The organism is Pantoea sp. Mb-10, from assembly GCF_021272205.1.
Classification (GTDB): Bacteria; Pseudomonadota; Gammaproteobacteria; order Enterobacterales; family Enterobacteriaceae; genus Pantoea.
On sequence record NZ_JAJSDX010000010.1, the window covers coordinates 57,051 to 114,721 of the forward strand.

Annotated in this window: 54 protein-coding genes (2 of these 54 cut by a window edge); 23 read left to right on the forward strand and 31 right to left on the reverse strand. The window is 56.0% G+C overall.

The annotated features are described in order from the left end of the window. The 6 genes from waaA to LU196_RS18360 form a co-directional block, all read right to left on the reverse strand. A protein-coding gene (waaA, locus tag LU196_RS18335) for a lipid IV(A) 3-deoxy-D-manno-octulosonic acid transferase (RefSeq protein ID WP_232761359.1) crosses the window boundary here: on the reverse strand, positions 1–127 show its 5' end (the start). The gene continues 1,148 nt to the left of window position 1, outside the view; the window shows 127 of its 1,275 coding nt (coding positions 1–127); its start codon is at positions 125–127; its stop codon lies off the left edge, out of view. 85 nt (positions 128–212) lie between these two features. After that, on the reverse strand, positions 213–1,346 hold the full coding sequence (locus LU196_RS18340; RefSeq protein ID WP_232761358.1) for a glycosyltransferase family 4 protein: 1,134 nt from the start codon (positions 1,344–1,346) through the stop codon (positions 213–215). Next, the gene (gene rfaQ / locus LU196_RS18345; RefSeq protein ID WP_232761357.1) at positions 1,339–2,415 is read right to left on the reverse strand and encodes a putative lipopolysaccharide heptosyltransferase III; all 1,077 of its coding nucleotides are present in this window, start codon (positions 2,413–2,415) and stop codon (positions 1,339–1,341) included. The genes LU196_RS18340 and rfaQ overlap by 8 nt, the downstream gene beginning before the upstream one ends. Before the next feature lie 73 nt (positions 2,416–2,488). Beyond that, complete coding sequence (locus tag LU196_RS18350) at positions 2,489–3,490, reverse strand: glycosyltransferase (protein WP_255697921.1); 1,002 nt, start codon at positions 3,488–3,490, stop codon at positions 2,489–2,491. Further along, positions 3,487–4,596: a glycosyltransferase family 9 protein gene (locus LU196_RS18355; RefSeq protein WP_232761356.1), complete on the reverse strand. Its 1,110-nt coding sequence runs from the start codon at positions 4,594–4,596 to the stop codon at positions 3,487–3,489. Before LU196_RS18355 ends, LU196_RS18350 begins: the two co-directional genes overlap by 4 nt. A 40-nt stretch (positions 4,597–4,636) precedes the next feature. Beyond that, positions 4,637–5,779, reverse strand: a complete 1,143-nt coding sequence (locus LU196_RS18360) for a glycosyltransferase (protein WP_232761355.1) — start codon at positions 5,777–5,779, stop codon at positions 4,637–4,639. Between the two features lie 293 nt (positions 5,780–6,072). Between LU196_RS18360 and LU196_RS18365 the strand changes: the two genes are divergently transcribed. Then, positions 6,073–7,050 (forward strand): polysaccharide deacetylase family protein, encoded by a 978-nt coding sequence (locus tag LU196_RS18365; protein WP_232761354.1) that lies wholly within the window; start codon positions 6,073–6,075, stop codon positions 7,048–7,050. 138 nt (positions 7,051–7,188) lie between these two features. On the opposite strand, the gene rfaC is transcribed toward LU196_RS18365, so the two are convergent. Genes rfaC through rfaD form a run of 3 tightly spaced genes read right to left on the reverse strand, consistent with a single transcriptional unit; the run spans position 7,189 to position 10,147 of the window. Next, positions 7,189–8,151: a lipopolysaccharide heptosyltransferase RfaC gene (rfaC, locus tag LU196_RS18370; protein ID WP_232761353.1), complete on the reverse strand. Its 963-nt coding sequence runs from the start codon at positions 8,149–8,151 to the stop codon at positions 7,189–7,191. Positions 8,152–8,153: 2 nt separating this feature from the next. Then, positions 8,154–9,197, reverse strand: coding sequence for an ADP-heptose--LPS heptosyltransferase RfaF (gene rfaF / locus LU196_RS18375; protein ID WP_232761352.1), 1,044 nt, complete (start codon positions 9,195–9,197; stop codon positions 8,154–8,156). A gap of 17 nt (positions 9,198–9,214) precedes the next feature. After that, positions 9,215–10,147: an ADP-glyceromanno-heptose 6-epimerase gene (rfaD, locus tag LU196_RS18380; RefSeq protein ID WP_232761351.1), complete on the reverse strand. Its 933-nt coding sequence runs from the start codon at positions 10,145–10,147 to the stop codon at positions 9,215–9,217. A gap of 231 nt (positions 10,148–10,378) precedes the next feature. Between rfaD and LU196_RS18385 the strand changes: the two genes are divergently transcribed. Both LU196_RS18385 and tdh read left to right on the forward strand, forming a co-directional pair. Continuing rightward, positions 10,379–11,587 carry a glycine C-acetyltransferase gene (locus LU196_RS18385; RefSeq protein WP_232761350.1) on the forward strand — a complete coding sequence of 403 codons (1,209 nt, stop codon included), beginning with the start codon at positions 10,379–10,381 and terminating at the stop codon, positions 11,585–11,587. Further along, entirely contained in the window at positions 11,584–12,630 is a 1,047-nt protein-coding gene (gene tdh / locus LU196_RS18390; RefSeq protein ID WP_232761349.1) for an L-threonine 3-dehydrogenase, read from the forward strand. Before LU196_RS18385 ends, tdh begins: the two co-directional genes overlap by 4 nt. A 12-nt stretch (positions 12,631–12,642) precedes the next feature. Here tdh and LU196_RS18395 read toward each other — a convergent pair whose 3' ends face one another. From LU196_RS18395 to envC, 4 genes are all read right to left on the reverse strand, one after another. Beyond that, positions 12,643–13,554, reverse strand: coding sequence for a glycosyltransferase (locus LU196_RS18395; protein WP_232761348.1), 912 nt, complete (start codon positions 13,552–13,554; stop codon positions 12,643–12,645). Beyond that, entirely contained in the window at positions 13,547–14,776 is a 1,230-nt protein-coding gene (locus LU196_RS18400; protein WP_232761347.1) for a glycosyltransferase, read from the reverse strand. The genes LU196_RS18395 and LU196_RS18400 overlap by 8 nt, the downstream gene beginning before the upstream one ends. Positions 14,777–14,855: 79 nt before the next feature. Continuing rightward, complete coding sequence (locus LU196_RS18405; RefSeq protein WP_232761346.1) at positions 14,856–15,758, reverse strand: divergent polysaccharide deacetylase family protein; 903 nt, start codon at positions 15,756–15,758, stop codon at positions 14,856–14,858. 3 nt (positions 15,759–15,761) lie between these two features. After that, positions 15,762–17,063 carry a murein hydrolase activator EnvC gene (gene envC, locus LU196_RS18410; RefSeq protein WP_232761345.1) on the reverse strand — a complete coding sequence of 434 codons (1,302 nt, stop codon included), beginning with the start codon at positions 17,061–17,063 and terminating at the stop codon, positions 15,762–15,764. 248 nt (positions 17,064–17,311) lie between these two features. On the opposite strand from envC, the gene LU196_RS18415 reads away from it, so the two are divergent. The 5 genes from LU196_RS18415 (at position 17,312) to cysE (ending at position 20,423) form a co-directional block, all read left to right on the forward strand. Continuing rightward, on the forward strand, positions 17,312–17,743 hold the full coding sequence (locus LU196_RS18415; protein ID WP_232761344.1) for a rhodanese-like domain-containing protein: 432 nt from the start codon (positions 17,312–17,314) through the stop codon (positions 17,741–17,743). A gap of 18 nt (positions 17,744–17,761) precedes the next feature. Continuing rightward, positions 17,762–18,016: a glutaredoxin 3 gene (gene grxC / locus LU196_RS18420; RefSeq protein WP_232761343.1), complete on the forward strand. Its 255-nt coding sequence runs from the start codon at positions 17,762–17,764 to the stop codon at positions 18,014–18,016. 40 nt (positions 18,017–18,056) lie between these two features. Continuing rightward, a complete protein-coding gene (gene secB / locus LU196_RS18425; protein WP_232761342.1) occupies positions 18,057–18,521 on the forward strand; it encodes a protein-export chaperone SecB in 465 nt (154 codons plus the stop codon). Beyond that, positions 18,521–19,540: an NAD(P)H-dependent glycerol-3-phosphate dehydrogenase gene (gene gpsA / locus LU196_RS18430; RefSeq protein WP_232761341.1), complete on the forward strand. Its 1,020-nt coding sequence runs from the start codon at positions 18,521–18,523 to the stop codon at positions 19,538–19,540. The genes secB and gpsA overlap by 1 nt, the downstream gene beginning before the upstream one ends. A gap of 67 nt (positions 19,541–19,607) precedes the next feature. Further along, a complete protein-coding gene (gene cysE / locus LU196_RS18435; protein ID WP_232761340.1) occupies positions 19,608–20,423 on the forward strand; it encodes a serine O-acetyltransferase in 816 nt (271 codons plus the stop codon). On the opposite strand, the gene trmL is transcribed toward cysE, so the two are convergent. The 3 genes from trmL to cpxR are packed head-to-tail and all read right to left on the reverse strand — an operon-like array spanning position 20,420 to position 23,000. Beyond that, a complete protein-coding gene (trmL, locus tag LU196_RS18440) occupies positions 20,420–20,893 on the reverse strand; it encodes a tRNA (uridine(34)/cytosine(34)/5-carboxymethylaminomethyluridine(34)-2'-O)-methyltransferase TrmL (protein WP_232761339.1) in 474 nt (157 codons plus the stop codon). The two genes, cysE and trmL, sit on opposite strands and share 4 nt — an antisense overlap. A gap of 35 nt (positions 20,894–20,928) precedes the next feature. Beyond that, the gene (gene cpxA / locus LU196_RS18445; RefSeq protein ID WP_232761338.1) at positions 20,929–22,305 is read right to left on the reverse strand and encodes an envelope stress sensor histidine kinase CpxA; all 1,377 of its coding nucleotides are present in this window, start codon (positions 22,303–22,305) and stop codon (positions 20,929–20,931) included. Next, positions 22,302–23,000, reverse strand: a complete 699-nt coding sequence (cpxR, locus tag LU196_RS18450) for an envelope stress response regulator transcription factor CpxR (RefSeq protein WP_232761337.1) — start codon at positions 22,998–23,000, stop codon at positions 22,302–22,304. The genes cpxA and cpxR overlap by 4 nt, the downstream gene beginning before the upstream one ends. 150 nt (positions 23,001–23,150) lie before the next feature. Here cpxR and cpxP point away from each other — a divergent pair, with 150 nt between their 5' ends. From cpxP to LU196_RS18475, 5 genes are all read left to right on the forward strand, one after another. Next, positions 23,151–23,663 (forward strand): cell-envelope stress modulator CpxP, encoded by a 513-nt coding sequence (gene cpxP, locus LU196_RS18455; protein ID WP_232761336.1) that lies wholly within the window; start codon positions 23,151–23,153, stop codon positions 23,661–23,663. A 248-nt stretch (positions 23,664–23,911) separates the two neighbouring features. Then, a complete protein-coding gene (gene fieF, locus LU196_RS18460; protein WP_232761335.1) occupies positions 23,912–24,820 on the forward strand; it encodes a CDF family cation-efflux transporter FieF in 909 nt (302 codons plus the stop codon). 198 nt (positions 24,821–25,018) lie between these two features. After that, on the forward strand, positions 25,019–25,981 hold the full coding sequence (pfkA, locus tag LU196_RS18465) for a 6-phosphofructokinase (protein WP_232761334.1): 963 nt from the start codon (positions 25,019–25,021) through the stop codon (positions 25,979–25,981). 145 nt (positions 25,982–26,126) lie between these two features. Continuing rightward, positions 26,127–27,116: a sulfate ABC transporter substrate-binding protein gene (locus LU196_RS18470; RefSeq protein WP_232761333.1), complete on the forward strand. Its 990-nt coding sequence runs from the start codon at positions 26,127–26,129 to the stop codon at positions 27,114–27,116. 98 nt (positions 27,117–27,214) lie between these two features. Next, positions 27,215–27,976 carry a CDP-diacylglycerol diphosphatase gene (locus LU196_RS18475; RefSeq protein ID WP_232761332.1) on the forward strand — a complete coding sequence of 254 codons (762 nt, stop codon included), beginning with the start codon at positions 27,215–27,217 and terminating at the stop codon, positions 27,974–27,976. A 25-nt stretch (positions 27,977–28,001) separates the two neighbouring features. On the opposite strand, the gene tpiA is transcribed toward LU196_RS18475, so the two are convergent. The 3 genes from tpiA to fpr all read right to left on the reverse strand — a co-directional run bounded on the left by tpiA (position 28,002) and on the right by fpr (position 30,330). Further along, positions 28,002–28,769: a triose-phosphate isomerase gene (gene tpiA / locus LU196_RS18480; RefSeq protein ID WP_232761331.1), complete on the reverse strand. Its 768-nt coding sequence runs from the start codon at positions 28,767–28,769 to the stop codon at positions 28,002–28,004. Positions 28,770–28,889: 120 nt separating this feature from the next. After that, positions 28,890–29,480 (reverse strand): YiiQ family protein, encoded by a 591-nt coding sequence (locus tag LU196_RS18485; RefSeq protein WP_232761330.1) that lies wholly within the window; start codon positions 29,478–29,480, stop codon positions 28,890–28,892. Positions 29,481–29,583: 103 nt separating this feature from the next. Next, a complete protein-coding gene (fpr, locus tag LU196_RS18490; protein WP_232761329.1) occupies positions 29,584–30,330 on the reverse strand; it encodes a ferredoxin--NADP(+) reductase in 747 nt (248 codons plus the stop codon). A gap of 272 nt (positions 30,331–30,602) precedes the next feature. Between fpr and emrD the strand changes: the two genes are divergently transcribed. Beyond that, on the forward strand, positions 30,603–31,814 hold the full coding sequence (gene emrD, locus LU196_RS18495) for a multidrug efflux MFS transporter EmrD (RefSeq protein ID WP_304622742.1): 1,212 nt from the start codon (positions 30,603–30,605) through the stop codon (positions 31,812–31,814). Here the strand turns inward: emrD and glpX are convergent. From glpX to LU196_RS18510, 3 genes are all read right to left on the reverse strand, one after another. After that, entirely contained in the window at positions 31,804–32,814 is a 1,011-nt protein-coding gene (glpX, locus tag LU196_RS18500; protein ID WP_232761328.1) for a class II fructose-bisphosphatase, read from the reverse strand. The genes emrD and glpX overlap by 11 nt on opposite strands. A gap of 100 nt (positions 32,815–32,914) precedes the next feature. Further along, positions 32,915–34,426: a glycerol kinase GlpK gene (gene glpK, locus LU196_RS18505; RefSeq protein ID WP_232761327.1), complete on the reverse strand. Its 1,512-nt coding sequence runs from the start codon at positions 34,424–34,426 to the stop codon at positions 32,915–32,917. Between the two features lie 30 nt (positions 34,427–34,456). After that, positions 34,457–35,305, reverse strand: coding sequence for an MIP/aquaporin family protein (locus LU196_RS18510; RefSeq protein ID WP_232761326.1), 849 nt, complete (start codon positions 35,303–35,305; stop codon positions 34,457–34,459). Between the two features lie 417 nt (positions 35,306–35,722). Between LU196_RS18510 and zapB the strand changes: the two genes are divergently transcribed. Further along, complete coding sequence (gene zapB / locus LU196_RS18515) at positions 35,723–35,962, forward strand: cell division protein ZapB (protein WP_232761325.1); 240 nt, start codon at positions 35,723–35,725, stop codon at positions 35,960–35,962. A 57-nt stretch (positions 35,963–36,019) separates the two neighbouring features. Here zapB and rraA read toward each other — a convergent pair whose 3' ends face one another. From rraA to priA, 6 genes are all read right to left on the reverse strand, one after another. Beyond that, on the reverse strand, positions 36,020–36,505 hold the full coding sequence (gene rraA / locus LU196_RS18520) for a ribonuclease E activity regulator RraA (protein ID WP_232761324.1): 486 nt from the start codon (positions 36,503–36,505) through the stop codon (positions 36,020–36,022). A gap of 152 nt (positions 36,506–36,657) precedes the next feature. Then, the gene (gene hslU / locus LU196_RS18525; protein WP_232761323.1) at positions 36,658–37,992 is read right to left on the reverse strand and encodes an HslU--HslV peptidase ATPase subunit; all 1,335 of its coding nucleotides are present in this window, start codon (positions 37,990–37,992) and stop codon (positions 36,658–36,660) included. An 11-nt stretch (positions 37,993–38,003) separates the two neighbouring features. After that, the gene (gene hslV / locus LU196_RS18530) at positions 38,004–38,534 is read right to left on the reverse strand and encodes an ATP-dependent protease subunit HslV (protein WP_128599790.1); all 531 of its coding nucleotides are present in this window, start codon (positions 38,532–38,534) and stop codon (positions 38,004–38,006) included. A gap of 189 nt (positions 38,535–38,723) precedes the next feature. Next, positions 38,724–39,665 (reverse strand): cell division protein FtsN, encoded by a 942-nt coding sequence (gene ftsN / locus LU196_RS18535; RefSeq protein WP_232761322.1) that lies wholly within the window; start codon positions 39,663–39,665, stop codon positions 38,724–38,726. Positions 39,666–39,877: 212 nt separating this feature from the next. Further along, positions 39,878–40,915 (reverse strand): DNA-binding transcriptional regulator CytR, encoded by a 1,038-nt coding sequence (gene cytR / locus LU196_RS18540; protein ID WP_232761321.1) that lies wholly within the window; start codon positions 40,913–40,915, stop codon positions 39,878–39,880. 169 nt (positions 40,916–41,084) lie between these two features. Next, positions 41,085–43,283, reverse strand: coding sequence for a primosomal protein N' (priA, locus tag LU196_RS18545; protein ID WP_232761320.1), 2,199 nt, complete (start codon positions 43,281–43,283; stop codon positions 41,085–41,087). 221 nt (positions 43,284–43,504) lie between these two features. Between priA and rpmE the strand changes: the two genes are divergently transcribed. Next, positions 43,505–43,720, forward strand: coding sequence for a 50S ribosomal protein L31 (rpmE, locus tag LU196_RS18550; RefSeq protein ID WP_021506837.1), 216 nt, complete (start codon positions 43,505–43,507; stop codon positions 43,718–43,720). Between the two features lie 77 nt (positions 43,721–43,797). Here the strand turns inward: rpmE and metJ are convergent, their stop codons facing one another. Continuing rightward, positions 43,798–44,115: a met regulon transcriptional regulator MetJ gene (gene metJ, locus LU196_RS18555; protein ID WP_232761319.1), complete on the reverse strand. Its 318-nt coding sequence runs from the start codon at positions 44,113–44,115 to the stop codon at positions 43,798–43,800. A 275-nt stretch (positions 44,116–44,390) separates the two neighbouring features. On the opposite strand from metJ, the gene metB reads away from it, so the two are divergent. Beyond that, positions 44,391–45,551 (forward strand): cystathionine gamma-synthase, encoded by a 1,161-nt coding sequence (gene metB / locus LU196_RS18560; protein ID WP_232761318.1) that lies wholly within the window; start codon positions 44,391–44,393, stop codon positions 45,549–45,551. 2 nt (positions 45,552–45,553) lie between these two features. Then, the gene (locus tag LU196_RS18565) at positions 45,554–47,986 is read left to right on the forward strand and encodes a bifunctional aspartate kinase/homoserine dehydrogenase II (RefSeq protein WP_232761317.1); all 2,433 of its coding nucleotides are present in this window, start codon (positions 45,554–45,556) and stop codon (positions 47,984–47,986) included. A 75-nt stretch (positions 47,987–48,061) separates the two neighbouring features. Here LU196_RS18565 and ppc read toward each other — a convergent pair whose 3' ends face one another. Then, positions 48,062–50,713 (reverse strand): phosphoenolpyruvate carboxylase, encoded by a 2,652-nt coding sequence (ppc, locus tag LU196_RS18570; protein WP_232761316.1) that lies wholly within the window; start codon positions 50,711–50,713, stop codon positions 48,062–48,064. Between the two features lie 243 nt (positions 50,714–50,956). Then, a complete protein-coding gene (gene argE / locus LU196_RS18575; RefSeq protein ID WP_232761315.1) occupies positions 50,957–52,108 on the reverse strand; it encodes an acetylornithine deacetylase in 1,152 nt (383 codons plus the stop codon). A gap of 168 nt (positions 52,109–52,276) precedes the next feature. Between argE and argC the strand changes: the two genes are divergently transcribed. The 5 genes from argC to oxyR all read left to right on the forward strand — a co-directional run. Beyond that, entirely contained in the window at positions 52,277–53,281 is a 1,005-nt protein-coding gene (argC, locus tag LU196_RS18580; protein ID WP_232761314.1) for an N-acetyl-gamma-glutamyl-phosphate reductase, read from the forward strand. Between the two features lie 15 nt (positions 53,282–53,296). Next, positions 53,297–54,070, forward strand: coding sequence for an acetylglutamate kinase (gene argB, locus LU196_RS18585; protein ID WP_232761313.1), 774 nt, complete (start codon positions 53,297–53,299; stop codon positions 54,068–54,070). 15 nt (positions 54,071–54,085) lie between these two features. Then, the gene (locus tag LU196_RS18590; protein ID WP_232761312.1) at positions 54,086–55,303 is read left to right on the forward strand and encodes an argininosuccinate synthase; all 1,218 of its coding nucleotides are present in this window, start codon (positions 54,086–54,088) and stop codon (positions 55,301–55,303) included. A gap of 73 nt (positions 55,304–55,376) precedes the next feature. Beyond that, complete coding sequence (argH, locus tag LU196_RS18595; RefSeq protein WP_232761311.1) at positions 55,377–56,750, forward strand: argininosuccinate lyase; 1,374 nt, start codon at positions 55,377–55,379, stop codon at positions 56,748–56,750. Between the two features lie 239 nt (positions 56,751–56,989). Beyond that, positions 56,990–57,671, forward strand: partial view of a DNA-binding transcriptional regulator OxyR gene (gene oxyR, locus LU196_RS18600; RefSeq protein WP_232761310.1) — the 5' portion only. It continues 236 nt past the right edge of the window; the window shows 682 of its 918 coding nt (coding positions 1–682); its start codon is at positions 56,990–56,992; its stop codon lies beyond the right edge, outside the window.

Genomic DNA, 57,671 nt, shown 5'->3' on the forward strand with positions numbered 1-57,671 from the left:
CCGTGCAATAGCCATAGCGTTCTGCCCAGCGTTTACGGTAAGCCGGTGCTTTTCGACCGCGCAGCCACAGGCGCAGCCAGATCAGTGGCTGGATCAGATAGAGCAGGGCGGTGTAAAGAGTCGTCATAGTTATCGTTACGACAAGATCGCGTCAAAAAACACATGAAAGGCGGCATGTTATCAGAAACTCACCGCCTGCTCATACCACTTCGTCACGCCGTTTTCAGCACCTGCTGATAAAGCGTGGTCAGCGACTGCGCCAGGCGCTGCGGGCTATAGGCTTCAATTTTGCGCCGTGCGGCTTCGCCCATGGCGGCGTGCTGCGAAAGCGCGGGCGTTGCCCGTATGCTTTCATTTAACGCCTTGATATCTAAGGCATCGCAAACGAACCCTTCCTGCCCCTGCCGGATAAACTCCGCGCCGCCGCAGCCGGTACTGGTGATCACGGCCAGGCCGCAGGCCATGGCTTCCAGCACCACATTGGGGAATGGATCGTAAAGCGTGGGCAGCAGCAGCGCGTCGGCGGCGTGGTAAAAGGGCTGAACATCCTGCTGCACGCCGACAAAGCGCAGGCGATCGAGACAGTTAAGCTGGTTGGCAAGCTGCTGATAGCGAGAGAGATGCTTGTCTTGTCCTACCACAATCAGGTAGCGGTCACTGTCAGCCAGCGCCTGAATGGCCGCTTTCAGGCCTTTACGCTCAAAACCCGATCCAACGTAAATCATGACCGTCGCCGTCTGTGGGAGCTGCAGCTGCTGGCGCGCAGCATGGCGCTGGGCTTCGCGTGCTGGCTGAAAACGCTGGCTGTCGATAGCGTTGTGAATGACATGGATCTTGTCGGCATCCAGCGCAAAATGTCGCAGGATATCCTGCCTGACCATCTCTGAATTGCAGATCACGGCCTTCAAAGAAGGCGCATTAAACATCTCAGCCTCAGCCTGTAACACATAGCGATGATAAGGGCTAAGCTGGGCGCTGAGCCGCTGCCACGGCGAGACGATACGCGCACGCTGTTCCAGCCAGACGCGGTGCACGCCATCGCCCGCGCGGAAAATATCACAGCCGGCAATACGCTCGTGGCTCTGCACGATGTCGAAATGTTCGCGCTGCCAGCAGGCGCGGGCCGCATGCGCAAAGCCGCGCTCGCGTGAAACACGGCCAACTTTCGCCGGGTTACAGATATGCAAATGCCAGGCGGGATTGGGTTTTCCCTGCCAGCTGCGCGTAATGATGTTGAGATCGAGCTGATCGCTGTCCAGCGCTTCCAGCGCGCGGGAGATAAACCGCTCGGCACCGCCATCCGGGCGATATTTCTGCCGGACAATCGCCAGGCGTAGCTTAGTCATGCAACAGACTCCTTGCGGCAGCGAGCACATCTTCAACGGGGATCGCCGCCAGATAACGCTGTTCAGTTTTTGTGTCGATTGAATCCGGCGAAGGCAGCGGCGCATAGTCGCCTGCCCAGAGGATGCGGTTGTTGCTGCCCCACGGGCGCCACTGCGTTAATTTGGTCGGGCCGAACAGCGCCAGGCAGGGCGTTTCCAGCGCGGCAGCCATATGCATCGGTGCGGAATCGACGCCAATGAACAGCTGCGCTGCGTCAATCAGCGCGGCCAGCTGTGGCAGCGTTAGCTGCCCGGCCAGTGAGACCACGTTCTCGCGGCCACACAGCGACAAAATATGGTCAATCATCGCCTGTTCTTTCGCATCCGGCGCCGCCGTTAACACCACCGTGTAGCCTTCCGCCGTCAGGGTATCAATCAGCTGCGCCACTTTTTCATCTTCCCAGCACTTAAAGACCCAGCGCGAGGTGGGTTGCAGCACAATAAAAGCCGGGCCGACCTGATGCTGGGCCAGCACGGTATGCACTTTTTGTTGATCGGCTGCGCTGAAATGCATGGAGGCCTTGGCCCCCTCCGCGGAAATACCCAGCGGCTCAAGCGAGACCATATTTTGCTCAACGGTGTGCAGCCGCGCGTGTTGGGCGGTAGAAACGCGCACGTTGTGACACGCGCGCCAAAACATATTGTCGCGTTTGTTATAGGCGAAGCCAATGCGCACGGTGGCACCGGACAAGCCCGTGATGATTGCGCTGCGCCACTGATCGGCCAAATTGATGACTACGTCATACCGGCAAGCGCGCACGGCTCCAATCAGGGCCATTTCATGACGAAACTTCTGCCAGCCGCCCAGCTTCTTCCATTTGCGATCAATAATGTGCAGCTGGCGAATTGCAGGATGGGCTTCCAGCATGGGACGTGTTTCTGCATACAGCAAGACATCAATATTGGCGTTGGGGTAGCGCTGGTGCAACGCGTTAATAGCGGGCGTGGTAAGCAGCATATCACCATGGTGGCGTAGCTTAATGAGCAGGATGTTTTGGGGTGTAAATTGAGCTGGGATCGGGCTTGCCATACGCAAATCATCTCAGAATTCAGTGAGCCGATTGTAGGGCAAAGCCCGTTAAGGCGAAAGCCAGCGGCTGGCCTTATTTACTGCGCCAGCGATAAATTCGGCTCAGCCATAATAATAGCTGATACCACTGACGCAGACCGCGTGCGTTACGCACCATACGCCGGTGCGTCTGCGTGGCGAACAGGTCGGCAATCATCGCCTGACGCGCTGCGGCTTCAGGTTCGCGGCGAATGGCGTGGCACACACTCAGCGCCTCACGCGTCACCTGATAATGAAAGCTCGAATAGATTTTCACGCGCTGGCGATAGCGCGTATTGATCTCTTCCAGCAGACGCGCAATTTTCAGGTAGTGACGCTGATACGCCACGTTGGCCTGGCCTGTTCGCTTGCGATTGCTGATTGAGGCGTCATGCATGTAATAGCGGTAGAGCACCCGATCGGTGTAACGCACGCGTTTGACGTTCAGCATGAACTCCGTGGTCCAGGGAATATCCTGATGGTGCAAGCCGGGTTCAAACTGTAAGTTCAACGCATTGATCAGCGCGCGGCGGTAAATACCCAGCCACACCACGTGCAGATAACGGCGTGTTTTCAAGGCCTTGTCCAGCCATTCCGGACCGCTCATGACCTCTGTACTGGTGAGGCGATCAAGCGGAATCAGGGGCTTAACGGTTTGGCTGGATTTGAAGAACCATTCAGCATTGCACTGGGCGGCGTCGAGCCGGTCGCGCTCGGCCATATCAACCAGCGTCTGGTACATCTCCGGACGCATGGTGTCGTCGGCATCCGGAAAACTCACATACTTACCGCGGGCGATGGCTAATCCAGCATTGCGCGCGCGCGAGACGCCACCGTTGGCCTGATGAATCACGCGGATATGGGGATGGCGCTGCGCCCAACTCTCGGCGCGATCGCCTGAGCCGTCGGTGGAACCGTCATCCACGATAATGATCTCCAGCGAGGTCAGCGTCTGAGCCAGCAACGCCTCAAGGCACGCCACCAAACCTTCACCGGCGTTGTACATTGGAATAATCAAGCTGAGTAAGGGTGAATCGCTATCGGGCTGATGTGTCATGCTGTTTGTTCGTTGTTCCGTCTTGCCTGGCGCTGCTGTTGCCGGGCGCTGATAAAATCGTGGATGTCATCAAGTTTGCGCTGATCCAGATCGAACAGTTGTTCCACCGGATGCGCGAAGCTGTACTGTGCGGCAAATACAAACGAAGAGGGGGCAATGTGATTGGGGCCGATAAGCAGCACATCGCCGGTCGGTCTCTGCTCTTCAACGCAGCAAGGACCATAAATTAACACCACCGGCACCTGCTGGGCGTCCGCGATGTAGACATTACCGGAATCGGAGGCAATGTAAAAATCCATCTCGCGAATGGCCGCAGGCAGGGCTTCCAGAGAGACTTTGCCGACCAGGCTCACCAGATTGTCGCGCGAACCCGCGACTTTAAACAACTCCTGCACGCGCGATTCTTCGTTCGGCGCGCCGAAGGCGAAGAAGGTGCAGGGCAGATCGTCTAAATGTTCAAACAGCCGCGTCCAGATTGCGGGCGGAATGGTTTTTGCCTGATTGCCGGCGGTCACGCTAATACCGATGCGGACTCCCTGACACGCCAGGATTTCAGCGGGGAGGCTTTCCGGCTGCCACAGCGGTAAAGTGGCATGCTTGGGGTAGCTCTCTTTCGTAAAGGAGCGATCGGCCAGCTTCAGGTAGTTCTCCAGCGTCAGCGTGTTTTTTTTGTGGTGTACCACGCCACTTGCCGTGAAATAAAACAGCTTGTGATAGCTTTTGCGGCGGTAGCTGGACAGGAACTGTTTATTGCTGGCGTTGCAGCAGGCGGCGATAAACAGATTGAGGTTCGTCGGGTGCAGCAAATAGATATTGTCGTAGCGGTTGAGCAACTGCCAAACCAACCTGAGCTTTTTAAGCAGACCGGAGCGGAAATCTTCGATATACCAGATATTTTCGATTGAACTGTCATGGGTGGCGAGCGGTGCAACACTGTGACTCAGCAGCGCATCGCTTTTGCCAAGGTGCGCCAGCAGCGGCGTAATATTGATAAAATCGCCGATCTTAGCGGTTTGAATAACCAGATTCTTTCCGGTTCTGCCATGAACGGCTTTCATGAGCCATTTAAGCGGAAGAAAAAGAATAAATAAAATCACATACGTCAAAATCTATTTCCATAAAAGAGGCATCCGCAGAGATGACCCGTTAACTTGAAACGCGCTGTGTCGCGGTGAAGGTGCTCGCTTCTGCCGGAATGAGTTGTAAATAGCGCTGGCAAATCACCTCAAGACTATAAATGCTCAAATCCAGCTGGTGCAACGCAGGGGGATGATGATAAATCTCCGCCATTTTTTCGGCCAGAGACGGCGCATTCATTTCTGCTAATCCGCGAGCGAGATCGCCGATTAAGATCGACGAAGGGCCACCCGGACACCGCGTGCTGACTACGGGCGTACCGCAGCTTAACGCCTCAATCAACACATTGCCAAAACCTTCGCTGTCAGAGCTCACTACTAATAGGCGAGCGTGACGAATCCATGAATAAGGATTGCGCTGAAAACCCGCAAAGTGCACACGATCGGCGATACCTAAATCTCGCGCCTGTTGATGTAAACTCGCGGTCAAGGTGTCGCTTCCCTGGCCTAGCAGCACCAGTGGCGCGGTAATGCCGCTCTGCGCATAGGCATCCAGCAGGCGATCCTGACGTTTCGTTTCGTGAAAGCGGCCTACGTGCAGCAGAAAATCGGTGCCCGCCATCGGACACGGCTCCATCGCCAGCTGTGCCACCGCGCTAAAGTCAAAAGGATTAGGAATAACCGCGGAATGGGCGGGCGTGACGCCAACGTTATCGATTAAGTCATCCAGCACCGACTGCGAGACGGCAATGACTTGCCTGCCTTGATAGACATGGCGAATTTTTCGTTTTTTAAGCCACAGAGAAAAACCGCACTTGCGTGCAAGATAAGAGGCTGAGAACACGCCGTGCAGGCAGAACCAGGTTTTGCGCGCATCCAACGTGCGGGAGTGGCGCACAATGCGGTCGGTTTTATGCAGGTGAGACAGCACCAAATCATAGTCGCCGTCCTGTGCTTCTGCGCGACGAACGGCCGCATCCAGCAGCCTTGCGCGCCGCAGCGTTTCCGTCAGTTTGCGCCAGGGCCGCGAACTGCGATCGAGGATAACCTGATAGTCGATGCCGGGTGGAATAGGGTAATCGCACACTTTGCGTAAAGAGAAAAGTGAGACCCGATGCCCTTGACTGGACAACCCTTTCGCCAGCGTCAGTACCACTTTTTCGGCACCTCCACCTGGCAGGCCATCGATAACAATTAAAATGCGCCTGGACAATGCTCTTACCCCTGGATTCCAGCCCGTTATAACGACTGATCCACATTCTTGCCTGTGGCATCAGAACGGAAAATAAGCAAAATCAATAGATTATATAAAAAAGCCAAGGGCATCCTGCTGATGACCACATCAACTTTAAGCTTTTTTAAGCCGTTCTTAATCTAAAGTATACTAGTTTAACTCACTCTAAACTGCTATCTGGTGTGGCAGCGTAGCGGGATGAAAAGTTTGCGTGGGCCAGTCCCCCTGCGTACCATAACGGCGCGAAACCACCCATTTCTATCGGATAAGTCATGGAAAAACCAGCCTTTTTAATCACCCTGGATACGGAGGGTGATAATCTGTGGCGTAATCGAAGCGGTAACGTTACCACGCAAAATGTCCGTTTTTTACCGCGCTTTCAGTCACTGTGCGAAAAATACGGTTTTAAACCCACGTGGTTGACAAATTACGAGATGGCCAGCGATCCGGATTATGTGGCGTTCGGACGGGATGTGCTGGCGCGTGGGCAGGGCGAAATCGGCATGCATCTGCACGCCTGGTACAGTCCGCCTCACGTTGCACTGACCAACGATGACTGGCGCTATCAGCCCTACCTGATCGAATATCCCACCCCGGTTTTGCGTGAAAAAGTGGCTTTCATGACCGACCTGCTGGAAAACGCGTTTCAGCAAAAAATGACCAGCCACCGTGCGGGACGCTGGGCGTTTAACGAGATTTACGCCCGCGCGCTGATTGATAATGGCTACCTGGTGGATTGCTCTGTGACGCCGCGGGTTGACTGGCGTCAGTCGCGCGGCGCGCCGCAGGGCGTCGGCGGATCGGACTACCGTCATTTTCCTGACCACGCTTATTACGTGGATGCGGACGATATCTCCAGACCGGGCGATTCGCCGCTGCTTGAGCTGCCAATGAGCATTCAGTATCGCTACGGTGCGCTGACCAATCAGGTTAAGGGTGCCTGGAACAGGCTGCGCGGTAAGCATCGGGGGCCATCGGTTAACTGGCTACGTCCCGTGGGCGGCAATCTGGCACAAATGAAAAAAGTGGTGGAGCAGACGCTGGCGCAAGGAAATGACTACGTTGAGTTTATGCTGCACTCTTCGGAGTTTATGCCAGATGGTAGTCCGACGTTTAAAAACGAGGCTGATATTGAACGCCTGTATGACGAGCTGGAGCAGCTTTTTGCCTGGTTACAGCCGCGCACGCAAGGTATGACCCTAACGGAGTACGCCCTGCAGCGCAAAACTCGCCCACAGGCGCGGGGCTAAAGGCGGTTCGCGACCCGCAAGCGGCCTTTACCGGGTTGCGAATGCCTGTTCGCCCTGGCAAACCGGCAGGGGGATGTCGGTTTGCAAAACATCTTTGTCACGAGAACGCGTGCCTGCTTCTCTGACCCGCCGCACCGATCACAGCACGCTTTGTAGCGTCTCCATTACGCGCGTCGCGGTTATCTCGGCCATGGAGCCTGTTTCACCGTGTATCACGTATTGGTTTTTGCCGTAACCGCCAATTAATCCCGGATCGGTAGGTCCGTAAAGCGTGATATTGGGGCGATCCAACGCGGCGGTTAAGTGGCTTAATCCGGTATCGACGGAGACCACGGCCCGCGCACCAGCAAGCTGCTGCGCAACCTGCTCAAGCGTCAGTCGCGGCAACACCTCTACATGGTCGAAGCCTTCTGCCAGCCGCTGAGCGCGCTGGTGCTCATGCTCTGCACCCCAAGGCAACTTGATGCGTAGGCCGGTAGGATGCACCTGTTCGATGAGGTCGCGCCAGTGCGCTTCGGGCCAGTGTTTGTTGTCGCGCGTGGTGGCATGCAAGAGCACCAGATAAGGCGGCTCATCGACGGAAAGATCCGTTAAAAAATGGCCGGCGATCGCGTAATCGCCTTGCGTAGCCGGTTTTTCGTAGCCAAGGCTTTTGGCAAACAGTTCACGCGTACGTTCAACGGCGTGCTGTTTTTTGCCGATCTCATGGCGAATGTCGTACCACCAGCTGGCAAAGGGTTCACGCGCGCTGCGGCTGTCCTGACCGTGCTTAGTGCCTCTGGCGAGGCGCGTCACCAGCGCTGCACTCTTGATTAATCCTTGCGCATCAATCACCACATCGTAGTGGCGTGATTGCAGTGCCCGCTTGAAAACAACGCGTTCTTCGCGCTGTTGGCTGCCAAACCAGTGTTTACGCCAGCGGCGTATCGCCACCGGCAGTACCTTATCCACCGCAGGATGCCAGCCTGGAATCTGGGCAAAATTTTCTTCAACTACCCAGTCAAAACGAATGCCGGGCAGCGCCTGCATGGCATCAGTCAGGGCCGGAAGCGTATGCAGCACGTCGCCCATTGAGGACGTTTTTACGATCAAAACCTGCATGTTTACTCCTGCACCGGCCGCAATAGCGCGTGCAGTTCCTGAAGAACGCGCTCGGGCTGAATATCGATCAAGCTTTGGTGATAGCCCTCTTCTGCATCCCCTTTGCGCACTTTGTGGTAACCGCTTATCAGGCGAATAATACGCGCCTGATGCGAGAGCGGTGGCGTAAAGTCTGGGCTGCTCGGGCCATAAAGCGCGACAAGCGGCCGATTCAGCGCGGCGGCGATATGCATCAGGCCCGAGTCGTTACTGACCACAGCGGCGCAGAGCGCAATCAAAATCACCGCCTGTTCCAGCTGCGTTTCACCGGCTAAATTTTTACAGTGTGCGCGCGCGCGGTCGCTAAGGCTGTTCAACAGCGTGTCGCCGGTTTCCCGATCTTTTGCGGAACCAAACAGCAGCACCTGATACCCCTCGGCAATCAGTTGCTCGGCCAGTGCGGCGTAGTGGTAATGCGGCCAGCGCTTGGCTGGACCAAATTCCGCTCCCGGACAAAAGCCAATGATAGGGCGATCGGCGGAGAGCGCGAACAGCGCCGCCGTCATCTGCTTTTCGTCCTCATCCACTCGCAGCTGTGGCCAGAGGAGTGGCTGCGGCAACGCGCTGGCTGAATGTACCGGCGTGTCATAGCCGAGCGCCACATAGCGCTCAACCATCAGTGGGAAAGCGGCTTTATCCAGCACGCGCACGTCATTCAGTACGCCATAGCGCATCTCGCCCCGCCAGCCAATACGCTGCTTAATGCCAGCAAAAAAAGGCACCAGGGCGGATTTAAATGAGTTCGGTAACACGTAAGCGCGATCGTAATGATTGGCCCGCAGTGATTTACCCAAGCGGCGACGTTCGCCCAGCGCCAGTGCACCGTGGCCCAGTGGCATAGGCAGCGCCTGATTGACCTCCGGCATACGGGACAGCAGGGGCCGACACCAGGCGGGTGCCATTACGTCAATCACCGCGTCAGGATGTTCCGCCTTGAGCGTGCGATACAGACTTTGCGACATCATCATATCGCCAACCCATGAGGGGCCAATGACCAGAATTTTCATCGCGGATGTCGGTTTCCTTATGCGTTACGATTGAGCCATGCCATGTATTCGCTCACGCCCTGCGCGACGGTTTTGAAAGGTTTGTTGTACCCTGCCGCGCGCAGCTGCGTGAGATCCGCCTGCGTAAACGCCTGGTAACGGCCTTTGAGTTTCTCCGGGAAAGGAATGTACTCAATGGCACCCTTCTGATGGAAATTCAGTACCGCATCAGCCACTTCCTGGAAGGATTCGGCGCGACCGGTACCGCAGTTATAAATGCCGGAAACGCCGTTTTCCCAGCACCACAGGTTGACGGCAACCACGTCGTCAACGTGGATAAAGTCGCGGCGGAACTGCTCGCTGCCCTCAAACAGTTTTGGATTTTCACCGTTAGTGATCTGCGTATTCAGATGGAACGCAACGCTGGCCATGCTGCCTTTATGGCCTTCACGCGGGCCGTAAACGTTAAAGTAACGGAAGCCGCACACCGGCGACTCGGCTTCGGGCAGAATCTGACGCACATAGTGGTCAAACAGCATTTTGGAGTAGCCATAAACGTTAAGTGGCTGCTCATACTCACGCGCTTCGATAAAGTTTTCGTTGCGCCCGCCGTACGTGGCGGCTGAAGAGGCGTAAAGGAACGGAATTTCACGCTCAAGGCAGAAATGCAGCAGATCTTTGGAGTACTGATAGTTGTTATCCATCATGTACTTACCGTCCCACTCCGTGGTCGCCGAGCAGGCACCTTCATGGAATACGGCTTCAATGGGCCCCAGATCTTCGCCGGACATGATGTAACTCAGAAACTCTTCTTTATCCATGTAATCTGCGATGTCCAGATCGGCAAGATTCACGAACTTGGTGCCATCTTTCAGATTATCCACCACCAGAATATCGGTATGTCCGCGATCGTTCAGTGCTTTAACAATATTACTGCCGATCATGCCGGCGCCACCGGTTACGATAATCATATGCTTTGCCTTTAAACAGTTGAGGTGAAACGGGAGGTTTCACGCACGAATACTTCACATCATAACATTTCAACCCGCCTCAGGTAGCCAGATGACTCTGCAAGCGCTACACAAATATCACTGATGACGTGAACTATGCTGCAAAAAAGAGATTTGGCTGGCTGAAACAGCGGCGTGATGCGCGTAAAACAGTAAGATGTGCCAACATTTTGCTATCTGAGGAGCAGAATTATGACCAGCCCGTTTTATTCGCACATTCGTCAGCAGCTTGAGACCGCGCGCCAGGAGGGTTTGTTCAAACAGGAACGCACTCTGACCTCCGCACAGCAGTCTGAGATCGTCGTTGCCAATGGCGCACCCGTTATCAATTTCTGTGCAAACAACTATCTGGGGTTAGCTAACCATCCCGTCTTAATTCAAGCGGCAAAAGAGGGCATGGATTCTCACGGCTTTGGCATGGCTTCCGTGCGTTTTATCTGCGGGACGCAGGATATTCACCAGCAGCTGGAGCAGAAACTGGCGGCGTATTTGGCCGTGGAAGACGCCATTCTGTTTTCATCCTGTTACGACGCCAACGGCGGGCTGTTCGAAACGCTGTTAACCGAAGAGGACGCGGTCATCTCGGATGCGCTTAATCACGCCTCGATCATTGATGGGATACGGCTCTGTAAAGCCAAACGCTATCGTTATGCCAATAACGACATGCAGGCGCTGCGAGCGTGCTTGCAAGAGGCGCGAAACAGCGGGGCGCGACATATTCTGATCGCCACCGATGGCGTGTTCTCCATGGATGGTGTGATCGCCAATCTCCGGGGGATTTGCGATCTGGCAGATGAGTTCGACGCGCAGGTGATGGTTGATGATTCCCATGCGGTGGGTTTCGTGGGTGCCAGCGGTCGCGGCACGCATGAATACTGTGGGGTGATGGGCCGCGTCGATATTCTTACGGGCACATTGGGCAAGGCGCTGGGCGGTGCTTCTGGCGGCTACGTGGCGGCCAAAAAAGAGGTGGTAGCGTGGCTGCGGCAGCGCGCGCGTCCTTATCTGTTCTCAAATTCTCTGGCTCCGCCCATTGTTGCCGCATCGCTGCGGGTGCTGGACTTGCTAAATGAAGGCGATGGCCTGCGTCAGCGGCTGTGGGATAACACACGTTTCTTCCGGGAAAAAATGTCGGCCGCCGGATTTAGTCTCGCGGGCGCCGATCACGCCATTATTCCGGTGATGCTGGGGGAGGCCAAACTCGCACAGCAGTTCGCTCAGCTGTTGCAGCACGAGGGCATTTACGTGACCGGCTTTTTCTATCCGGTGGTGCCGCAGGGGCAGGCGCGTATCCGCACGCAGATTTCAGCGGCACACACCCAGCAGCAGCTGGAGCAGGCCGTGGCCGCCTTTACGCGCATTGGGCAGCAGCTCGGTGTGATTGCAGGAGCAGCAGGATGAAAGCACTCGCCAAATTAAAAGCCGAAGAAGGGATATGGATGATCAACGATGCGCCGGTGCCAGAACCGGGGCATAACGATCTGCTGATCAAAATTCGCAAAACCGCCATCTGCGGCACTGACGTGCATATCTATAACTGGGACGACTGGTCGCGTAAAACCATTCCCGTGCCGATGATCACCGGCCACGAGTACGTGGGTGAAGTGGTGGCAATGGGCCAAGAGGTGCGAAGCTTTACCGTTGGCGATCGTGTTTCTGGAGAGGGGCATATTACCTGTGGCCACTGCCGCAACTGCCGAGCGGGGCGCACTCACCTGTGTCGCAATACCGTTGGCGTCGGCGTAAACCGTCAGGGCTGTTTTGCCGAATACCTTGTGATCCCCGCCTTTAACGCCTTCAAAATCCCCGACAATATCTCTGACGAACTGGCGGCCATTTTCGATCCCTTTGGGAATGCGGTGCATACCGCGCTCTCGTTTGATTTGGTGGGAGAGGATGTGCTGATTTCCGGTGCCGGTCCGATTGGCATTATGGCGGCGGCAGTGTGTAAGCACGTGGGCGCGCGTCATGTAGTGATCACGGATATCAACGACTATCGGCTAGCGCTGGCGCGTCAGATGGGCGTTACGCGCGCGGTCGATGTGGCCCAGGAAAACCTGCGTGACGTGATGACCGAGCTGGGAATGACAGAAGGCTTTGATATCGGGCTGGAGATGTCTGGCGCACCGCCCGCGTTTCGCACGCTGCTGGAGGTGATGAATCATGGCGGACGCATTGCGCTGCTGGGCATTCCACCGGGTGAAATGGCAATCGACTGGAATCTGGTTATCTTTAAGGGATTATTTATAAAGGGAATTTATGGACGAGAAATGTTTGAAACCTGGTACAAAATGGCGGCGCTGATCCAATCTGGGCTGGATCTGACGCCGATCATTACGCATCGCTACCACATTGACGATTTTCAGCAGGGCTTCGACGATATGCGCTCAGGGCGATCGGGCAAAGTGGTGTTGAGCTGGGACGAAAAGCATAACCGGCCGTAAGGCCGGTTAGTATCAAGATTGCTGCTTTTCCGCATCCGTCAGGTAGCGTACTTTTCGCGTGTAATCCTGCCCTTTGAAACGCAAAGGCTGCGTGGGATCCTGTAAATACTTTTGCCACTCGCTGAGCGGGAACCCGCCGTGCGCACCCACGACATCTGCCGGAATCACCGCAGACTGACCGCCGATGCGCTTAGAAACCGGCCAGTTTGCCCATTCGCCTAAATTGACGGTGCGAATATCCAACAAGTCCAACAATGCGGCCAGCGGCAGTTGATCGGTTGGGGGCTGATTATCACTCATCAAGACCCACGTATCGTTAAATAGCGTCAGCCAGAGCGGACAAATACGCTGCCACGTTTGTTTGGATGCCGCTAAATAAGCGCCATTCACGTGGTCCTGCAAATAAGGCCGAATGGTATTTTTGTAATAGGCCGGAATGTTATCCGCAGGCGCATCAGCCAGCTTGGCGATCATCTTGCCCTGGCGAAAGCTGCTGTAAAGATGATGCTCCATAATATGAATGTCAGGGGTTTTGAGCAGATTGAGATCGGAATCGATCATCAATATGCCGTCGCCGGTCGCCTGCAGCGGTGCCTGAAGCTTAATTAAGCGGCTGCGGTAAATCTGCTTATAGCGGTAGCTCTCTTCACGGTGAGGCACTTCAAGCGTCACGACGCGCACGCGCGCCGGAAGGGCAGGAAAGGCAGAGGCAGGTTGATCGCTCACGATGACAATTTCTTTAATGGTCTCACCGCATCGGCTGGCAAATTCTGCGCTCAGAACCGCCTCTTCAATATAATCTGCGCCGGTACAGGGAATCACTATCGAGTCGACAGTAATACTGCCGCGCGTGTCAGACTGCGTGCAGGGAATATTGTGGCGCGAGAGAATATGACGGCGGTGCTTATTCAAAAATTCAAACATGTTTTTTTCTCTCAATCATTTTTTCCAGAATACTTTCAACGCCGGAAACATAGTTTTCAATGGCGTAGCAGGTGCGCACGCGCTCGGCGGCAGCGGCGGTAAGTTGTTGACGCTGCTCAGCGTTCTGCCACAGCACGCTAAGATGTTCGCTGAGTTGCGCCACATCGCCGTAATCAAACAGCAGGCCGCTCACGCCGTGCTCGACTAATTCGGCCGTACCGGTGACGTTTGAGCCAATAACCGCCGTATTAACCAGCATCGCTTCCAGAACCACGCGCGGTAATCCCTCACTGCTGGATGCCAGAATAAAGGCGTCAAACGCCGCGAGATATTCCAGCGCATTGTTTTGGAATCCGGTAAATACGACGTGCCCCTCAATGTTTTCATCGCAGGCAAGTTTTTCCAGGCGCGGCCTTTCTGGCCCAGAGCCGACAATGACCATCCGCCATTTCGCGTCGGGATGTGCGCGCTTGAAGATACCCAGTGCCTGCAAAATATGGTGATTGGACTTACGCAAAATAAGTGAACCAATGGAGCCAAAAATAAAGGTGTCATCGGCAAACGTAAACTGGCGGCGCATGGCTGCGCGGTCGGGCAGCGTTTGATGAATATCAATGGCGTTGGAGACGGTAAAACAGCGCTGCGGATCTACGCCGTGGTCGCGCAGCGTTTGGCTAACACCGTGTGACACCGCAATAGTGGCATCACAGCGCGTATTGATCATGTTCACCAGCGACCGTGTTAATAACGGTTCAATGCGGCAGTGCTGAATCAACGCAATCGGCATGTTGCGCACGGCGAGATAGCCTTCAACGTTCGTGCTGGGCTGATTGTTCATATACAGGGCGTCATACTGGCCCGTTTCCAGTAGAGCAGCGATTTTGTCAGCGTTCGGTATCATGCGCCAGCGACGATCGATGCGACCGATCGTCTCTTTTTGCAGCGGGCGGTAGAAAAACAGCAGCGCGCGCGTCAGCTCTTTACTGATTTTGGCCCACAGAGGCTGCCGTGACTGCGGTATAAACACCACGTGAATGCCGATGCTCTGAAGCACGGACTCAATGGTTTCGTTTTCGCCACGCAAATAGTTTTGATAAAAGCAGCAGGTAATATCAAATTTTTGCCGATCGATGCGCTTCAGCAGTTCCAGCATACTGTTTGTGCCACCGCCCCATTCACGGCCGGTATCCAGCAGCAGGATTTTCTTTCGGGTTAGGTTCATCTGTCCTGACATCCTTGCCCGGAGACGATCCAGGCAGACGTTATTGCATAAATTTAACGGGCGCCGACGCGCCCGCTGTTTAAAAGAGCTGCTTCAGTGATTGCATCAGCTTACTTTCGCGGATGCTATCTATCATCAGGTCAACGGCGCGTCGCTGGGGTACCGGTGGCATCGCTGTGCTCGCTTGACAGAGTCCAGGCGCACGGAACGATGGGGCCTGCGGCTTAGCCGAGGTCGGCGGTGTGCGGGTGGCAGTGTGCAGAGAGGCATTCAACAGCTGGCTCGGTCGCACCAGGGTGATATCCGCTGGCAGCGTCGGCAGCATTTGCTGCAGTACGCGCACGGTAGTGGGATGCGGATGGCCAATCGCGATGGCAAAACCGTCGCGCTGAGCCAATTTGACAGCGCGGGTAAACTGCTGACGAATCGCGGATTCGTTTTGGCTGTCATCAAGGAAGACGCGTCGTTTCAATACCTTGACACTGGTTCCCTGTGCAGCCTGAACTGACTGGCTGTTGCCAATGGTCATACTGTCCAAAAAGTAGAAGCGGTAGTGATTCAGCGCCTGCATCACTTTTTGCATGCCGGGCAGGCTGGAGGTCATCTTGCTGCCCATGTGGTTATTAAGCCCTACCGCGAAGGGCACATTGCTGTTTGCTTCACTGATAATGCGCGCAATCTCACTGCTGCTCATCTCTGGCGTGAGCGTGTCCTTCTCCAGCGGCTGTTTACTCAGCGGTGCCATCGGCAAGTGAATTAACACTTCATGGCCTCCCTGATGCGCTTTGGTTGCCATTTCGCGTGCGTGAGGGGCGTTAGGCAGGACGGCAACAGAGATGGCTGCGGGCATCTGCAGCACTTTGTTCTCTTCCAGCGGACGATAACCAAAATCGTCGATCACGATAGCAAGGCTGGCACTGTGAGCATAAACCGTGAAAAAGAGCGCGCTCAGCGAAAAAATTAGCTTAGATGCTTGAAACAAAACTTATCTTCCTAACCACGGGAGTGGATTAACGGCCTGTCCCTGACGTCGAATTTCAAAGTAGAGCGATGGCGTGCCGCGGCCGCCACTGGTCCCGACCAGGGCGATAGGCTGTCCTGCCTTCACCTGCGTACCCACACTCACCAGCGCACTCTGGTTATAGCCATACAGGCTCATGTCGCCTTTACCGTGTTCAATCACCACCACAAGGCCGTAACCTTGCAGCCAGTCGGCCATCAACACGCGACCGTCCGCAATAGCTTTTACCTCGGTGCCTTCAGGTGCATCAATAACCATGCCTTTCCAGCGCAGCTCACCCTGCATGGCTTCGCCGAAACGATGCTCAACGCGGCCAGTCACCGGCCAGCGCGCCTGCCCGCCGGGTTTGCCTAAACCGCCGGTACGCGCCATTAATTCACGTTCACTTTGCGTGGGCTGATAACGCGAGCCTTTGGCTTTGGCCTGCGCCTGACGCTGGCGCACTTTCTCCGCTTCGCGGGCTTCACGCTCCGCGCGCTCGCGTGCCTCGCGCTCTGCTTTTGCAATTTTGCTTTGCAGGCGACTTTCGTTCTCACGCATCTCAACCAGATCCGCCTGGTCTTTCTCCAGCGAACTTTCCAGAATGGATAACGTTTTTTTACGCGCGGCGCTGGCGGTCTCTAGCTTGGTTTGCTGCGCTTGCTGCTGACTCAGCAACGATTTTTGCTGCTCTTGTTTCCCTTGCAGCGCCTGACGCTGTTCCGTGAGCTGCTGCTGCGTCTGCTTTAAATCATCAATGTTTTTTTGCCGTGCGGTATTCAGGTAGCCGAAATACGCCAAAATACGCTCGCTGCGCTGCGCATCTTCGCCACCCAGCACCATCTGCAAGCCATTGTGCTGGCCCTGACGAAATGCCGCATCCAGCTGCTGCGCCAGCAGTTTTTCCTGCTGGGCTTGCTGCGTCTCCAGACGAGAAATCGACGCGCTGATTTGGGCAATTTCACCGTTAAGGACAGAGAGACTATTGCGGGTTTCCCGCAATTGACGGCTCGCCTGAGCGATGATTTTTTCCTGACTTTGTAGCTGATCCAATAACTTGCTGCGCTGCAGCTTTTGCGCTTTAACGCTTTTTTCTTTCTCGGCGATATTTTGCTGAATGGATTTGAGCTGAACTTTGCTGTCGTCTGCGCCGCGGGCAATAGGCGGGAACAGCAAAGAGCCCGCAAGAAGCAGGCTTAAGGGGAATCCGGACCAGTCAGACAGCAACAGACGTGCTGACGCGTTGCTACGGATCCTTGTGTGTAAATCGGTCGCTTTTCCCTTCATAGTTGATAATTATTCCACGATGAACAGCCGCTTACCAGTTATCCCGGCCGGGTTTTGATTTCCAAAGGAGGTCAATGCCGAGCTTAACGAACAAACAATGGCGCAATTTTCCGATTAGAACACTTTTTTTAGAAAATGACGCACAAATCGTAACTCTGCCCGCCTGGTGACTGTACATGCGAAGTGGCGCAGGTATACTCAGAACCCTTGTTTTAGCTTATTAGCCCGGTCTGGAGTCGTTATCCCTCATGCAAGAAATTATGCAGTTTGCAAGCAATCACACCATCCTCAGTCTGGCATGGGTTGTTTTACTCGTTCTGGTGATTGTGACCACCGTTAAAGGAATGTTCTCTAAGATAAAAACAATCAGCCGTGGTGAAGCAACCCACTTGATTAATAAAGAGGATGCGGTGGTGGTAGACGTGCGTTCACGCGACGATTATCGCAAGGGACACATTTCCGGGGCGCTGAATATCGCCGCAGCAGACATTAAAAAAGGCAGCTTTGCTGAGCTGGAAAAGCACAAGTCGCAGCCGATCATTGTGGTATGTGCCACCGGTCAGAGCGCGCATGAGTCCGCTGCAAAATTAAGCGCGGCGGGTTTTGAGAAGGTTTCTGTACTGAAAGATGGCGTCAGTGGCTGGAGCGGTGAAAATCTGCCGCTGGTCCGTGGTAAATAACATCACTGAGGTAACCGCATGGCTAACGTAGAGATTTACACCAAAGTCACCTGTCCTTATTGCCACCGTGCAAAGGCGTTGCTGGATCAGAAAGGCGTATCGTACCAAGAGATCCCTATTGATGGGGACGCGGCGAAACGTGAAGAGATGATCAAACGCAGCGGCCGCACGACGGTGCCACAGATTTTTATTGATGCGCAGCACATTGGCGGCTGCGACGATCTTTACGCACTGGAAGGCCGTCAAGGACTTGACCCCTTACTCCAGGCATAATTTTTCGTTCAAACAATTTTAACTTACAGGATTGAGTAACATGTCAGAACAAAGCTCCAACGAAATGCAGTTCCAGATTCAGCGCGTTTACACAAAAGATGTCTCTTATGAAGCGCCAAACGCGCCGCAGGTTTTCCAGAAAGAGTGGGAGCCTGAGGTGAAACTGGATCTCGATACCGCGTCTTCTCAGCTCGCTGATGAAGTTTATGAAGTGGTGCTGCGCGTGACTGTTACTGCAACCGTGGGCGAAGATACGGCGTTCCTGTGTGAAGTTCAGCAGGCAGGTATCTTTACCATCAGCGGTATTGAAGGCACGCAAATGGCGCATTGCCTCGGCGCCTACTGCCCGAACATTCTGTTCCCTTATGCGCGTGAATGCGTGACCAGCCTTGTTTCACGCGGCACCTTCCCGCAGCTCAATCTGGCTCCGGTAAACTTTGATGCTTTGTTCATGAACTATCTGCAGCAGCAGGGTGAAGGCGAAGCACCGCGTCAGGATGCCTGATGACAACGCGCAACGCTTCGATTAGCGTCATCGGTGCCGGCTCTTACGGCACCGCATTGGCGATCACGCTGGCCCGCAATGGGCATCCAGTGCTGCTGTGGGGGCACAATCCTGCAAAGGTTGCGCAACTGCAAGCCGAACGCTGTAACAGCGTTTTCCTTCCTGACGTTCCTTTCCCTGACAACCTGGTTCCTGAAGCCGATTTGGCCAAGGTGGTCACTGCCAGCCGCGATTTGCTGGTGGTCGTGCCAAGTCATGTGTTTGGCGAGGTGTTAACCCAAGTCAAACCTCATCTGCAGGCGGATTCGCGTCTGGTCTGGGCGACCAAGGGGTTGGAGAAAGAGACGGGGCGCCTGTTGCAGGATGTGGCGCGCGAGATACTCGGCGACGCTATCCCTCTTGCTGTGATTTCTGGCCCCACCTTTGCCAAAGAGCTGGCGGCAGGTATGCCGACCGCGATCGCATTGGCGGCCACCGATGCGCAATTTGCTGACGATTTGCAGCAAAAGATGCACTGTGGCAAAAGTTTTCGCGTCTATAGCAATCCTGATTTTATTGGCGTGCAGCTGGGTGGTGCGGTGAAAAACGTCATTGCCATTGGCGCTGGTATGTCCGACGGTATCGGATTCGGTGCTAATGCGCGTACGGCATTGATTACCCGTGGCTTGGCGGAAATGAGCCGTTTGGGAGCCGCTTTGGGTGCCGACCCCACGACCTTTATGGGCATGGCAGGATTGGGCGACCTGGTGCTTACGTGTACCGATAACCAGTCGCGTAACCGCCGGTTTGGCATGATGCTGGGACAAGGTGAGCAGGTTGACGCGGCGCAGCGCATTATCGGACAAGTTGTAGAGGGGTATCGAAACACCAAAGAAGTCAAAGTGTTGGCTGAGCGATTAGGTGTTGAAATGCCCATTACCGAACAGATTTATCAGGTGCTGTATTGCCAAAAATCAGCGCGAGAGGCAGCATTGAGTTTACTTGGCCGTGCAAGCAAGGATGAAAACAGCCAGCGCTGAAGCAGGATGCACAGCGTAAACCTCTGTAGCGCCCTTCTGGCGCTTTTTTTATCAGGAGCACAGTGCAATGTCGTCTGAAGAGTTAGAGCTGGTCTGGAACCATATCAAAGCAGAAGCCAGAGCGTTGGCAGACTGCGAACCGATGCTAGCCAGTTTTTACCACGCGACGTTGCTTAAGCATGAAAATCTGGGTAGCGCACTAAGCTATATGCTGGCCAATAAGCTGGCCAATCCCATCATGCCCGCTATCGCTATCCGTGAAGTGGTTGAAGAAGCATACCGTGAAGATCCGGAAATGATTGTTTCTGCCGCTTATGACATCCAGGCCGTACGCCAGCGCGATCCCGCCATCGATAAATATTCCACTCCGCTGCTCTATTTGAAAGGGTTTCACGCCCTGCAGGCATATCGTATTGGTCACTGGCTGTGGAAAGAGGGGCGCCGGGCGCTGGCAGTGTACCTGCAAAATGAGATTTCTGTCTCTTTTGCCGTGGATATCCACCCTGCCGCCCGTATTGGCCGGGGCATCATGCTGGATCACGCCACGGGTATTGTGATTGGCGAAACGGCAGTGGTGGAAAATGACGTGTCCATTTTGCAATCTGTCACGCTCGGCGGGACCGGCAAAACCAGCGGCGATCGCCATCCGAAAATTCGTGAAGGGGTGATGATTGGCGCGGGCGCGAAAATTCTCGGCAATATTGAGGTTGGGCGCGGCGCTAAAATTGGCGCGGGATCGGTGGTGTTGCAGCCGGTGCCTCCGCATACTACGGCTGCGGGCGTACCCGCGCGCATCGTCGGTAAGCCCGGCAGCGAAAAACCGTCAATGGATATGGATCAACACTTCACCGGCGCCGGTTTTGAATACGGTGACGGCATTTAATTTTGCACGCGCGCGCCGGTGTAATCGAGCTGGCGCCATGCCTCATAAACCACCACCGAAACCGCGTTTGATAAATTCATGCTGCGGCTATCAGGCATCATAGGAATGCGAATTTTTTGCTCCGCGGGTAGCGCATTAAGAATCTCAGCGGGCAGTCCTCGGCTCTCTGGCCCAAACAACAAATAATCTCCCGCCTCGTAATGCACGGCGCTGTGCGCAGGCGTTCCCTTTGTGGTCAACGCAAACAAGCGCGTTGGCGCTTCGGCAGTTAAAAACGCGTTATAGTTTGCGTGCTTTTTGAGGGACGTGTATTCGTGGTAATCAAGGCCGGCGCGGCGCAGTCGTTTGTCATCCCAGGCAAATCCCAAAGGCTCAATTAAATGCAGTTGGAAGCCGGTATTGGCGCACAAACGGATGATATTGCCAGTATTCGGTGGAATTTCAGGTTCAAACAAAACAATGTTAAGCATAAGGCCCCCGGAAACGAGGGCCGAAGCATAGCAAATTATTGACGGGCAGAGTACAAAGGCAACCATATCGTCAGGCGTAAGCCGCCTAATGGACTGTCGTCGGCTTTGACCCAACCACGATGCTGCTGCACGGCGGTTTCAACAATCGCTAATCCCAAACCGGTTCCGCCTGATTCGCGATCGCGTGCCTCATCCGTGCGGTAGAAAGGCCGGAAAATCTGTTCGCGATCTTCCGGGCTGACGCCGGGACCGTCGTCATCCACATGAATCGTAATTCCCTCAATATCCACCGCAAAACTGACGCTGATATGCGTATGGGAATAACGCAGTGCGTTGCGAACAATATTTTCCAGTGCGCTTTCCAGCGCGTGGGGGTTGCCATAGAGCGGCCACGGGCCGGGGGGATAGGGCACATCCATGGTTTTACCCATCTGCTCGGCTTCAAACCGGGCATCTTCCAGTACGCCAGTCCACAGCTGATTGGCTTTCATGGCTTCGCTGACCAACGCGTTTTTGTGCTGCGTTCGCGACAGCACCAGTAAATCGTTGATCATGCCGTCAAGGCGCTGGGCTTCCGTTTCGATGCGGCCAAGTTCCTTGCTCTCACCCTGGCGCCTGCGCAACAGGGCGGTGGCCAACTGCAAACGCGTGAGCGGCGTGCGCAGCTCGTGACTGATATCGGACAGCAGACGCTGCTGTGCCGTCATCATGCGTTCAAGTGCACTCACCATCTGATTAAAGCTTGAGCCTGCGGCAAGAAACTCTTGGGGGCCAGATTCAAGTTCAGGATGCTGGCGTAAGTTACCGCTCGCGACCTCATCTGCGGCATATTTTAGCTTGCGAGCGGGTCGCGCTAAGCTCCAGGCCAGCCAGAGTAGCAACGGGGAGCTGATCAGCATGGTAACAATCAGCAGTAAAAGCGGGCGATCGAACAGTAAGTTAACGAAATCGAGCTGTGAACTGGTGGCAGGACGAATCAAATAGAGCTGATAATTGTCCTCCCCATCCCGCACGGCAAAGGGGCCGACCATTTCTACGCGACCATATTTTTTCTTTTGCGGATGATCGGCGTTGTCGGATTGACCAATAAAATTACGAATAACCTGCATTTCGTTGTGTTGGGCGCCAATAACGCGCCCTTCACTGGTCACCAAAAGCAAACGCTGCCCCGGTGGCGCCCACTTATCGATAGCGCGAAACAGCCGTCGCCACCACATCAAGTCGTTGGGCGGATCTTGTGAAAGCTCCGCTTCCACATGCTGTTCTATCATGGTGCCTTGGCGTTGTTCGCTCTCCAGCAGCGCTGTCATCTGGCGCGAATCCAGCTTAGGCACCATCAACACCAGCATCAATACCAACGCCAACGTTAACCAAAAAATGGCGAAGATGCGGGTGGTCAAACTTCCTATCATGATGCTGAAACCATGAGATAACCGCGTCCGCGCAGCGTTTTAAACCACGAGTGGCCATCGCGGCGTTCAGGCAATTTACGGCGTAGATTAGAGATGTGCATATCAATAGCGCGATCAAAGGGCGTGAGACGCTTGCCCAGCACTTCTTGACTGAGGTGTTCGCGCGAGACAACTTGGCCTAAGTGCTGTGCCAGTAAATAAAGCAGTGTGAATTCCGTACCGGTCAGATCCAGCGTTTCACTATCAAAACTGGCTTCCTGACGGCCCGGATTTAGGCGCAGGCAGTCAACTTCAAGCGTTGGCGAACTGTTATCATGCTGCTGTTGCTGTTCGCTCCAGTTAGAACGGCGCAAAATCGCTCGGATACGGGCCACCAGTTCGCGATCGTTAAACGGTTTGGGTAAATAATCATCCGCGCCCAATTCTAATCCCAGTACCCGATCGAGCTCGCTGCCGCGTGCGGTGAGCATGATGACCGGCGTCTGGTGCTGCTGGCGCAACTCTTTCAGCGTGTCGATACCGTTTTTCTTCGGCATCATCACATCAAGCAACAGCAAATCCACGGAATTGTCCAACAGGTTAAGCGCCTGCTCACCATCGCTGGCGACAATCACCTCAAAACCTTCCATTTCAAGCAGTTCTTTAAGCAGCGAAGTCAATTCGCGATCGTCATCAACCAACAGGATTTTATGCATTTTTATTGCCCTCCGCAGGCAAAATACCGTGTTCTTATACTGGCAATCCAACGCTTTACTTAGTTTTACACCCCCTGACGGATGTTTGCAGCTACGGTCGTACACTGGCTCTCGTTGAATCGCAAAACGGAACGAACTGGGAGTAGAACGATGCGCCATTTAACCGTCGTCGTCATTGCCTCAGTGATGGTGTTAAGCCACACCAGCGCGGCAAGGGCAGACACCACGACGATGGGTGAGATGCATCAGGCTGGTGGATTGACGACAGGCAGTATGACGCATAATCCGCAAAGCAACATGTTCGACGGCATTGAACTCACTGAACAGCAGCGGCAGCAGATGCGCGATCTGATGCAGCAAGCCCGACATGAAAGGCCCGCGTTAAGCGTTCAGGATGTTGAAACTATGCATGACCTTGTGACAGCAGACAAATTTAACGAATCGGCTATCCGACAGCAGGCAGAAAAACAAGTTCGCGCCCAAGTTGAACTGCAAGTCGAGATGGCGCGAGTACGCAATCAGATGTATCACCTGCTAACGCCTGCGCAGCAAGCGACATTGCAGAAGAACTATGAGCGTCGCCTTCTAGAAATGCGTCGGCTCTCGAAATTGCAGCCATCCTCATCGCTGCATGCAGTGAGTAGTACCAGCAGTAACCAGTAACATAGTATCCCTGTTTTCCTTGCCATAGACACCATCCCTGTCTTCCCCGCCATGATGGCGGGGTTTTTTTTGCTGAAAATCTGCTGGGGATGCGCTCATAGAAAGCCACTGCTTTTCGTAAGCTGCATAACGCGCTCAGTCTAAGACAGGCAAGAGGAGTGGCAACGATTCGCGCTGTGCTGGCTCCGTACGCTGATGGTAGAATTACTTTATCTGCGGCTAACCGTTAGGCGCCAGCGAGGCACGGTATGGATTCCAGCTATGCAAAATTAGTTAATCGGGCGGCGCTGGCGGCGACCACGCTGGCGACGCTCCTGTTAATTGTGAAGATTTTCGCCTGGTGGTACACCGGCTCTGTCAGCGTCTTGGCTGCGCTCGTGGATTCCCTGGTGGATATTGCTGCTTCCCTGACGAACTTGCTGGTGGTGCGCTATTCACTGCAGCCCGCTGACGATGATCACACCTTCGGCCACGGTAAGGCCGAGTCGCTCGCCGCACTGGCACAGAGCATGTTCATTTCGGGCTCCGCGTTGTTTTTGTTCCTGACGGGGATCCAGCATTTGGCTTCGCCCGAAACGCTGCATGCCCCACTGGTTGGCATTGTTGTCACGCTGGTCGCACTTTTCTCTACGCTGCTTTTGGTCGCTTTTCAACGCTGGGTCGTGCGGCACACCGGCAGTCAGGCGATCCGCGCGGATATGCTGCATTATCAATCCGATGTGGTAATGAACGGCGCGATTTTGATTGCGTTGGGTCTCAGTAGCTATGGCTTCGTGCGCGCCGATGCGCTCTTCGCGTTGGGGATCGGAATATATATCCTTTATAACGCGTTGCGCATGGGCTACGAGGCAGTGCAATCGCTGCTCGACCGTGCGCTCCCCGAAGAAGAGAAGCAAATCATTATGGACGTGGTGAGCGGCTGGACAGGGGTACGTGGCGCGCACGCGTTACGCACCCGACAGTCCGGGCCAACGCGTTTTATCCAGCTGCATTTGGAAATGGACGATCACTTACCGCTGGTTCAGGCGCATCAAATGGCGGATGAAATTGAGCGCGCGCTGCGGGTAAAATTCCCAGGCTCTGACGTCATCATTCATCAGGATCCCTGCTCCGCCGTGCCTCATCATCAGCGCGGCTTTTTTAGCATAAAAGAATGAATATCAATGGGTTAAGTTTCATTGTCTCTTCATTTTTAACAATTTCGTAAAAAATTAGCGAAAACTTGTCTGACCTGAATCAATTCAGCTGCAAGCCTTTGATATACTATTTGCAACTATTAGCCAGGTGACGGCACGGTTCACCAGCGGATTGCCTGGCAGGAATAATCCTTCGTTTTGAACAATCCAGAGGTTGTCATGATCAAAAGAATCGGAGTACTGACCAGCGGCGGCGACGCCCCAGGCATGAACGCAGCCATTCGCGGAGTTGTCCGTTCCGCGCTGAGTGAAGGCCTTGAAGTTTTTGGTATCTACGACGGCTATCTGGGATTGTACGAAGACCGCATGATCAACCTCGACCGGTATAGCGTTTCCGATATGATCAATCGCGGCGGTACCTTCTTGGGGTCTGCTCGTTTTCCTGAGTTCCGCAACGATGAAGTGCGTCAGGTCGCGATTGAAAATATGAAGAAGCGAGGTATCGATGCGCTGGTCGTTATCGGTGGTGACGGTTCTTATATGGGCGCTAAACGCCTGACCGAGATGGGCTTTCCCTGCATCGGGCTGCCTGGCACCATTGATAATGACGTTGCCGGCACCGATTACACTATCGGCTATTTCACCGCGTTGGAAACGGTTGTTGAAGCCATTGACCGCCTGCGCGACACCTCTTCCTCACATCAGCGTATCTCGATTGTGGAAGTGATGGGGCGCTACTGCGGCGATCTCACCTTAGCGGCCTCGATCGCTGGCGGCTGCGAGTTTATTGTCCTGCCAGAAATTCCTTATACGCGTGAAGAGCTGGTTGAAGAGATTAAAGCAGGTATCGCGAAGGGTAAAAAACACGCCATCGTGGCGATCACCGAGCACATTTGCGATATCGACGACTTGGCGAAATTCATTGAGTCGGAAACCAAGCGTGAAACGCGCGCCACGGTCTTGGGCCATATTCAGCGTGGCGGCGCGCCTTGCGCCTATGACCGTATTCTGGCGTCGCGCATGGGCGCGTACTCCATTGAGCTGCTGCTGCAAGGCTATGGTGGTCGCTGTGTCGGCATCCAAAATGAAAAGATGGTGCACCACGACATCATCGACGCCATTGAAAACATGAAGCGTCCGTTTAAACGCGACTGGCTGGATACGGCGAAAAAACTCTACTGATTTTACGACACGCAGGCGCGAGACCGTCGCGCCTCTTTTTTTCTTTTCTATATTCTTTCGCGTTATAAAGGCTCATTTTTAATTCTTTAAGCTGCCAATAAGTTTATGTCAGTCTTGCGCAATAACGACCTCGGGAGAGCAAGCAATGAACAAGTGGAGTATTGGCATTACCCTTTTACTGGCTTCTACCAGCGTTTTGGCAAAGGATATTCAGCTTTTAAACGTCTCTTACGATCCCACCCGTGAGCTTTACGAACAGTACAACAAAGCCTTTAGTGCGCACTATAAGCAAGAAACGGGCGACAACGTGGTTATTCGTCAATCGCACGGCGGCTCGGGTAAGCAAGCGACTTCGGTTATCAACGGTATTCGTGCCGATGTGGTGACGCTTGCGCTGCAATCGGATATAGACGCCATCGCCGAACGTGGTCGCATTGATAAAAACTGGATCAAACGCCTGCCAGATAACTCCGCGCCCTATACGTCAACCATCGTGTTCCTGGTGCGCAAGGGCAATCCCAAGGGGATTCATGACTGGAGCGACCTGACGAAGCCGGGCGTTTCAGTTATCACGCCCAATCCAAAAACCTCCGGTGGCGCACGCTGGAACTATTTGGCCGCGTGGGGTTGGGCGCTTGATCATAACAATGGCGATCAGGCCAAAGCACAGGCCTATGTCAAAGCGCTGTTCAAAAATGTCGAAGTTCAGGATTCTGGCGCGCGCGGTGCAACAAATACCTTTGTTGAGCGTGGCATTGGCGATGTGTTGATTGCATGGGAAAACGAAGCCTATTTGGCGGTAAATAAACTGGGCAAAGACAAATTCGAGATCATCACGCCAAGCGAGTCTATTCTGGCGGAGCCGACGGTCTCGGTGGTCGATAAAGTGGTTGATGAGCAGGGTACGCGTAAAGTGGCTGACGCCTACTTGAAATACCTCTACTCGCCAGAAGGGCAAACCATCGCCGCACAGAACTTCTACCGTCCACGCGACCCGGAAGTCGCGAAAAAGTTTGCCAGCACCTTTGCGCCGGTCAAACTGTTTACCATCGACAGCAAATTTGGCGGCTGGGCGCAGGCACAAAAAGCACACTTTGCTGACGGCGGTAGCTACGACCAGATCATGAAACCGTAATCGCGCGCGTGTAGTATTGAAGCGGTCAGCCTTGTGCTGGCCGTTTTCGTTTCGGCAGTTAATCGCTTGGGCGCGGTGTGTAATTGAGGAGTGGGGCTATGCGGGAGCGTCGCTATGCGCTCAAGGTGCTGATGATGAGCGTGTTAATTCTGGTTGTCGCGCTTGTCGCGGGTGCCTGGCACTGGCATAAAAATGCGGATGCACTCTGGCAAATTGTCAGTGAGAAATGCGTGCCCAACATGGCCCGCACCGGCAACCCCGCGCCCTGCGATCGCGTTGATACGGCGCAAGGCTTTGTTATCCTAAAAGATCGCAATGGGCCGCTACAGTATTTATTAATTCCTATCGCGCGTATTACCGGCATGGAGAGCCCCGCGCTGCTGCAACCGGATACGCCTAATCTGTTCGCTGAAGCCTGGCAAGCACGCGGGCGGCTGGCGGAGAAGCGCGGCGCACCGATTGCCGATAGTGCCTTGTCGCTGGCTATCAATTCGCAATATGGCCGTACGCAAAATCAGCTGCATATTCATCTCTCCTGCCTGCGTCCTGACGTGCGTCGACAGCTGGACAGCCTGAACCCACAGCTCAGCGCGCGGTGGCAGCCGGTAACGCTGCTTCAACATCGCTACCTGATCCGCACGCTTACAGAGGCTGAGTTAAACGACGAGAGCGCGTTTCTCCGTTTGGCAAACGAAATACCGGCGGCACGGGCAGCGATGGGAGAATATGGTTTAGCCATGACGACGCTACCAGACGGGCGACTGGTATTATTGGCGGTGGCACGAAGCTGGTTGGCGTTGAATCGGGGATCGGCAGAAGAGTTGCAGGATCATCAATGCCAGATCCTGCAACAGCCATAGCGGCCCGACGGGCCGCACAGCGCGATTAGGCGCTTTTCGCCGCGGCAGCGGCTTTCACGATGGCGGCAAAGGCATCGGCTTTCAGTGAAGCTCCGCCCACCAGCGCGCCGTCGATATCGGGCTGAGTAAACAGTTCAGCCGCGTTCTTGTCGTTCACAGAACCGCCGTACTGAATGATGACCTGCTGCGCGATCGCCGCATCTTTTTTCGCGATATGGTCGCGGATAAATTTGTGAACCGCTTGTGCCTGCGCGGGGGTCGCGGATTTGCCGGTACCAATCGCCCAAACGGGCTCATAGGCGATAACGACGCCTTCGAAAGCTGCTGCGCCCTGCGTTTCCAGCACGGCATCAATCTGACGCGCGCACACTTCTTCCGTTTTACCCGCTTCGTTTTCTGCGTCGGTTTCACCAATGCACAGCACCGGTACCAAACCTGCTTCTTTCAGCACGGCGAATTTTTTGGCAATCAGCTCGTCGCTCTCTTTGTGGTAAGTGCGGCGTTCTGAGTGACCAATAATGATGTATTTCGCGCCGACATCCTTGAGCATGTCAGCCGAGGTTTCACCGGTAAACGCACCTGACAAATTCACATCCACGTTCTGCGCACCTAAGGCAATGTGGCTATCGGAAAGGGCGTGATGCGCCTGATCGAGATAGAGCGCAGGAGGAGCAATCGCGACACCGCAGCCTTCCACACCGGACAGTGCGTTGCGCAGACCGTCAATCAGCTCGCCCGTCATGTGCTTGCTGCCATTCAGTTTCCAGTTACCCATAACCAGTGGATGTCGCATTCTTTCCTCCGCATAACGCGATTGGTGAAAAAGCGCTGCCCGCAGGCAGCGATGTCTGCCAGACAGTATAATGATCAAATGTATCGCTGGCTTTGCTTTTCGTCATTTTCAGTGAACGACTCAGGGGGTTGCGAGCGCCAGTTTTATCGGTTCAACGGCGAACGTCAGTCCCTTATCGCCATTATCCGCGACCACAAAGCGCAGCGCGCCTTCGGTGCGAGAAAAATAGCGTACGCCCTTGCCCGCGCTGAGTAATTCACTGAGCTTTTTACGGCCATCGTCTGCCGATAAACCCGGTATAAAGAAGCGTAGCATCGCGGTCATATAATCCATGGCGCGTTCCTGAGCCGCCTTCATGTCCGGACCGGGAACGGGTAGCCAGGTAATTTGCAGCGTTTTGATCTTGCCCGTGCCCTGTTCAAGCGCCGTTGAAGCATACAGCGTCTCACTGATCTTACTGGCGGCGCGCGTGAGGTTGCTGTTGTCCCCGCGGCTGTCGATGGCACGGTACTCCATCAGCGGAAGCGTCGGGTTAGTGACATTGAACTTTTCGCGAAACTGCCCGATGGTCATATCGAACGTGGGCGCGCCAGCCAGTAAATAGGGCGCGGCGGGCAGATGATTACCGCGATCCTGCGGTATCGCGTCCTCGGCAACAGCGGGGAAGATCAGCGCGAGGCTCACCAGCAGCGCCACGGGCAGGTTGTTCATTGCTACGACCCTGAATCATTAACTTAGGCCACGATTAGAACGGTTTTTACCCTGTAAAGTCAAAAGCCGACCGGGAAAATCCTCATCTTTATCGCGGCCCTGTTTACCAGTAATGCTCGCTGGTCATGTGCCCCGGCTTGCGCTTGAAGTGCTTGCGCATCTCTCGCGTATCTTTCAGCAGCTGCTGTGTGTCACGCACCATCTGTGGATTGCCGCACAGCATCACATGGCTGCTTTCTGCATTCAACGTGAGCCCCACTGCGCCTTCCAGTTCGCCGTTCTCAATCAGCTGTGGTATCCGGCCGTGCAGGGCACCTGGCGCGGCTTCCCGGCTGACTACCGTTTGAATCTGCAGTTTGCCCGCATAGCGTTGCTGCAGTTGTTGCATCAGCGGCAGAAAGCTGAGGTCTGCGGCATAGCGCGTGGCATGTACCAGCACAATATTCTCGAAACGGTCCAGTGCTTCACCCTGCTGTAAAATCGAGAGATAAGGTCCGATTGCCGTGCCGGTCGCCAGCATCCATAGCGTCTTGCAGTCGGGAATTTCGTCCAGCACAAAGAAACCGGCAGCCTCTTTGGTGACCATCACCTTATCGCCCGGCTTCAGCGCCTGTAAACGCGGGCTGAGTTTGCCCTCCGGCACGTTAACCAGGTAAAACTCCAGAAGTGGATCGCTGGGTGCATTCACATAGGAATAGGCGCGCTGAACCCGCTCGCCCTCGATTTCTAACGCTAACTTGGCAAACTGCCCGGCGGTAAATCGCGCAATCGGTGCAGTGACGCGCAGGCTAAATAGCGTCTCGGTCCAATTTTTCACCTCGTGTACTTCGGCATCAATCCACTCCGCCATGATCGCTCCTTAGAATCGATTATTCCGGTAGGCCATTATCATCGCCAGCCCGTCATCGAATTGCCAGCGCTTGGCCGCCGAAAGCGCCCTTACAGACAAATCTTGCGCACAGATCAATAAGTGTAGTAATCGCTTTACAACATCGGTAATCCAGCTTGACGCCCTAACCCTATCCTCATTTTTGCCTGTCCCTCGCTTTGTCATCAGATCCTGATATTTTTGCCGCCAGCGCTCCTTCCGCGCAGCATGACATGCTGCGCGAAGGGGGAGAGATGATTCATTTGTTTCCTGGCGAAACCCACATGCAAAACCGTTTTCTGCTCTTTATGCTCATCGTGCTGGTGGCCGTTGGTCAGATGGCACAAACCATCTATGTGCCCGCGATGGCGGAGATGGCCGCCGCGCTGAATGTGCGCAGCGGATCAATGCAGCAGGTCATGGCTGCCTATCTGATGACCTACGGCGGATCGCAATTGATCTACGGTCCGCTCTCCGATCGTATCGGGCGCCGACCGGTGATCTTTACGGGCATGGCCATCTTTGCTGTGGGTGCCACGCTGGCAATGCTGGCACCCACGCTCACGCTTCTGGTGCTGGGCAGTGCGGTGCAGGGCTTGGGAACGGGCGTGGCGGGCGTGATGGCCCGCGCGATGCCGCGCGATTTGTTCGCCAGCGGTGCGCTGCGGCGCGCAAATAGCCTGCTGAATATGGGCATTCTGGTCAGTCCGCTGCTGGCACCGGTGATAGGTGCGCTGCTGACTCACCTGTTTGGCTGGCACGCCTGCTTCGCCTTTCTACTCATGCTGTGCCTTGGCGTGACGGTATCCATGGCGCGCTGGCTCCCGGAAACGCGCCCGACACAAACCACCGTGACGCCGTTTATGCGGCGCTACCTCACGCTATTAAGTGACGGGCATTTCGTGCGCTATCTGATGCTGCTGATCGGTGCGCTGGCAGGCATTGCGGTGTTTGAAGCCAGCTGTGGCGTATTACTGGGTGGCGTACTCAAACTGGAGGGGCTAACGGTGAGTATCCTGTTTATCCTGCCCATTCCGGCGGCGTTCTTTGGCGCCTGGTACGCGGGGCGCGAGCAAAAATCCTGGCATACGCTGATGTGGCACGGCGTAAATAGCTGTTTGCTGGCGGGCTTGCTGATGTGGATGCCCGCCTGGTTTGGCGTAATGAATATTTGGACGCTGTTGGTTCCCGCGGCGCTGTTTTTCTTTGGCGCAGGGATGCTGTTTCCACTGGCAACCTCAGGCGCAATGGAACCCTATGCGTGGCTGGCTGGCACCGCAGGCGCATTGATTGGTGGATTGCAAAATTTGGGGTCGGGCGTGGTGGCATGGCTGTCAGCATTGCTGCCGCAGCACGATCAATCCAGTATCGGCCTGTTAATGTTCACCACGTCCTTGGTGATGCTGCTGTGCTGGTGGCCGCTGTCACGTCATCCGGAAAGCGGCAACCAAACCATTACAGGATAAAAGGATGCAGCGCTGCGTCTTTGCGATCCAGATAATGGATCGACTGGATGCGGCGCAGCGTGCGTGATTTACCGCGAATCAACAGCGTTTCACTGGTGGCGATATTCTCTTTACGCGTGATGCCTTTCAGCAGATCGCCGGTGGTAATCCCGGTGGCGGCGAAGATAACGTTATCGTTACGCGCCATTTGCCCCAGCGAAAGCACCTCGCCAGCGCGAATGCCCATCTCTGCACAGCGCTGCAGCTCTTGCTCGCCGAGGCGTCTGTTCTCTTCGCTGTCGCCTTTTACCTGATGACGCGGCAACAAGCGCGCCTGCATATCGCCGTCCAGGGCGCGGATCACCGCGGCTGAGACGACGCCCTCTGGCGCACCGCCGATGCCGTAGAGCACATCGACTTCGCTATCGGGCATGCAGGTCAGAATGGAGGCCGCCACGTCGCCGTCCGGGAAGGCAAACACCCGTACCCCTAGCTGCTGCAGCTCAGCAATAACGGCATCATGGCGCGGTTTGGCCAGAATCGACACGGTAAGCTGTGTCAACGGCTTACCCAGCGCCACAGCAATGTTGCGTAAATTGGTTGCTAGCGGCTGCGTGAGATCGATAGCCCCGCGTGCGCCAGGGCCGACAATCAGCTTTTCCATGTACATATCGGGCGCGTGCAGGAATGTGCCTTTGTCACCTACGGCCAGCACCGCCAGCGCGTTGGCCTGGCCCATTGCTGTCATGCGCGTACCTTCAATCGGATCCACGGCAATGTCGACGGCATCACCACATCCACGACCGACTTTTTCACCAATGTACAGCATCGGTGCATCGTCGATTTCGCCTTCGCCAATCACGATGGTACCGTCGATGTTCAGGGTGTTGAGCATAATGCGCATGGCATTGACCGCCGCGCCATCGGCGGCGTTCTTGTCGCCGCGTCCTAACCAGTTATAGCCCGCTAAAGCAGCGGCTTCGGTCACGCGGGAAAATTCAATCGCGAGTTCTCGTTTCATGGTGGCACCTGATCAAAAACAGGCGGGCAGTGTAGCACAGCGGAGGAGAGGGGGAGGGGGGAGGAAAACCTGCGGCAGGGCGCCGCAGGTTAAACAGAGATTACTCAGCGTCTTCCCATGAACGGGCACGGGCTACCGCTTTCTGCCAGCCAGCGTAGAGCACGTTACGCTGCGTGGTTTCGATGGTTGGACGGAACTCGCGTTCAATGACGGCTTTCGCACGCACCTCTTCCAAATCGCTCCAGAAGCCCACCGCCAGACCCGCCAGGTAGGCAGCACCTAACGCAGTCACTTCGCGCACTTCCGGACGCTCAACGCGCGTGCCGAGAATGTCTGACTGGAACTGCATCAGGAAGTTGTTGGCAACGGCACCGCCGTCAACGCGCAGCGATTGCAGGCGAGTACCCGCATCATTCTGCATCGCTTCCAGTACGTCGCGCGTCTGGTAGGCAATCGATTCCAGGGTGGCGCGAATAATGTGGTTAGCATTCGCTCCGCGCGTCAGGCCGAAGATGGCACCACGCGCATAGGGGTCCCAATAAGGCGCACCCAAGCCAGTAAAGGCCGGCACCATATAAACGCCGTTGGTGTCTTTGACTTTCAGCGCAAAGTATTCGGAATCGGTTGAATCGCTGATCAACTTCATCTCGTCACGCAGCCATTGGATAGAGGCACCGCCGATAAAGACCGCGCCTTCCAGCGCATAGTTCACTTCACCGCGTGGGCCGCAGGCGATGGTGGTGAGCAGGCCATGGGTAGACGTGACCGCTTCGGTGCCGGTGTTCATCAGCATAAAGCAGCCCGTACCGTAGGTGTTTTTCGCCATGCCCGGCTGTACGCAAAGTTGGCCATACAGGGCCGCCTGCTGGTCGCCAGCGATACCGGCAATCGGAATACGCGTGCCGCCTTTACCGCCAATGTTGGTCTGACCATACACTTCGGAAGAGCTTTTCACTTCTGGCAGCATTTCACGCGGAATATCCAGGATCTCCAGCATGCGCTCATCCCACTCCAACTTGTGGATGTTATACATCATGGTACGCGATGCGTTGGTGTGGTCTGTAACGTGAACGCGCCCTTGCGTCATTTTCCAGATAAGCCAGGTGTCAACGGTACCAAAGAGCAGCTCACCGCGTTTAGCACGCTCACGCGCACCTTCAACGTTATCTAAAATCCACTTCACTTTGGTGCCGGAGAAGTACGGGTTAATCACCAGACCGGTAGTGTGCTGGATGTACTCTTCCAGCCCCTCTTTCTTCAGCTTATTACAGTAATCTGCTGTGCGCGGATCCTGCCAAACGATAGCGTTGTAAACCGGCTTGCCGCTCTCTTTATCCCACACGATGGCGGTTTCACGCTGGTTGGTGATACCGATCGCGGCGATTTGATCGGAGCTGATGTCGGCATGTGCCAGCACTTCAACCAGGGTTGAGCTCTGTGAGGCCCAGATGTCCATGGGATCGTGCTCTACCCAGCCCGCTTTCGGGTAGATCTGGGTAAATTCGCGCTGTGAAACGGCAACGATATTGGCGTCATGATCGAGCACGACGGCACGTGAGCTGGTGGTGCCCTGGTCGAGCGCGACAATGTATTTTTTATCTGTCGTAGTCATTTACGTTTTCCCGATGATGAAGAGTGAAACTTACGCTTTACGCTGCTCTGCGCGCGCAATCGGCTTTTCTGTTGTGGTAATCGCCGCTGCGGCAACCGGCAGATGACGGCCAATCAGCGCACGATAACCGAAAGCACCTAAGCAGGCACCGACCAGCGGGCCAAAAATAGGAACCAGGAAGTAAGGAATATCTTTGCCGCCCGTGAAGGCGACATCGCCCCAACCGGCAATGAATGCGAACAGTTTAGGACCAAAATCACGCGCCGGGTTCAGGGCGAAGCCGGTCAGTGGGCCCATTGAACCGCCGATCACGGCGACCAGCAGACCGATCAGCAGCGGTGCCAGCGGACCACGCGGAACGCCGTTGCCATCATCCGTTAACGCCATGATAACCGCCATCAACACAGCGGTAATCACCATCTCAACCAGGAAAGCCTGTGCCACGCTGATGTGCGGGTTAGGGTAAGTTGAGAAGATGCCTGCCAGGTCAAGGCTTTGTACGCTTCCGCGTACCATTTGGTGGCTGGCTTCGTAGTCAAAGAACAGATTGTAGTAAAGTCCGTAAACCAGAGCAGCGGCACAGAAAGCGCCGGCAACCTGCGCCAGAATGTACGGCAGCACTTTGCGGCCTTCAAAATTCGCAAACAGACACAACGCAACGGTTACGGCTGGGTTAAGGTGTGCACCTGACACGCCTGCACTCAGATAAACCGCCATGGAGACAGCTAGACCCCAGATAATACAGATTTCCCACTGACCGAACGCGGCACCCGCCAGTTTCAGAGCAGCCACACAACCTGCGCCGAAAAAGATGATCAACCCGGTGCCAAGAAACTCGGCGATGCACTGACCTTTAAGCGTATTCGTAGTCTGACTCATAATGGCATTCCTGAAGCGAGGTTAAATTTTATCAGTTTTTGTTCTCAATCCATGAGTCACCCAGCTCTAATGTAGGGCTGATGTAAATTTATCGTTAACGAGCATAAACGAGAAATACCGCGCTTAAGATCTGTGTAGTGCGTCATAAAAATGAGCGTTTTCGCGTATTTTACCTTTCTTTAAGGGTCACAAAGGGCCCCTTCGGGCGTCTATAAGCGTGACCGCGCGCAAAATTGCGCGATCCTGAGCGTTTGATTAAGCATAAACTGAAAAGTGTTACAGACTTCCCGCGCAAGCCCTGTGCCACTGGACTTGCCGCAGATGGCTACTTACAATCGACCTATCGTGGCTGGCTACCTGTAATCGTGCAGCCCCAGCGCTATCAACGCCTTGCAAGAATCAGGAGAGGTTAGAAAGATGTCATTTGAAGTGTTCGAAAAACTGGAAGCGAAAGTACAGCAGGCGATTGATACCATCACGCTGCTGCAGATGGAAATCGAAGAGCTGAAAGAGCAGAACAATACGCTGAAAAACGAAGCCAGCCAGGCTTCCGGCAATCACGAAGCGCTGATGCGTGAAAATCAGCATCTGAAAGAAGAGCAGCATGTGTGGCAGGAGCGCCTGCGTGCACTACTGGGAAAAATGGAAGAAGTTTAAGCGTCGTGGCTTAAACCAACGGGTGCCTCGGCACCCGTTTTTGTTTGCGTGATGCGCTTATTCGATATCCAGCGCATCTTCAGACAGGATAATGCCGGTGTTGTCGGCGTAAAGGTGATCGCCTGAGAAGAATGTCACGCCACCAAAGTTGACCCGCACGTCGCTTTCTCCGATGCCTTCACCCGCTGCGCCAACCGGAATGGCGGCAATCGCCTGAATGCCAATTTCCAGCTCTTCGAGTTCATCAACCTGACGTACCGAGCCGTAAACCACGATCCCTTCCCACTCGTTTTCTTGCGCCAGGCGCGCCAGCTGTGCATCAACCAGCGCACGACGGACCGAACCACCACCGTCGACAACCAGCACGCGTCCCCGGCCATTTTCCTCCAGCAGATCGTAGAGCAGGCCATTATCTTCGAAACATTTCACTGTGGTTATTTGACCACCGAAGGAGGTACGCCCGCCAAAGTTGGAAAAAAGCGGTTCAACCACATTCACTTCTTCATGGTAGATGTCACAGAGTTCAGATGTATCGTATTTCATAGGGATATCGTCTGTTTGCCACAGGAGCGGTAAGTATATCGCTTTCTGGCGATCGTTGGCAAAATCATCAGCCGCCAAAAAAAGCGCTGCATCAATATCCTGCGCAAAAAAATGCCCGGCACAAAGGCCGGGCAGTCGGGTAAAACGGGGGCTTACAGAATAAAGCGGCTGAGATCTTCGTCTGCCACCAGTACATCCAGATGTTTGCCCACGTACTCGGCATCGATGGTGATCGATTCGCCGTTGCGATCGCTGGCGTCGTAGGAGATATCTTCCATCAGACGCTCCAGCACGGTATGCAAGCGGCGCGCACCGATGTTCTCGGTGGTCTCGTTAACCTGCCAAGCCGCTTCAGCAATACGACGAATACCGTCTTCCGTGAACTCAACGTTGACGCCTTCGGTGCCCATCAGCGCTTTATACTGCACCGTCACGGAGGCATTCGGTTCGGTGAGGATACGTTCGAAATCGTTCACCGTCAGCGCCTGGAGCTCGACGCGAATCGGCAGACGGCCCTGCAGCTCTGGAATCAGGTCCGAGGGGCTGGCCACCTGGAATGCGCCAGAAGCAATAAACAGAATATGGTCGGTTTTTACCATGCCATGTTTGGTGGACACGGTGCAGCCTTCCACCAGCGGCAGCAGATCGCGCTGCACACCTTCACGCGAGACATCGGGGCCGGAAGATTGACCGCCGCGCTTACAAATTTTATCGATCTCGTCGATAAAGACGATGCCGTGCTGCTCAACGGCGTCAATTGCGTCCTGCTTTAACTCTTCCGGATTCACCAGCTTGGCGGCTTCTTCCTCGATCAGCAGCTTCATGGCGTCTTTAATTTTCAATTTGCGCGGCTTCTGCTTTTGACCGCCCAAGTTTTGGAACATCGACTGCAGCTGGCTCGTCATCTCTTCCATGCCCGGAGGCGCCATGATCTCAACGCCCGGTGCGGAAACCGCTAAATCAATTTCGATCTCTTTATCGTCGAGCTGGCCTTCGCGCAATTTTTTACGGAAAGATTGGCGTGCCGCAGAAGGCTCTGCGCTCTGCTCGGCCTGGCCCCAGTTATTTTTCGCCGGTGGGATCAGCACGTCGAGAATACGCTCTTCTGCCATCTCTTCAGCGCGGTATTTGTTCTTCTCGATCGCCTGGCTGCGCACCATTTTGATCGCCGAATCGGTCAGGTCGCGGATAATTGAATCCACTTCTTTACCCACATACCCAACTTCGGTGAATTTGGTGGCTTCTACTTTAATAAACGGCGCGTTTGCCAGCTTCGCCAAACGACGGGCGATTTCGGTTTTACCCACGCCAGTGGGGCCAATCATCAGAATATTTTTCGGGGTGACTTCATGGCGCAGCTCTTCATCAAGCTGCATACGGCGCCAGCGGTTGCGCAGCGCAATCGCCACGGCCTTCTTTGCACCGTCCTGGCCGATGATAAAGCGGTTGAGTTCGCTAACAATCTCGCGGGGAGTCATCTCAGACATGATTTAAATCCTTACGCCTTGGACGGTAATTCTTCAAAGTTAATATTATGGTTAGTGTAAATGCAGATATCGCCCGCGATGTTCAGCGCTTTTTCAACAATATCGTGTGCACCAATCTCAGTGTTTTCCAGCAGCGCGCGTGCGGCTGCTTGTGCGTAAGGCCCACCGGAGCCGATAGCAATCAAATCGTTTTCTGGCTGAATCACATCACCGTTGCCGCTAATAATCAGCGAAGAGTTCTCATCGGCAACCGCCAGCAAGGCTTCAAGGCGACGCAGCATGCGGTCGGTGCGCCAGTCTTTCGCTAATTCTACCGCCGCTTTAACCAGATGCCCCTGATGCATCTCAAGCTTACGCTCGAACAGTTCAAACAGCGTGAAGGCATCTGCGGTACCGCCAGCAAAGCCAGCGATCACTTTATCGTTGTAGAGACGACGCACTTTTTTTACGTTGCCTTTCATTACGGTATTGCCGAGCGTTGCCTGGCCATCACCGCCAATCACCACGCGGCCATTGCGTCGTACACTCACTATCGTTGTCACGGGCAGACCCCTTGTTACATTAGAAATGGAACGCCGTGCACAGAGCACGGGTCAGCATGCAACCTGATATGGGGCGGGTTTAAGGTCTTTCAACCCCGCCGTTGTGACCATGATGAAATTGTAGGAAGAATCCGGAGAGAGGCCGCCCGGCGTGGACTGAAGAAGCACCGGGCGGTTTATAGGGGGCGATCAGGGAAGCGCGAGCGGAATACAGCTGCCGTGGCCGGCACTGCGCAGACGCTTGACGGTGCTGTCCGCGCTGCTGCGCTCTTTAAACGGACCAATGACCACGCGATTCCAGCCGCCGCCGGTGGTGATACGGCTTTCAAAGCCCTCGAACGCCAGGCCTGCGCGCACCGATTCCGCTTGATCGGTGCCTTTGAACGACCCGCACTGCACCATCCAGCGCTGTGACGAGGCTTTCTCTTCCGGTTTTGCCTTGGCCGTTTCCTGCGGTTTTGGCTGCGGCGTCGGTTCGCGGGTAATCGGCGCAGCTTGCTGCTGGCGCTGTTGCTGCTGTTGCTGCTGTTGGCGCTGCTGCTGCATCTGCTGTTGATGCTGAGCCTGCTGCTGCTGCTGTTGTTGCAGCTGCTGCTGTTGTTGCAGCTGCTGCTGGTGTTGGACTTGCTGCTGCCGGAGCTGCTGCTGCGCCTGTTGCTGACGCTGCAGCGTTTGCTGACGCTGCGCCGGCGTTTGCTCGTTCCACGGCACTTCATTCAGCTGGGTAGGCTGCTGACGCATATCCGCCTGCATCTGCTCAAGCAATTGGCGTTGCTCGTCCGTGAGCTGGGTCTGAGATTGCACCTCGCCGCCGGCGGACGGTTCTGTCGGCGACGGCACGGTGATCTGCCGATTTTCCAGCTCTTTAATATACTTCCAGCGCTCTTCCGGCTTGGGCGGAAGCCCATTGCCGTTGGCTTTATGATTCGGAATGATCGGCGTCTCTTCTTTTTTATGATGGGAGATGAACCATAAACCACCGGCAAAGGTGACCAGTACGGCCGCGGCCAGTACGATCATGAGTTTTGATGTGCCTGAGCTGCCTTTGCTTTTTTTGCTACGGCCAGCTGTGGCTTTTTTGCGACGCGTCCCTGTTGAACGCCCGCGGCCTACATAATCTCTCTGTGCCACTCTCGTTCTAATACCCTTTAAAAAATGCCAGCGGGCGTAACCCGAAAAATAGACGCTGCGGCGTGCTCAGCCGTGGCGTAAAGAAGGATGACGGGGTCAATATGCAGTTAGCTACCTGCCCGGCAACGGAATGCGTCATGTTACTCAAGGGCTGGAACTTTGACCAGCAGAGTCTGCCTTCAGAATCTGCTGAAAAATGACTGACAATCGCCTTAATTTTCACGTTTTAGCGCGGGCGCCGTGCTGCCACGAATGCGCAGTTCGGCATCAAGCAGGCGAGAGCCATTATTAACGCGCTTGCCGTGTAATTCGTCCAGCAGCAGCAGCATCGCTTCGCGGCCAATAGCAAAACGCGGCTGCGCCACGGTGGTCAGTGGGGGATCGTAATATTGCGCCAGTTCGATATCGTCAAAGCCGACTACGGAGAGATCGTCCGGTACGCGCATCCCCAGTTTTCGCGCCTGATTAATGGCCCCGAGCGCCATTAAGTCGCTGTGACAGAAAAGTGCCTTAGGCGGCTTTGGCAGCGCCATGAGCTTTTTCAACGCGCTGGCGCCGGCTTCGAAGGTAAAATCCCCGTGTACAATCAGCGTAGGATCGATGGCAATGTTGCTGCGGCGCAGCGCCTGAATGTAGCCCTGCAGGCGGTACTGACTCAGCGGAATGCGCTCAGGCCCGGTGATACAGGCGATCTGGCGATGACCAAGCTGCAATAAATGATTCACTGCTTCAAACGCCGCCGTGAGGTTATCAATGTGCACCGTAGGTAACGCCATTTCAGGGGCGAACTCGTTACCCATCACCATGGGCGGTAAATTACGCTGTTCGTCGATACCGGCGTCAAACGGCAGCTGTGATCCCAGCAACACCATGCCGTCAATTTGGCGCGTGAGCATCAAATTGAGAAACGTCTTTTCTTGCTGATCCTGATGGGCGCAGTCGCCAATCAGCACCAGGTAGCCCGCCTGCGCAGCAGTCACCTCTACACCACGAATGATTTCACTGAAAAACGGATCGCAGATGTCCGGCACGATAACCAGAATGGTTTGGGTTTCGCTGCGTCTGGCATTGCGCGCCAGGCCGTTTGGTGCATAACCCACGGCGAGCACCGCCTGCTCGACTTTCTGTCGGGTGGCCGCCGAGACTTTTTCTGGATTCATCAGCGCACGAGAAACGGTGGCGGTGGAGACGCCCGCGTGCTCGGCCACATCCTTCATGGTGGCGGCGGTTGAGGGTTGCTTCTGGTCCAACGTATCACTCCTGACGCGGTACAGCGCATGGGTTATCGAGAAACCCCCCGGCCTCTTGCCGGGGAGGGCACTATTGTTAACCCAACGTCGGGTGAGGTTGTTACTTAATTTGCATAAAAAGTGTGACAAAAGTGGCATTTTTGGAACTGGCTCACAGGTGCCGATCCGCTTAACTCTCAGTGGGATCGATATCCAGCGTCCATTTTACTTTTCGCGCGGCGGGCAGCGTTCCCACCAGCGGTAGCGAACTGCTCAGCAGCTGCTGCAGGCGTTTGCGCGACGGATGCTGCAGCAGCAGCTGCCAGCGCCAGCGGCCACTGCGCTTCGGCGCCAGGGCGGGCACCGGTCCCATCAACCACATCGCCTCGTCTTTCAGCGGGCTGGCCTCCAGCAGATTGCGCAGCTGCGTCAGAAACTCAGCGGCTTGCATATTGTCCATGTCTTCCGCGCGAAACAGCGCGTGACTGGTCCACGGCGGCAGCTGTACCGCCTGACGCTCCAGCAGTGTTTGATCGGCAAAGGCAAAATAGCCGCGGTGCAGCAGCGTTTGCAGCAACGGGTGTTCGGGGTGATGCGTTTGCAGTAGCACTTCGCCTTGCTTGCCGGCGCGCCCAGCGCGTCCGGCCACCTGCGTATACAGCTGGGCAAAACGCTCGGCCGCGCGAAAATCGGCGGAAAAGAGCGCGCCGTCCACGTCCAGCAGCGACACCAGCGTGACGTCGGGAAAGTGATGGCCTTTCGCCAGCATTTGTGTACCCACCAGGATGCGTGCACCGCCGCGATGGACGTCAGCCAAATGCTGCTCCAGCGCGCCTTTGCGACTGGTGGTATCGCGATCGATACGTGAAATGGGCACGCCGGGAAACAGCGTGGTTAACTGCTGCTCAAGCTGCTCGGTGCCAACGCCCACCGGCGTGAGATGCGTGGAGCCGCAGCCCGGACACTGATGCGGCAGCGGGCGCTGGCTATCGCAGTGGTGACAGCGCAGCTGGCGGTGATGCTGATGCAGCGTGTAGTAACTGTCGCAGCGCTGACATTCGGCAAGCCACCCGCAGTCGTGGCACATCAGCGCCGGTGAAAATCCGCGGCGGTTCAAAAACAACAGCACTTGGTTATCGGCCTGCAGATGCTGGCGCATTTTGCCCAGCAGCGCAGGCGCCAGACCCCCTTTTAGCGGCTGCCCCTTGAGATCGATAAGCTGCTGCAGCGCGGGCTTGGCGTTACCCGCACGCTGCATCAGGTTGAGCTGGCGATATTTGCCCACGCGCACGTTGTGCAGGGTTTCCAGCGCGGGGGTGGCGGAACCCATCACAATCGGGATGTTCTCTTCATGGGCGCGGAATACCGCCAGATCGCGCGCCTGATAGCGCCAGCCTTCTTGCTGTTTGTAGGAGCTGTCGTGCTCTTCATCAATGATGATCACGCCGGGCCGTGCCAGCGGGGTAAAGAGCGCAGAGCGGGTGCCAATCACGATGGCGGTTTCACCGCTGCGCGCGCGCAGCCATACCGCCAGGCGCTCGCTGTCGTTCAGTGCCGAATGCAGCACATCCACCGGCGCGTCAAAGCGTTCGCGAAAGCGGGCGATGGTTTGCGGCGTCAGGCCAATTTCAGGCACCAGCACCAGCGCTTGCTTGCCGCGCGCCAGCACGTTTTCCAGCACGCTGAGATACACTTCGGTTTTGCCCGAGCCGGTGATCCCGGCAAGCAGCCAGGCGGCGTAATGGTCGTCCTCGCTGCGAATGGCGCCCACCGCCATGGCTTGTTCTGTATTCAGGCGTAGCCGTTCGCCCTTAACGGCGAAGGTGTCGCGCCAGTCTTGCGGCTGCGGCGCGCGTTCGCGCAAGTCGCACAGCCCTTTTTCCCGCAGCGCCTGCAGCGCCGCATCGGTGAGATCGTGTTCTGCGACTTGGTGGCGATACAGCGGCCGCTGGCGCAACGCCGCCAGCGCCTGCTGCTGCTTGGGTGCGCGCTTCAGGCTCTCTATCGCCACTTCACGTCCGGCGTCATTGACGATCCATTGCCACAGTGGTGCGTCTTGCGCGGGTTTCCCCTGGCGCAGCAGCACCGGCAGCGCATGGCTCAGCACCTCGCCCAGCGGCGAGTGATAGTAGTGCGCCGCCCAGTGAAGAATGCGCCACAGCGCCGGCGAGAATAGACTGCGATCGTCCAGTACCGCGTCAATTTCCTTGAGCTGCGTCAGCGGCAGGTCGCTGGTGGGCTGCACAGCGGTGACAATGCCCAGCATTTTGCGCTTGCCGAACGGTACGCTCACGCGCGCGCCAGCGACCGGCTGCGCGGTATTGGCAGGCAGCAGGTAGTCAAAGACGCGAGGCAGCGGGACGGGCAGGGCAACCTGAACAACGGGCATGTCGATCTCTATCGGGCTGTGTCATAAGGAGAAGTAGTGTACACGCTGGAATCGCCAGCGGGTATGCATTGCCGCTATTTGCCAGAAGCGGTTATTTTCTGTATACTATGCCGCCTTTGATGAGATGGCTCGTCAAAGATACACTTAATTTTTAACCGCGTGTGGTGCTGTGCAGGTTCGCCTGGCACGGAGAGCGACACGGCCTTTTATGAGGTTCTCCCATGAAACAAGGTATTCACCCGAAATACGAAGCTGTGACCATCACCTGCTCTTGCGGTAACGTGATCAACACCCGTTCTACCATGACCGGTACGCTGAACCTGGACGTGTGCGGCAAATGCCACCCGTTCTACACCGGTAAGCAGCGTGTTGTTGACTCCGGTGGTCGTGTTGATCGCTTCAACAAGCGTTTCAGCATCCCGGGCAGCAAGAAATAAGATTTTTTGCCGTCGAATCACTTTGATTCGGAAGCATGAAAAAACCCAGCCTCGGCTGGGTTTTTTTATTTCTGCACTCAGTATTCCCAGGTATCCGGATCAATGCCCATTTCGCGCATGATCTGTTTCGCCTCTTCTGGGATTTCATCACTGCGCTCTTTACGCAAATCTACGTCATCCGGTAAAGGTTGCCCGGTGAAGGCGTGCAAAAAGGCTTCACACAGTAGCTCGCTGTTGGTGGCGTGGCGCAGGTTATTGACCTGACGGCGCGTGCGCTCATCCGTTAAAATTTTAAGAACCTTCAGCGGGATAGAGACGGTTATTTTCTTAACCTGCTCGCTCTTTTTACCGTGTTCAGCGTAAGGGCTGATATATTCGCCATTCCATTCAGCCATGGGTTACCTTAATCAATAAAAGTTGAATATGGGGAAATCCGTTGATTGTGCCCGCTTTTTCGATGCCTGACCGCTCATACTGCCGGTTTTATGCTTGCGCGGCGCTTGTCGCAACAAAGCGCGCTGAACACCAGGCGATGACGCGTGATTTTAGCGGTTATTGCCCCGATGCTCAATCTATACGCAAAGACATTTAGATGTCCAGATGTATTGACGTCCGTGGTCGGGATGTTATCCTGATGTTTCATTTTTACACTTCAGGAACAGCGACCACCATGACGCGTAAACAGGCCACCATCGCGGTACGCAGCGGTTTAAATGATGACGAGCAGTATGGCTGCGTTGTCCCACCGATTCATCTCTCCAGCACCTATAACTTCCTCGATTTCAATGAACCGCGCGCGCATGATTATTCGCGCCGCGGCAATCCAACGCGCGATGTGGTACAGCGTGCGCTGGCAGAGCTGGAAGGTGGCGCAGGCGCGGTGCTGACCAATACCGGTATGTCCGCGATCCACCTTGTGACCACGGTGTTTCTGAAGCCAGGCGATCTGCTGGTGGCGCCGCACGACTGTTACGGCGGTAGCTATCGCCTGTTTGACAGCCTGAGCAAGCGCGGCGCGTACCGGGTCAAGTTCGTTGACCAGGGCGATAAACAGGCGCTGGACGCGGCGCTGGCGGAAAAGCCGAAGCTAGTGCTGGTAGAAAGCCCAAGCAACCCGCTGCTGCGCGTGGTGGATATTGCCGCCATTTGCCAGGCTGCGCGCGAGGCGGGCGCGGTGAGCGTGGTGGATAACACTTTCCTGAGCCCGGCCCTGCAGAATCCCCTGGCGCTGGGTGCCGATCTGGTGCTGCACTCCTGTACTAAATACCTCAATGGCCACTCTGACGTGGTCGCGGGCACTGTTATCGCCAAAGATCCGGCGGTGGCCACCGAACTTGCCTGGTGGGCGAACAATATCGGGGTTACCGGCGCGGCCTTTGACAGCTATTTACTGCTGCGCGGTCTGCGTACGCTGGCGCCGCGCATGGCGGCAGCGCAGCGCAACGCGCTGGCGATTGTTGATTACCTGCGCCAGCAACCGCTGGTGAAAAAGCTGTATCATCCATCTTTGCCGGAAAATGCTGGTCATGAGGTTGCGGTACGTCAACAGCGCGGTTTTGGTGCCATGTTAAGTTTTGAACTGGACGCCGATGAGGCGCGCCTGCGCCGGTTCCTGAAAGCGCTCCAGCTGTTTACGCTGGCAGAGTCGCTGGGCGGCGTGGAAAGCCTGATTTCGCACACCGCCACCATGACCCACGCGGGCATGTCGGCAGAAGCCCGGGCGGCAGCGGGCATTTCTGACACGCTGCTGCGTGTTTCTGTGGGTATAGAAGATCACGAAGATTTAATCGCCGACCTGGATAATGCATTCCGGATCGCAGCCGAGGAATAACCATGACGATTTCAGCAGGCGCGGGAACGCCGATCAAGCAGTTGCACAAATTTGGTGGCAGTAGTCTGGCGGACGCACGCTGTTACCAGCGCGTCGCCAGCATTATGGCGGATTACAGCCAGCCGGGTGATTTGATGGTGGTGTCTGCGGCGGGCAGCACCACGAATCAGCTGATTAGCTGGCTCAAGCTGAGCCAGAGCGACCGGCTCTCCGCCCACCAGGTGCAACAGGCTTTACGACGTTATCACAGCGAGCTGATTGCTGCGCTGCTGCCTGCTGAGCTGGCTGAAACCCTCACCACCGCGTTTATCCGCGATCTGGAACGTCTGGCGGCGCTGCTGGACGGCACCCTCACCGACGCGATATATGCTGAGGTGGTCGGGCACGGGGAAATTTGGTCCGCACGTCTGATGGCGGCGGTGCTGGCGCAGCGCGATCTGGATGCCGCATGGCTGGACGCGCGTGACTTTTTACGCGCGGAACGCGCGGCCCAGCCGCAGGTTGACGAAGGCAAATCCTGGCCGCTGTTGCAGGCGCTGCTGGCGCAGCATCCGCATCGGCGTCTGGTAGTGACCGGCTTTATCAGCCGCAATGACGCAGGCGAAACCGTGCTGCTTGGCCGCAACGGTTCTGACTACTCGGCTACGCAGATAGGCGCCCTGGCGGGCGTGGGGCGCGTGACGATCTGGAGTGACGTCGCCGGGGTTTACAGCGCCGATCCGCGCAAAGTATCTGATGCCTGTCTGCTGCCGCTGCTGCGTCTGGATGAAGCCAGCGAGCTGGCGCGTCTCGCCGCACCGGTGCTGCATACGCGCACCTTACAGCCGGTGTCCAATAGCGATATCGATTTGCAGCTGCGCTGTAGCTACCAGCCGGAGCAGGGCTCAACGCGTATTGAGCGCGTACTGGCTTCGGGTACCGGCGCACGTATTGTCACCAGCCATGATGATGTTTGCCTGGTGGAGATTCAGATCCCCGACAATCACGATTTTAAAACCCAGCAGAAAGAGATCGATCTCCTGCTGAAGCGTGCTCAGCTGCGCCCGCTGGCCATGGGGATTCATCCCGATCGCCGTCTGCTGCAGCTCTGCTATACCTCCGAGGTGGTGGACAGCGCCTTCACGCTGCTGCAGGACGCCGCCATTCCTGGCCATTTGCAACTGCGCGAAGGGCTCGCGCTGGTGGCGCTGGTCGGTGCAGGCGTCACGCGTAACCCGCTGCACAGTCACCGTTTTTGGCAGCAAATTAACGATCAGCCGGTTGAATTTGTCTGGCAGTCTGAAGATCACATCAGCATTGTTGCCGTGCTGCGCGTCGGGCCGACGCAACATCTGATTCAGGGATTGCACCAGTCGCTGTTTCGCGCCGAGAAGCGCATTGGTTTAATGCTGTTTGGTAAAGGCAATATTGGCTCGCGCTGGCTGGAGCTGTTTGCCCGTGAGCAAGAGACGCTTTCCGCGCGTACCGGCTTTGAGTTTGTGCTGGCTGGCGTGGTCGATAGCCGGCGCAGCCTGTTAAGCGAAACGGGACTCGACGCTAGCCGGGCGCTGGCGTTCTTTGATGATGAAGCCGTGGAGCGTGATGAAGAGTCGCTGTTCCTGTGGATGCGCGCCCATCCGTTTGATGATTTAGTGGTGCTGGATGTCACCGCCAGCGAGCCACTGGCGCAGCAGTATCTCGATTTTGCCAGCCACGGCTTTCACGTCATCAGCGCCAACAAAGTGGCCGGCGCGTCCAACAGTAAAAGCTGGCGGCAGGTACGTGATGCCTTCGCCAAAACCGGTCGCCACTGGCTCTACAACGCAACGGTGGGGGCAGGTTTACCGGTTAACCACACGGTGCGCGATTTACGCGAGAGCGGCGACAGCATTCTTGCTATCAGCGGGATCTTCTCCGGCACGCTCTCCTGGCTGTTCCTGCAGTTTGACGGCACGGTGCCGTTCAGCGAGCTGGTGGATCAGGCGTGGCAGCAAGGCTTAACGGAGCCCGATCCGCGCGTGGATCTGTCGGGGCAGGATGTGATGCGCAAGCTGGTGATTCTGGCGCGCGAGGCGGGTTACGACATCGAGCCGGATCAGGTGCGCGTGGAGTCGCTGGTGCCCGCGGCGTGTAAAGAGGAATCGATTGACCACTTCTTTGAAAACGCCGATACGCTTAACGATCAGATGCTACAGCGTCTGGAAGCCGCACAAGAGATGGGCCTGGTGCTGCGCTACGTGGCGCGCTTCGATGCCAACGGTAAAGCGCGCGTGGGCGTAGAGGCGGTGCGCCCGGAGCATCCGCTGGCGGCGCTGCTGCCGTGCGATAACGTGTTCGCGATTGAAAGCCGCTGGTATCGCGACAATCCGCTGGTGATTCGCGGGCCGGGCGCCGGCCGTGACGTCACCGCCGGTGCCATTCAATCGGATATCAATCGTCTCGCCCAGCTGCTGTAGTTTGCCCGCCACGCAGGCCGCGGACGCATAAAAAAAGGGGCCTAAGGGCCCCTTTTTAATGGCAAACGCGGGAGCTTAACCGGTGTTGCGCATGCCGGCGGCCACGCCCGCAATGGTGACCATCAGGGCTTGCTCCACGCGCGGATCGGCTTCATCACCGCGTGCTTCCTGTTCGCGCGCACGGTGCAGCAGCTCCGCCTGCAGCACATTCAGCGGATCGGTATAGACGTTGCGCAGCGCGATAGATTCCGCAATCCACGGCTGATCCGCCATCAGGTGCGCATCATTGGCAATGGTCAACACCGCTTTAATGTCGGCGTCCAGCTGGTCACGCAGCTGTTTGCCCAGCGGCCACAGGGATTTATCCACCAGGCGCTGATCGTAATATTCCGCCAGCCACAGATCGGCTTTCGAGAACACCATCTCCAGCATGCCCAGGCGGGTCGCAAAGAACGGCCATTCGCGACACATCGTCTCCAGCTGATCGCGCTGGCCCTCATCCATGGCTTTTTGCAGCGCTGCCCCTGCGCCGAGCCAGGCGGGCAGCATCAGGCGGTTTTGCGTCCAGGCGAAAATCCACGGAATGGCGCGCAGCGACTCAACGCCGCCGGTTGGACGACGTTTAGCCGGACGCGAGCCCAGCGGCAGTTTGCCCAGCTCTTGCTCTGGCGTTGCCGAGCGGAAGTAAGGCACAAAGTCAGGATTTTCGCGCACGTAGCCCCGGTACATCGCACACGAGTGCGCCGACAGACCGTTCATGATGGCCTGCCATTCGCGCTTGGGCTCCGGCGGCGGCATCAGGTTGGCTTCCAGAATCGCGCCGGTGTAAAGCGACAGGCTGGCGATGGTGATCTCCGGCAGACCGTATTTGAAGCGGATCATTTCGCCCTGCTCGGTGACGCGCAGGCCGCCTTTCAGGCTGCCCGGCGGCTGTGACAGCAGCGCCGCATGCGCAGGTGCACCGCCGCGCCCAATCGAACCGCCGCGCCCGTGGAACAGCGTGAGGGTAATACCGGCCTGCTCACAGGTTTTAATCAGGGCATCCTGGGCTTGATACTGCGCCCAGCTGGCGGCCATCACGCCGGCATCTTTCGCCGAGTCGGAATAGCCAATCATCACCATCTGCTTGCCGTTGATGAATCCGCGATACCAGTCGATGTTCAGCAGCTGGCGCATCACATCATTGGCATTGTTGAGGTCATCCAGCGTTTCAAACAGCGGGGCTACCGGCATGGCGTAAGGGATACCGGCTTCTTTTAACAGCAAATGCACGGCCAGCACGTCAGACGGCGTTTTTGCCATGGAGATGACATAGGCTGCGATTGAGCCCTGCGGCGCTTCCGCCGCCACTTTACAGGTCTCCAGCACTTCACGGGTATTGTCGCTGGGTTGCCACTGATGCGGCAGCAAAGGGCGCTTGGAGTTGAGTTCACGGATCAGGAACGCCTGCTTATCGGCTTCGGACCAGCTTTCATAGTCGCCCAAGCCTAAATAGCGCGTGACTTCCGCAATGGCTTCGGTATGGCGCGTGCTCTCCTGGCGAATATCAATACGCACCAGCGGCACGCCGAAGCACTTCACGCGGCGCAGCGTATCCAACAGCTGGCCGTTGGCGATAATGCCCATGCCGCACTGCTGTAAGGATTGGTAGATGGCGTACAACGGCTCCCACAGCTGATCGTTGGAGACCAGCAGGTCGTCCGGTTTCGGCAGGCGCTCGCCTTTCAAGCGGCGCTCAAGATAAGTTTGCGTCGTCATCAGCTGATGGCGCAGACCTTTTAAGATCATGCGGTACGGCTCTAGCGCCTCGGCGTCGCCGCACAGCACCCGCACCTCGTCGTTGCACTCCGCCATAGAGAGCTCAGAGATCAGCACGCCAATGTCGCGCAGGAACAGGTCGGCGGCCTTCCAGCGGCTTAGCTGCATCACGTGGCGCGTAATGGGGGCCGTGACGTTGGGGTTGCCGTCGCGATCGCCGCCCATCCACGACGTGAACGTCACCGGTACAAAATCCACCGGCAGCGTGATGCCAAAGGTCTCTTCCACCTGTTCATTAAGCTCACGCAGAAATGCCGGTACGCCTTGCCACAGGCTGTTTTCCACCACCGCGAAGCCCCATTTGGCTTCATCAACCGGCGTTGGGCGATATTTACGAATTTCATCGGTGTGCCACGCCTGGGCGACCAGCTGGCGCAGACGACGCATCACCTGATTGCGCTCATACTCGCTAATGTCGGTATGGTCGAGCTGTTGCAGGCAGCTGTTCACCTCGCCCAGCATATGAATCAGCGTGCGGCGCGTGATTTCCGTTGGGTGTGCGGTCAGCACCAGCTCCAGCGACAGATCTTCAATCGCCGCGCGAATCGCGCTTTCGCTGATCGCTTTTTGCTGCTGCAAACGCGCAAAAGTTTTCTTCAATAATTCAGGGTGGTTGGCGCCGTCGCCGCTGCGTGAAATGGTCTGGTACTGCTCCGCGACGTTGGTGAGATTCAGGAACTGGCTAAATGCGCGTGCGACGGGTAAAAGCTCGTCGTTAGAGAGGTTTTGCAGCGTGTTCAGCAGTTCCTTACGATGAGTGTCATTGCCTGCGCGGGATGACTTGGAGAGTTTACGGATGGTTTCCACCCGGTCGAGGATGTTCTCTCCCAGCGCATCCTTAATCGTATCCCCGAGCAGTTTGCCGAGCATACTGACATTACTTCGCATAGCGGAATATTGTTCGTTCATGTGACCCTGACACCCTTATCGTCTTGTAAATACGCCTACGCCTGAGAGGCATAACATCGTCTTTTATCTAGCCACGGTTCGGCCAGTTCGTCAATTGACTTAAATAAGTGAAAGTTAATGTATAACTACCAGATATTTATAGAATTTCACGGCAGGGGAGCGAGATAAGTTAATCTTATTATGCAATGCCGCACATTGACCGGGCAATTTACCGTTTACACAGTGAATTGCCCCAATGTTTAGTTATCCGTGGCAAAAATGCTGCACAAGCTGGGTAATAAGCGCATGCGTAGGCTTAATGAATGCGGTATCGATAAATTCATCCGGCTGGTGCGCCTGGTTGATCGATCCTGGCCCTAATACCAGCGTAGGGCACAGTTGCTGAATAAACGGTGCTTCCGTGCAGTAATTCACGACTTCGGTAGGCACGCCCAAGAGTTTTTCCACCACCTGAACCAACTCATGATTGGCGGGACACTCGTAGCCGGGGATTGGCGGGTGCAGCTCGCCCACCGTTAGCCTGCCGGGCCAGCGCGCGCTCACCGGTGCCAGCGCCTCATTCAGCAGGCCATCCAGTTCGCTCAGGGTTAAACCGGGCAGCGGACGGATATCCATATGCAGCTCACAGCAGGCGCAGATCCGGTTTGCGGCATCGCCACCGTGAATATGACCAAAATTCATGGTGGGATAAGGAATGGCAAAGCCGTCGTGGTTGTAGCGCGTTTTTAGCGTGTTACGCAGTTCCATCAGCTGCGTAATCGACTCATGCATCAGCTCGATGGCATTGACGCCGCGCGCCGGATCGCTGGAGTGGCCGGACTGGCCTTGAATGCGGATCGCTTGAGACAAGTGGCCTTTATGCGCTCGCACGGGCTTAAGCGAGGTCGGCTCACCGATGATGGCGCAATCAGGACGCAGCGCGGTGGATTCAGAGAAGTACTTCGCGCCCGCCATCGTCGTCTCTTCGTCGGCGGTGGCGAGCACGTACAGCGGCTTGCTGAGCTGTGTCACATCCACGTCACGCAGGGCATCGAGAATGAAAGCAAAAAAGCCTTTCATGTCCGCCGTGCCCAAGCCATAAAGTTTGTTGTCGTGTTCGGTGAGCGTGAAGGGATCGCGCGTCCAGCGGCCATCGTCAAACGGCACGGTGTCGGTATGGCCCGCCAGCAGTAGGCCGCCAGCGCCAGTACCGCAGCGAGCCAGCATATTGAATTTGTGGCGCGTACCGGGTACCGGCTGCACCTCAACGCTGAAGCCGATATCACGGAACCAGCCTGCCAGTAAATTGATTAAAGTTTCATTGCTCTGATCGAGTGCGCTGTCGGTGGCGCTGATTGACGGGGTGGCAATCAGCTGGCGGTAGAGTTCGATAAAAGGTGGTAATTTTGTCTTCACTGTTGACGGCCCTTGGGTTAGGATGTATCAATATTCATGCATTAATAGTGAATAAAAATACATTAACGTCGTCTGCTTGTGAACTGGAAAACCACGGCAAACGGCATCATGGGTAACGGGGCAAGGCCGCGACCCGGAACGAGTGACTGTAATAAGGTATACAGGCTGATGTTGAATACGCTGATCGTTGGTGCCAGTGGTTACGCTGGCGTAGAGCTTGCCACTTACCTGAATCGCCATCCGCATATGAACATAACCGCTTTGGCGGTTTCAGCGCAAAGCCCGGATGCCGGAAAGCTGCTGTCGGATTTGCATCCGCAGCTCAAAGGTATCGTGGATTTGCCCCTGCAGCCGCTGAGCAGCGCCGACGAGTGGGCAGGCAAGGTCGATGTGGTGTTTCTCGCCACGGCGCACGAAGTCAGCCACGACCTGGCGCCCGCGTTTCTGAAAGCGGGCTGCGTGGTCTTCGACCTGTCAGGTGCGTTTCGCGTGAAGGATGAGGCGTTCTATACCGAGTATTACGGCTTTAGCCATCAGCATGCGGCGTGGCTGGATAAAGCGGTGTACGGTCTGGCCGAGTGGAACCACGCGCAGATCAAAGATGCGCAGCTGGTGGCCGTGCCGGGCTGTTATCCCACCGCTGCGCAATTAGCGCTGAAACCCCTGCTCAAGGCCGGACTGCTTAATGATGCGCAGTGGCCGGTGATCAACGCCACCAGCGGCGTGAGCGGCGCAGGGCGCAAAGCCAGCGTGAAAACCAGCTTCTGCGAAGTGAGCCTGCATGCCTACGGCGTGTTCAACCACCGCCATCATCCGGAAATCGTCGCGCACCTCGGCGCGCCGGTGATTTTCACGCCGCACCTGGGCAATTTCCCGCGCGGCATTCTGGCGACCGTAACCTGTCGCCTTAACGCGGGCGTCACCCAGCAGCAAGTGGCCGATGCCTTCCATCAGGCCTACCACGATAAACCGCTGGTTCGCCTCTACGACAAGGATCTGCCTGCGTTAAAAGGCGTGGTGGGTCTGCCGTTTTGTGACCTGGGCTTTGCCATGCAGGGCGAGCACCTGATTGTGGTCGCAGCGGAAGACAATCTGCTGAAAGGCGCCTCCTCGCAGGCGGTGCAATGTTTAAACATCCGTTTCGGCTTCCCCGAAACGCTGTCACTGATTTAACCGACGGAATACGCCATGAATCCTTTGATCATTAAGCTGGGCGGTGTGCTGCTGGATAGCGAAGAAGCGCTGGCACGTTTGTTTGATGCCTTACTGAGTTATCGCAATGCGCATCAGCGCCCGCTGATCATTGTCCACGGCGGCGGCTGCCTGGTGGATGAGTTGATGAAGAAACTGGCCCTGCCGGTGATGAAGAAAAACGGCCTGCGCGTCACCCCTGCCGACCAGATCGACATTATTACCGGTGCGCTGGCCGGTACGGCCAACAAAACGCTGCTGGCATGGGCAAAGAAATATGGCATCAACGCAGTGGGCCTGTGCCTTGGCGATGCCGGTTTAGTGAATGTGGCGCAGTTTGACGAAGAGCTGGGCCACGTCGGGAATGCCACGCCGGGGAACCCGGCGCTGCTCAACACGTTACTGAGTGCAGGCTATATGCCGGTGGTCAGTTCCATTGGTATTACCGACGACGGCGCGTTGATGAACGTCAACGCCGACCAGGCCGCCACCGCGCTGGCCGCTACCCTCGGTGCCGATCTGGTGCTGCTGTCTGATGTCAGCGGTATTCTTGATGGCAAAGGTCAGCGCATTGAAGAGATGACGGCGGCGAAAGCCGAGCAGCTCATTGCGCAGGGCATTATTACCGACGGGATGATTGTGAAAGTGAATGCGGCACTCGACGCCGCACGCACGCTGGGTCGCCCGGTGGATATCGCCAGTTGGCGCCATGCAGAACAGCTGCCAACCCTTTTCAACGGTGTGTCGATTGGCACCCGGATTCTCGCTTAATCAAGGATTTAAGAAATGAGCACGCAAAACATCAAAAAAATCGTTCTGGCCTATTCGGGCGGTCTTGATACTTCCGCCATCATTCCATGGCTGAAAGAGAACTACGGCGGCTGCGAAGTCGTGGCGTTTGTGGCCAACATTGGTCAGGATCCGGCCGATCTGGAAGGCGTTGAGAAAAAAGCCCTGCAGTCAGGCGCATCCGAATGCCACGTGGTGGATCTGCGTGAAGCCTTCATCAGTGACTACGTGTATCCGGTGCTGCAAACCGGTGCGCTCTATGAAGGCACTTACCTGCTGGGCACCTCTATGGCGCGCCCCATTATCGCCAAAGCGCAGGTTGAGCTGGCGCTGAAAGTGGGTGCGGATGCGCTGTGCCACGGTGCGACCGGTAAAGGCAACGACCAGGTGCGTTTCGAAACCACCTACACCGCCCTGGCGCCACAGCTCAAAGTGGTGGCACCTTGGCGTGAATGGAACCTGCGCTCACGTGAAGCGCTGCTGGATTACCTGAAAGAACGCAACATTCCTACCACCGCGTCGCTGGAGAAAATCTACAGCCGCGATGAGAACGCCTGGCACATCTCTACCGAAGGCGGCGTGCTGGAGAGCCCAGCCAATGCGCCAAACAAAGATTGCTGGGTCTGGACCGTTGACCCGCTGGAAGCGCCTGACCAGCCAGAAAACGTCACCGTGACCGTGGAAAAAGGCCGCGTTGTCGCCGTGAACGGCGAAGCGATGAGCCCGTTCCAGTGTCTGGAAAAACTCAACGCGCTGGGTGCTAAACACGGCGTGGGCCGTATCGATATTGTGGAAAACCGCCTGGTGGGCATTAAATCACGCGGCTGCTACGAAACCCCCGGCGGCACCATTATGGTCAACGCGCTGCGTGCGGTTGAACAGCTGGTCCTGGACCGCGATAGCTTCAAGTGGCGTGAACAGCTGGGCCATGAAATGTCTTACGTGGTTTACGATGGCCGCTGGTTCGCTCCGCTGCGTCTGTCCATTCAGGCTGCCGCTGAGTCGCTGGCAGAGCAGGTCAACGGTGAAGTGGTGCTGCAGTTGTACAAAGGCCAGGCCACGGCGATCCAGAAGACCTCCGCCAACAGCCTCTACTCTGAAGAGTTCGCCACCTTCGGCGAAGACGAGGTTTACGACCATCGCCACGCGGGCGGCTTCATTCGCCTGTTCTCGCTCTCTTCACGCATTCGTGCGCTGAACGAGCAGAAAAAATAACCGCGCGATTGATAATACATGTGCAAGGGCGGCTGAGGCCGCCCTTTGTTTAACGGATTCAGGAGTAACGCAGATGGCACTTTGGGGTGGACGTTTTTCACAGGCAGCAGACCAACGGTTCAAACAGTTTAACGATTCTCTGCGCTTTGATTACCGCCTGGCGGAACAGGACATCATTGGTTCAGTGGCGTGGTCAAAAGCGCTGGTGACAGTGAACGTACTGAGCAGCGACGAGCAGCAGCAGCTGGAAGCCGCGCTGCATGCGCTGCTGGCCGAGGTGCGCGCCAACCCGGAGCAGATTCTGCAAAGCGATGCGGAAGATATCCACAGCTGGGTAGAAGGCAAGTTGATTGAAAAGGTAGGCGCGTTGGGCAAAAAACTGCACACCGGCCGCAGCCGTAATGACCAGGTCGCCACCGATCTAAAACTGTGGTGCAAAGAGCAGGTGAGCCTGCTGTTGGAGGCCACTCGCCAGCTGCAATCCGCGCTAGTAGTCAGCGCTGAGGCGAATCAGGATGCGGTGATGCCGGGCTATACGCACCTGCAGCGCGCGCAGCCGGTGACCTTCGCCCACTGGTGTCTGGCCTATGTGGAGATGCTGGCACGCGACGAGAGTCGCCTGCAGGATACCCTCAAGCGTCTGGACGTCAGCCCGCTGGGCTGCGGTGCACTGGCGGGTACCGCGTACGAGATCGATCGTCAGCAGTTGGCCGGCTGGCTGGGCTTTGCATCCGCCACGCGCAACAGTCTGGACACGGTTTCTGACCGCGACCACGTGCTGGAGCTGCTGTCGGATGCGTCCATCGGCATGGTGCACCTGTCGCGCTTCGCGGAAGATATGATCTTCTTTAACACCGGAGAAGCGGGCTTTATCGAGCTGTCCGACAAAGTCACCTCTGGCTCGTCGCTGATGCCGCAGAAGAAAAACCCGGATGCGCTGGAGCTGATTCGCGGCAAATGCGGGCGCGTGCAGGGCGCGTTGACCGGCATGATGATGACCTTGAAAGGGCTGCCGCTAGCCTACAACAAAGATATGCAGGAAGACAAAGAAGGGCTGTTTGACGCGCTCGATACCTGGCTGGACTGCCTGCATATGTCGGTGCTGGTGCTGGATGGATTACAGGTGAAACGTCCGCGCTGTCAGGAAGCGGCGGAGCAAGGCTACGCAAACTCAACCGAGCTGGCGGATTACCTGGTTGCCAAGGGCGTACCGTTCCGCGAAGCGCACCATATTGTAGGTGAGACGGTTGTTGCCGCTATTCAGCAGGGTGTAGCACTGGAAGCCCTTAGTCTGGCGCAGCTCAAGCAGTTCAGCGCCGTCATTGAAGACGATGTGTATCCCATTCTCTCTCTGCAATCGTGCCTGGATAAGCGCAACGCGCAAGGTGGTGTCGCGCCACAGCAGGTGGCCTTCGCCCTTGCCGAAGCCAAAAAGCGCTTAGGCTAAGCAAAAAAAAGCGGGCACCTTGACGGGGGCCCGCGAACCTCTAGTTTCGGAATGACATCTTGTTATGGGTACATCATCAAGTTTCGGCACGTCCGGTGCCAAAACGGTGATGGGGTTGAGCCGATGTCTACTGCTCCTTCACTTATGGGCGGTATTATTCCTGCAGGTGGCTTGATAGGGCTAATCGTTCATTGCTATTCTATCTATCGCCACGGGCTATCGTGGTCTGGAGGATATCAATGAACATTCGTGATCTGGAGTATCTGGTTTCGCTTGCGGAGCATCGTCATTTTCGACGTGCCGCTGACGCCTGTCATGTCAGCCAACCGACGTTAAGTGGACAGATTCGTAAGCTGGAAGATGAACTCGGTGTAATGTTGCTGGAGCGTACCAGCCGCAAAGTGTTGTTTACCCAGGCTGGACTGCTGCTGGTGGATCAGGCGCGCACGGTGCTCCGGGAAGTCAAAGTGCTGAAGGAAATGGCGAGCCAGCAGGGCGAGGCGATGTCCGGGCCGCTGCACATTGGTTTGATTCCCACCACGGGCCCGTACTTGCTGCCGCACATTATTCCCATGCTGCATCAGACGTTCCCCAAGCTGGAAATGTACCTGCATGAAGCGCAGACGCAACAGCTGCTGTCACAACTCGACAGCGGCAAGCTGGACTGCGCCATTCTGGCGCTGGTGAAAGAGAGCGAAGCTTTTATTGAGGTGCCGCTGTTTGACGAGCCAATGAAGCTGGCGGTGTATGAAGATCATCCGTGGCGCGATCGCGATCGCGTTCCTATGTCCGATCTGGCCGGTGAGAAGCTGTTGATGCTGGAAGACGGCCACTGTCTGCGCGATCAGGCGATGGGATTCTGCTTTGAAGCGGGCGCGGATGAAGACACACATTTTCGTGCCACCAGTCTTGAAACGCTGC

Coding starts and splice junctions, on each gene's coding strand:
- LU196_RS18340 (WP_232761358.1), bottom strand. CDS start 1,346: ATGACTAAGCTACGCCTGGCGATTGTCCGGCAGAAATATCGCCCGGAT.
- rfaQ (WP_232761357.1), bottom strand. CDS start 2,415: ATGGCAAGCCCGATCCCAGCTCAATTTACACCCCAAAACATCCTGCTC.
- LU196_RS18350 (WP_255697921.1), bottom strand. CDS start 3,490: ATGACACATCAGCCCGATAGCGATTCACCCTTACTCAGCTTGATTATT.
- LU196_RS18365 (WP_232761354.1), top strand. CDS start 6,073: ATGGAAAAACCAGCCTTTTTAATCACCCTGGATACGGAGGGTGATAAT.
- rfaC (WP_232761353.1), bottom strand. CDS start 8,151: ATGCAGGTTTTGATCGTAAAAACGTCCTCAATGGGCGACGTGCTGCAT.
- rfaF (WP_232761352.1), bottom strand. CDS start 9,197: ATGAAAATTCTGGTCATTGGCCCCTCATGGGTTGGCGATATGATGATG.
- rfaD (WP_232761351.1), bottom strand. CDS start 10,147: ATGATTATCGTAACCGGTGGCGCCGGCATGATCGGCAGTAATATTGTT.
- LU196_RS18385 (WP_232761350.1), top strand. CDS start 10,379: ATGACCAGCCCGTTTTATTCGCACATTCGTCAGCAGCTTGAGACCGCG.
- tdh (WP_232761349.1), top strand. CDS start 11,584: ATGAAAGCACTCGCCAAATTAAAAGCCGAAGAAGGGATATGGATGATC.
- LU196_RS18395 (WP_232761348.1), bottom strand. CDS start 13,554: ATGTTTGAATTTTTGAATAAGCACCGCCGTCATATTCTCTCGCGCCAC.
- LU196_RS18400 (WP_232761347.1), bottom strand. CDS start 14,776: ATGAACCTAACCCGAAAGAAAATCCTGCTGCTGGATACCGGCCGTGAA.
- envC (WP_232761345.1), bottom strand. CDS start 17,063: ATGAAGGGAAAAGCGACCGATTTACACACAAGGATCCGTAGCAACGCG.
- LU196_RS18415 (WP_232761344.1), top strand. CDS start 17,312: ATGCAAGAAATTATGCAGTTTGCAAGCAATCACACCATCCTCAGTCTG.
- grxC (WP_232761343.1), top strand. CDS start 17,762: ATGGCTAACGTAGAGATTTACACCAAAGTCACCTGTCCTTATTGCCAC.
- secB (WP_232761342.1), top strand. CDS start 18,057: ATGTCAGAACAAAGCTCCAACGAAATGCAGTTCCAGATTCAGCGCGTT.
- gpsA (WP_232761341.1), top strand. CDS start 18,521: ATGACAACGCGCAACGCTTCGATTAGCGTCATCGGTGCCGGCTCTTAC.
- cysE (WP_232761340.1), top strand. CDS start 19,608: ATGTCGTCTGAAGAGTTAGAGCTGGTCTGGAACCATATCAAAGCAGAA.
- trmL (WP_232761339.1), bottom strand. CDS start 20,893: ATGCTTAACATTGTTTTGTTTGAACCTGAAATTCCACCGAATACTGGC.
- cpxA (WP_232761338.1), bottom strand. CDS start 22,305: ATGATAGGAAGTTTGACCACCCGCATCTTCGCCATTTTTTGGTTAACG.
- cpxR (WP_232761337.1), bottom strand. CDS start 23,000: ATGCATAAAATCCTGTTGGTTGATGACGATCGCGAATTGACTTCGCTG.
- cpxP (WP_232761336.1), top strand. CDS start 23,151: ATGCGCCATTTAACCGTCGTCGTCATTGCCTCAGTGATGGTGTTAAGC.
- fieF (WP_232761335.1), top strand. CDS start 23,912: ATGGATTCCAGCTATGCAAAATTAGTTAATCGGGCGGCGCTGGCGGCG.
- pfkA (WP_232761334.1), top strand. CDS start 25,019: ATGATCAAAAGAATCGGAGTACTGACCAGCGGCGGCGACGCCCCAGGC.
- LU196_RS18470 (WP_232761333.1), top strand. CDS start 26,127: ATGAACAAGTGGAGTATTGGCATTACCCTTTTACTGGCTTCTACCAGC.
- LU196_RS18475 (WP_232761332.1), top strand. CDS start 27,215: ATGCGGGAGCGTCGCTATGCGCTCAAGGTGCTGATGATGAGCGTGTTA.
- tpiA (WP_232761331.1), bottom strand. CDS start 28,769: ATGCGACATCCACTGGTTATGGGTAACTGGAAACTGAATGGCAGCAAG.
- LU196_RS18485 (WP_232761330.1), bottom strand. CDS start 29,480: ATGAACAACCTGCCCGTGGCGCTGCTGGTGAGCCTCGCGCTGATCTTC.
- fpr (WP_232761329.1), bottom strand. CDS start 30,330: ATGGCGGAGTGGATTGATGCCGAAGTACACGAGGTGAAAAATTGGACC.
- emrD (WP_304622742.1), top strand. CDS start 30,603: ATGATTCATTTGTTTCCTGGCGAAACCCACATGCAAAACCGTTTTCTG.
- glpX (WP_232761328.1), bottom strand. CDS start 32,814: ATGAAACGAGAACTCGCGATTGAATTTTCCCGCGTGACCGAAGCCGCT.
- glpK (WP_232761327.1), bottom strand. CDS start 34,426: ATGACTACGACAGATAAAAAATACATTGTCGCGCTCGACCAGGGCACC.
- LU196_RS18510 (WP_232761326.1), bottom strand. CDS start 35,305: ATGAGTCAGACTACGAATACGCTTAAAGGTCAGTGCATCGCCGAGTTT.
- zapB (WP_232761325.1), top strand. CDS start 35,723: ATGTCATTTGAAGTGTTCGAAAAACTGGAAGCGAAAGTACAGCAGGCG.
- rraA (WP_232761324.1), bottom strand. CDS start 36,505: ATGAAATACGATACATCTGAACTCTGTGACATCTACCATGAAGAAGTG.
- hslU (WP_232761323.1), bottom strand. CDS start 37,992: ATGTCTGAGATGACTCCCCGCGAGATTGTTAGCGAACTCAACCGCTTT.
- priA (WP_232761320.1), bottom strand. CDS start 43,283: ATGCCCGTTGTTCAGGTTGCCCTGCCCGTCCCGCTGCCTCGCGTCTTT.
- rpmE (WP_021506837.1), top strand. CDS start 43,505: ATGAAACAAGGTATTCACCCGAAATACGAAGCTGTGACCATCACCTGC.
- metJ (WP_232761319.1), bottom strand. CDS start 44,115: ATGGCTGAATGGAATGGCGAATATATCAGCCCTTACGCTGAACACGGT.
- metB (WP_232761318.1), top strand. CDS start 44,391: ATGACGCGTAAACAGGCCACCATCGCGGTACGCAGCGGTTTAAATGAT.
- LU196_RS18565 (WP_232761317.1), top strand. CDS start 45,554: ATGACGATTTCAGCAGGCGCGGGAACGCCGATCAAGCAGTTGCACAAA.
- ppc (WP_232761316.1), bottom strand. CDS start 50,713: ATGAACGAACAATATTCCGCTATGCGAAGTAATGTCAGTATGCTCGGC.
- argC (WP_232761314.1), top strand. CDS start 52,277: ATGTTGAATACGCTGATCGTTGGTGCCAGTGGTTACGCTGGCGTAGAG.
- argB (WP_232761313.1), top strand. CDS start 53,297: ATGAATCCTTTGATCATTAAGCTGGGCGGTGTGCTGCTGGATAGCGAA.
- LU196_RS18590 (WP_232761312.1), top strand. CDS start 54,086: ATGAGCACGCAAAACATCAAAAAAATCGTTCTGGCCTATTCGGGCGGT.
- argH (WP_232761311.1), top strand. CDS start 55,377: ATGGCACTTTGGGGTGGACGTTTTTCACAGGCAGCAGACCAACGGTTC.